This window comes from uncultured Lacinutrix sp. (assembly GCF_947500605.1).
Lineage (GTDB): Bacteria > Bacteroidota > Bacteroidia > Flavobacteriales > Flavobacteriaceae > Lacinutrix.
The window spans coordinates 57672-115342 of record NZ_CANMSJ010000006.1; the positions used below are offsets into that span (position 1 = coordinate 57672).

A 57671-nucleotide genomic window follows, 5' to 3' on the forward strand; every position below is an offset into this window, starting at 1 on the left:
AATTAAAAACAGCTTTATTTGATTTAGATGTTGAAACTGAAGAATTAAAAGGACATCCAAGTGCTTTAAAACTTGCTGAGCGCGGAAACGTATTTACTACAGAAGCTTTTAAAAACGGATGGTTTGAAGTGCAAGATGCATCTTCTCAATTAGTTGCAGAATTTCTTGACGTAAAAGGTGGAATGAAAGTTGTGGATACTTGCGCAGGTGCAGGTGGAAAAACATTACATATTGCTGCCTTAATGGAAAACAAAGGTCAGATAATTGCAATGGATATTTATGAGAATAAATTAAAAGAATTAAAACGTCGTGCAAAACGTGCTGGAGCTCACAACATAGAAATGCGAGTGATAGATTCTACCAAACCAATTAAAAAATTATACGATAAAGCAGATCGCGTTTTAATAGATGCACCTTGTTCTGGATTAGGCGTTTTACGTAGAAATCCTGATGCAAAATGGAAAATGCAGCCAGAATTTATTGAGAAAATTAAGAAAACACAACAAGAGATTTTAAACTCGTATTCTAGAATGGTTAAACCTGGAGGAAAGTTAGTTTATGCTACTTGCTCTATTCTACCTTCGGAAAACAACGAACAAGTTGAAAAGTTTTTAGCTTCGGATAATGGGAAAGATTTCACCTTTGTTAAAGACAAAGTAATTCTATCTCACGAATCTGGTTTCGACGGATTCTATATGGCGCTTTTAGAAAAGAAGTCTTAAAATTAAAAATTAGTTATCATGAAACACTTTTACCTTACAATAGCTTTTTTACTAACAACATTTGTTGCAATAGCGCAGATTCCTGCTGATTATTACGACAGTGCAAATGGCTTAATAGGTTTTACCTTAAAAACAGAATTAAGAGATATTACAGCCAATGGTCATACTGCTAGAACTTACGATCAATTATACGATGGCTCTGGAGTAAGTGGCTCGCAAGGCTATGTTGATACACATTCCGATGTTAATGTTTCTTCTGGAAACGTATACGAAAACGACGGAACAGTTTTAGATATGTATTCTGAAAACCCATTAGGTACAGATCCATACAACTTTACGCATAATGTAGACGAAGGCGGAAATCAAAATGCTGAAGGAGATTGCTATAATAGAGAGCACATAGTTCCTCAATCCTCTTTTAACAGCGCCTTTCCAATGCAAAGTGATATACATCATGTAATACCAACAGACTGTAGAGTTAATAATTTTAGAAGTAGTTATCCTTTTGCTAATGTTGCCAATGCAACATGGACTTCTTTAAATGGGTCTAAAAGAGGACCTAGTTCTGCAGCAGGATACAGTGGTGTTGTTTTTGAACCTATAGATGAGTTTAAAGGAGATATTGCTAGAGCTTTATTATACTTTGCTACACGTTACGAAAACACCATAAATGGTTACACAAGTTTCGATATGTTTAATGGTAGTAACGATCAAGTATTTTTTCCTTGGGCAATCGATACATTATTAGACTGGCATAATAACGTCGATCCTGTAGACCAAAGAGAAAGAGATAGAAACAATGCTGCATTTAATTTTCAAGGTAATGCAAATCCATTTGTAGATCATCCAGAATATGCAGATTTAATTTGGAATCCAAATCCAGATACGCAAGATCCTACAACACCAACAAATTTAGTAGCTTCTAATCCAACTGCTAGTACTGTAGATTTAGCTTGGACAGCCTCAACAGACAATACTGCAGTAACAAACTATGATATATATGTTGATGGTGCTTTTTATGTAACAACAAGCTCTAATGCAACTACATTTACGGTTACTGGCTTGAGCTCTGAAACAACTTATACTTTTACCGTTTTAGCAAATGATGCTGCAGGTAACACCTCTAGCTTAAGTGCTTCAGCTACTGCTACAACACTTGCAGGAGGATCAACTGGATCAGACTGTGCAAATGAAGATTTCGAAAACATTCCTGCTAATGTTGGATCGTATGGCATAAGAACTTGGACAGGAGTAGATGGTATTGCAAATGGTTGGACAGCAACGGATGCAAGAACAGACCAAGCATTAAATACAAGATCAATCTGTATTAGAAATGGAACTTTAACATCTCCTTCTCTTAGTAACGGTATTGGAAACTTAACAGTAACTACACAATTAGCTTTTGGAGGTTCTGCAGGAACTTTTGATGTTAAAGTAAATGGAACTTCGGTAGGTTCTATTCCTTATACTGGCGATAATACAACTAGTACAACTACTACTATTTCTAATATAAACATAATAGGAAACGTAACAATAGTTTTAGAGAACCAGTCATCTTCCAATAGAGTTAGAATTGATGATTTATCATGGACCTGCTATTCTTCTTTAAGTGTTAAAGAATTTTCATTAAATGCAATTAAAATATATCCAAATCCTGTTAAAGGAAACCTTTTAAATATTGAAGTAAAAGAAAACACTCGTTTTGAAATCTACTCTATATTAGGAAAGAAAATTTTAGAAGGAAACGTTACTCCTACTAACAAAAAAGTAAGTGTATCGAGATTAAATAAAGGTGTTTATATACTAAAATTAGAAACTCCTAACGGAAGCATTTCAAAGAAATTAGTTAAAGGATAATTTTTAATAAATTATATAAAAAAAGCGATTCTAAACGAATCGCTTTTTTTTTGGTTAATAACCACGTGAATAACTATAAAATTAAGTCACTTTTTTAGTTAAAAAATCTAACTAAAAAACCTAAATTTGTGTTTTTAAAAACAACTCAAACAACTATAAAATGATTCATTTCTTCGGAAACCAAAACAGTAAACTATATGCTGTTCAAGCAACAAAAGAATTATCAACTACAACCATCTCAAAATTGACATGGTTATTTGGCGACCAACCAAAAATAAATGCAGCGTCTATAGACGCTTTTTTTATTGGACCACGTGCAGCCATGATAACACCTTGGAGTACCAATGCTGTAGAAATCACCCAGAATATGGGAATAGAAGGCATTATTAGAATTGAAGAATTTGAAAGCTGTAAGCAGGATTTCAAGGATTTCGATCCTATGATTTCTGAAAAATACAACAGCATAAACCAAGAGTCTTTTAAAATAGACATTAAGCCTGAAGCTATTCTTAATATCGAGGATATTTCAGCTTATAACAAACAAGAAGGTTTAGCTTTAAACGATGAAGAAATTGAATACCTAGAAGGTGTTTCAAAAAAAATAGGACGACCATTAACAGATTCTGAAGTCTTTGGGTTCTCTCAAGTTAATTCTGAACATTGTCGTCATAAAATATTTAATGGTACTTTTATTATTGATGGAGAAGAAAAACCAACATCACTTTTTAAATTAATAAAAGAAACTGCAAAACAACATCCTAACGATATTGTTTCGGCTTATAAAGATAATGTGGCTTTTATTAAAGGTCCAAAAGTGGAACAATTTGCTCCTAAAACAGCAGATAAGCCAGATTATTATACAACATCAGATTACGAATCTGTAATTTCAATAAAAGCAGAAACACACAATTTTCCAACAACAGTAGAGCCATTTAATGGAGCTGCAACTGGAGCTGGAGGAGAAATTAGAGATAGACTTGCAGGTGGAAAAGGTTCTTTACCACTAGCAGGAACTGCTGTTTACATGACATCTTATTCTCGTTTAGAAAAAAATAGACCTTGGGAGCAAAAAATGGAAGCTAGAGATTGGTTATACCAAACTCCTGTAGATATTTTAATAAAGGCTAGTAATGGTGCATCAGACTTTGGAAACAAATTTGGACAACCATTAATTTGTGGATCGGTATTAACTTTCGAACACGAACAAGATGCTAGAAAAATTGGTTTCGATAAAGTAATTATGCAGGCTGGTGGTATTGGTTATGGAAAAGCAGAACAAGCCTTAAAAGACACTCCAAAAACTGGTGATAAAATTGTAATTCTTGGTGGTGAAAACTACAGAATTGGAATGGGTGGAGCAGCTGTTTCTAGTGCAGATACTGGAGCTTTTAGTTCTGGAATTGAACTAAACGCTGTGCAACGTTCTAATCCTGAAATGCAAAAACGTGCTGCTAATGCAGTTCGTGGTATGGTAGAAAGTGAAGAAAACTTTATTGTTTCTATCCACGATCATGGAGCTGGAGGACACTTAAATTGTTTAAGTGAATTAGTAGAAGATACTGGTGGAAAGATAGATTTAGATAAACTACCTGTTGGAGATCCTACATTATCTGCAAAAGAAATAATTGGTAACGAATCTCAAGAACGTATGGGATTAGTAATTGCCGAAGAACATTTAGATACTTTAAATAAAATTGCAGAACGTGAGCGCTCTCCAATATATACTGTTGGTGAAGTTACAGGAAACCATCGTTTTACTTTCGAATCTAAAACCAAAGGTGATAAACCAATGGATTTAGCTTTAGAAGATATGTTTGGTAGTTCTCCTAAAACAATAATGAATGATGTTACTGTAGATAGAAACTACGGTGGAATCTCGTACAATACAGATAACTTTTACAATTATCTAGACCAAGTATTACAGTTAGAAGCTGTTGCTTGTAAAGATTGGTTAACAAACAAAGTAGACCGTTGTGTTGGTGGAAAAGTAGCAAAACAACAATGTGTTGGACCATTACAAATACCATTAAATAATGTTGGAGTTATGGCTCTAGATTATAAGGGAAAAGAAGGTATTGCAACATCAATTGGCCACTCTCCTATTTCAGGACTAATAAATCCTGTCGCAGGAAGTAGAAACAGTATTACAGAGGCTTTAACAAATATTATCTGGGCTCCTTTAAAAGATGGATTACAAAGTGTATCCCTATCTGCAAATTGGATGTGGCCTTGTAAAAATGAAGGTGAAGATGCACGTTTATACGAAGCCGTAAAAGCAATTTCAGAATATGCTATAGATTTAGGTATTAATGTGCCAACTGGAAAAGATTCTCTTTCTATGAAGCAGAAATATCCTAACGAAGAGGTAATCTCTCCTGGAACAGTAATTATTTCGGCTGCTGGTAATTGTAATGAAATATCTAAAGTTGTTGAGCCTGTTTTAAAACAAGGTAAAGGAGATATTTATTATATTAATATTTCTCAAGATTCTTTTGAATTAGGTGGAAGTTCGTTTGCGCAAATCAATAATAAAATAGGGAATACTACTCCTAATGTTAAAAATGCAGATTACGTAAAAACGGTATTTAATACCATTCAGAAATTAATAAAAGAAGAACAGATTGTCGCAGGACACGATGTTGCTTCAGGTGGTTTAATTACTACTCTTTTAGAATTATGTTTTGCTGATAATAATTTGGGTGCAGAATTAGACATTACAGCTATCAACGAAAAAGATGCTTTTAAAGTCTTATTTGCTGAAAACGCAGGTATTGTTTTCCAATCTAAAGATGCTTCAATAGAAAAAGTATTAGCAGATGCTAACATCGATTTTTTCAACATTGGAAAAGTCACAAAAAGTGATACTTTAAGCATCATTAATAATACTGAAGTTTTTACCATGACCGTATCACGTTTACGTGACGTTTGGTATAAAACCTCTTTCTTATTAGACCAAAAGCAAACTGCTAATAATTTAGCAGAAGCACGCTATAATAATTATAAAAATCAGCCATTAAAATATACTTTCCCTAAGCATTTTACAGGAAAGTTACCTGCTATAGGAAATACAAGACCAAAAGCAGCGATTCTACGCGAAAAAGGTTCAAACTCTGAACGTGAAATGGCAAATGCTATGTACTTAGCTGGTTTTGATGTAAAAGATGTACACATGACCGATTTAATTTCTGGTCGTGAAACACTTGAAGATATTCAGTTTTTAGGAGCTGTTGGAGGATTCTCTAATTCAGATGTTTTAGGTTCTGCAAAAGGTTGGGCTGGAGCTATAAAATACAACGAAAAAGCGAATAAAGTAATTAACGATTTCTTTAATCGTGAAGACACTTTATCTGTTGGTATTTGTAACGGTTGCCAATTATTTATGGAACTTGACCTTATTAATCCTGAGCACGATGTACATGGAAAAATGATTCATAACGAATCTAAAAAACATGAAAGTTCGTTTACATCAGTAGCTATTCAGAAAAACAATTCAGTAATGCTATCTACTTTAGAAGGTACTACTTTAGGTGTTTGGATTTCTCATGGTGAAGGTAAATTTAACTTACCAAAAGAAGAAAACGAATATAATATTGTTGCTAAATATGGTTATGAAGGTTACCCGAATAATCCAAATGGATCAGACTTTAACACAGCAATGCTTTGTGATACAACCGGAAGACACCTAGTAACAATGCCACATATTGAGCGCTCTACTTTTCAATGGAACTGGGCAAATTATCCACAAGACAGAAAAGATGAAGTATCTCCTTGGTTAGAAGCTTTTGTGAATGCAAAACAATGGATTCTATCTCAAAATAAATAACACTAGCAAACTTATATTTCTATTAAAAACGGTTTAAGAACCTATTCTTAAACCGTTTTTTTATGCTTTTTTGTTATATTAAAGGAAAATTATATCTTTCTACTTCCTCTTAATTCTAGAATATTTTATTTGTTAACTACAAATGTAATAACACTTTAATACTCATAATATATATCCTAAGTTACAATAATAAAGGACTGTTTAATGATAGATGGAAAATCCTAAACGTTAAAACGCAATTCCAAGATGCATATTAGTAAGAAATCTCATATTTTTGTGTGGCTACCTAATTGATAAACCACAACCAAAAAATATGATTTATAGTGCATGTGAAAGCAACAATTCATCAAATTTAATTGAAAAAATTTTTGAATTTAAAATCCCAAAATCTAATCTCCCTTTTAAAAGTAAAATATTACCTCATGGAAATCATTCTATGACATTTACTTATAAAGGTTTACATAAAATAACAGTAGGAGAAACATTATTTACTGCTAAAGACCTTATTGTTACTGGCCAAACCAAAAAATCATACTTATTAAATATCGATGAGGAAACAGAATGTGTTGGTATTATATTTCATCCATCCGCACTTTATAAACTCTCAAAACTAGATGTTTCAACAATAAATAACAAGCATTTACCTTTAAGTGAGTTTTCTAAACCACTTTACAATATATTAATGCCATTTTTTAATAAAATGCTTAGTGGAGAAGATGCTCTTAAAGCTTTGGAAGAATTACTTAAAAAACAACCGCTACATATTAATAACCATACAGAAAATATAGATCTAGCGTTAGATATAATTAATAAAAGAGGAGGTCAAATTTCAATAAGCGATCTTTTAGAACAAATTCCTGTTTCTCAGAAAACACTAGAAACTAAGTTTAAACAAATCGTAGGTTTAACTCCAAAAAGATACGCCAGATTATTTCGATTTACTTTATTAATGAAAAAATATAATGAGAACGAGCTTAAATTTAAAGACTTAGTTGAAATTTATAATTTTCACGACGGCTCACACTTTTCAAAAGAGTTTAAATATTTCATGAATCAATCTCCCAGGGCATATTTTGAAAATGAAAGTGAAATAATAAAAAATACTTAAATTAGTAGATATTACGATTTTTTACATCTATAATTAATTTAATCTTTTTATATTTACGACGGACTTTATGTTAAAATTTTATTTAAATAAATGAAAGTTAAGGGATTCATTTAAAAATAGTTAGTTATTAAATAAACTTAAACAAAACATAAATTCATGCTATCAATCAATTAGCAAAAGGGAGCTGTTTTTAACAGCTCCTTTTTTTGATGTTTGAAATAAAATTAAAAATCGTTACTTTGCAAGTCTTACGAACTCCCTATATAAAGCATGACAGAAATAACTCGCCTCTTCGATTTCCCATATTATCAACTAGAAAAATATAATCTAGATGCTTCTTTAGTTACTAAATACGATGGAAAATGGACACCAATGTCTACTCAAGAATATTTAGATAAAGCAAATGCAGTTAGCCGTGCTTTAATTAGAATGGGAATTCAAAAAGACGATAAGATTGCTGTTATCTCTTCTACTAATAGAACAGAATGGAATATTATGGATATTGGAGTGCTTCAAGTTGGAGCACAAAATGTACCTATCTATCCTACTATTTCTTCAGAAGATTACGAATATGTTTTAAACCATAGTGGTGCAATATATTGTTTTGTAAGTGATGAAGAGGTTTTAACTAAGGTAAATAAGATTAAAGCCAACACCCTTATTAAAGAAGTGTACTCTTTTAATCATATTGAAGGTTGTAAGCATTATTCTGAATTATTCGAACTAGGTAAAGACACAAGTAATCAAAACGAATTACAAGCGAGAAAAGATGCAGTATTACCTACAGACTTAGCAACAATTATATACACTTCTGGAACAACGGGAAAACCAAAAGGTGTAATGCTATCTCACAATAACATTACAAGTAATGCCTTAGATGCTTCGGACCGATTACCTTTTAGCACAGGTAAAGAAAATAGAGTTTTAAGCTTCTTACCTATTTGTCATGTATTCGAACGTGTACTTATTTATCTATATCAATATGCAGGTGTATCAATATACTTTGCTGAAGGAATTGATAAAATTGGTGAGAATGCAAAAGAGATTAAACCAAATTTAATGAGTGTTGTACCTAGACTTTTAGAAAAAGTCTACGATAAAATTATAGCTAAAGCTGAAGATTTATCTCCTGTAAAAAAGGCTTTATTCTTTTGGGCAGTAAAACTTGGAGAACAGTGGGAACCATACAGAGCAAATGGAGCTTGGTACGAATTTAAATTAAAAATTGCAAACAAGCTTATTTTTAGCAAATGGAGAGAAGCACTTGGTGGAGAACTAAATACAATGGTTTCTGGTTCTGCCGCTTTACAAGTTAGACTTTCTCGTATATTCTGTGCTGCAGGAATGCAAGTTATGCAAGGATATGGTTTAACTGAAACATCTCCTGTTATTTCTGTAGAAAGATATGCAGGCGAATATTTTAGATTAGGAACAGTAGGAAAACCTATAAAAAATGTAGAAGTAAAAATTGCCGAAGATGGAGAAATCTTAGTAAAAGGCCCAAATGTAATGATGGGCTATTACAAAGATCAAGAAAAAACAGATAGCGTAATGTCTGGCGATTATTTTCATACAGGTGACAAAGGAGAAGTAGATACAGATGGTTTCTTAAAAATTACAGGTCGTAAAAAAGAAATGTTTAAAACCTCTGGTGGTAAATATGTAATACCTACACTTCTTGAAAACGAGTTTAAACAATCACGCTTTATAGAGCAAATTATGGTTGTTGGTGAAGGCGAAAAAATGCCTGCAGCAATTATTCAACCTAATTTTGAGTTTATACAAGAGTGGATAGACAGAAAGCATAAAAACATTGGTAAATCTGGTGAAGACATTGCTAATTCTCAAGAAATAAAAGACCGTATACAATTAGAAATCGATACGTGTAACAAAAACTTTGGTAAATGGGAACAAATTAAACGTTTTGAGCTTACTCCAAATGTTTGGTCTATAGATGGAGGACACCTTACTCCTACCATGAAAATGAAGCGTAAAATAATAATTGAAATCTACCAAGATCTATACGATAAAATATACAGAGCATAACCCTATATAAAACCTTTCTTAAGTAAATTTTAATTTATTTTTTAAATTTACTATGCATGCATAACAAATTTTCACTATATTTGGATTCAGACTTAAACGAATTCACTTTTAATGAAAGACAAAACCATAGATTATTTACTTCGCACCACTTGGTTAGCAGTAAATAAAATGTATAACGAAGAAGCCGCCAAGTTCGATACAACTATGGCTACTGGTTTTACTCTATTAAGTATAGATCCTGAAAACGGAACACCTTCAACATCTCTTGGCCCAATTATGGGAATGGAAGCAACTAGCCTATCTCGCATTCTTAAAAAAATGGAAGAGTTTGGCTTAATCGAGCGCAAACCTAATCCAGAAGATGGTCGCGGTGTTTTAATTCATTTAACTGATTTTGGAAGAGAAAAAAGAGAATTCTCTCGTGATCGCGTTTTAACTTTTAACGATACTATAAAAAATCACGTATCCGAAGAAAAACTTAAAAACTTTCAAGAAGTTACAGAAACAATCATCGAATTGATTTCAAACAAAAAAATATACAATCAAAAAGAATATACACTAAAATAAAATGAGCAAACGTAGAATTAAAAAAGTTGCGATTATTGGTTCCGGAATCATGGGATCAGGTATCGCTTGTCACTTCGCCAATATTGGTGTAGATGTATTACTATTAGACATTGTTCCTAGAGAACTAAACGACAAAGAAAAAGCTAAAGGATTAACTTTAGAAGACAAAGTCGTAAGAAACAGATTAGTAAACGATGCCTTAACTGCATCTTTAAAATCTAAACCGTCACCTATTTACAGTCAAGCTTTTGCAAGTCGTATCACTACAGGAAACTTAGAAGATGATATTGCTAAAGTAGCAGATGTAGATTGGATTATGGAAGTTGTTGTTGAAAGACTTGATATCAAGCAACAAGTTTTTGAAAAACTAGAAAAATACAGAACTCCAGGAACCCTAATTACATCGAATACATCAGGAATTCCAATAAAATTCATGAATGAAGGTCGTAGTGAAGATTTCCAGAAGCATTTCTGTGGAACACACTTCTTTAACCCTGCACGTTACTTAAAATTATTTGAAATAATACCTGGACCAAACACAGATACATCTGTTCTTGATTTCTTAAATGAATATGGTGAAAAATTCTTAGGAAAAACATCTGTTGTTGCTAAAGATACGCCTGCTTTTATCGGAAACAGAGTTGGTATTTTCAGCATACAAAGTTTATTTCACGCCGTTAAAGATTTAGATTTAACTATCGAGGAAGTAGATAAATTATCAGGACCAGTAATTGGTCGTCCAAAATCGGCAACCTTCCGTACGGTTGATGTTGTTGGTTTAGATACTTTGGTTCACGTGGCAAACGGAATTAGAGAAAACTGTCCTAAAGACGAACGTTTAGAGTTATTTGAATTACCTGACTTCATCAATACTATGATGGAAAACAAATGGTTAGGAAGTAAAACTGGACAAGGTTTTTACAAAAAAACGGTGTCTGCTGAAGGGAAAAAAGAAATTTTATCTCTTGACTTAAACACACTAGAATACCGTGCTGCTAAACGTGCAAAATTTGCAACTTTAGAATTAACGAAAACGATTGATAAAGTTGTTGACCGTTTTAAAGTACTAGTAAAAGGAAAAGATAAAGCAGGTGAGTTTTACAGAAAAAGCTTCACTGCATTATTTGCTTACGTATCTAATCGTATTCCTGAAATTTCAGACGAGCTTTATAAGATTGATGATGCCATGAAAGCTGGTTTTGGTTGGGAACACGGACCGTTTCAAATTTGGGATGCTATTGGAGTAGAAAAAGGAATTGAATTAATGAAAGCGGAAGGTTTAGAACCTGCTGCTTGGGTTAACGATATGGTTGCTTCTGGTAACACATCTTTCTATTCTGTAAAAGAAGGAGCTTCTTTCTTTTATGATATTGCGTCTAAAAAACAAACTAAAATACCTGGTCAAGACAGTTTTATTATCCTTGATAATATTAGAAAAACAAACGAAGTGTTTAAAAACTCTGGTGTTGTTATCGAAGATATCGGAGACGGAATCCTTAACCTAGAATTCCAATCTAAAATGAACACTATTGGTGGAGACGTTTTAGCTGGATTAAATAAAGCTATTGATTTAGCAGAAAAAGATTTTGCTGGTTTAGTAGTTGGTAACCAAGCTGCAAACTTCTCTGTTGGTGCAAACATCGGAATGATTTTCATGATGGCTGCAGAGCAAGAATATGATGAGCTTAACATGGCTATCAAATATTTCCAAGATTCTATGATGCGTATGCGATATTCTTCTATCCCAACTATCTCTGCTCCTCACGGAATGGCTTTAGGTGGTGGATGTGAATTATCATTACACGCAGATAAAGTAGTTGCAGCAGCAGAAACTTACATGGGACTTGTAGAGTTTGGTGTTGGTGTTATTCCTGGTGGTGGTGGTTCTAAAGAAATGGCTTTAAGAGCGCAAGACCTTTTCCATAAAGGCGATGTACAATTAAACGTTTTACAAGAGCATTTCTTAACTATTGGTATGGCTAAAGTATCTACTTCTGCTTACGAAGCTTTTGACTTAAACTTATTGCAAAAAGGAAAAGATGTTGTGGTTGTAAACAAAGACCGTCAAATAGCAGTTGCAAAACAACACGCTATGCTAATGGCTAATTCAGGTTACACACAACCAGTAAAAAGAGATGACGTTTTAGTTCTAGGTAAACAAGCATTAGGAATGTTTATGGTAGGTACAGACTCTATGGAAGACTCTAACTACATTTCTGAACACGATATGAAAATCGCTAATAAATTAGCTTACGTAATGGCTGGTGGAGATTTATCTGAACCAACACGCGTAACAGAACAATATTTATTGGATTTAGAGCGTGAAGCTTTCTTAAGTTTATGTACAGAACGTAAAACTTTAGAGCGTATTCAGCACATGTTAACAAAAGGTAAACCTTTAAGAAACTAAGAAAAATGAAAACAGCATATATAGTAAAAGCATATAGAACCGCAGTTGGTAAAGCACCAAAAGGCGTGTTCCGTTTTAAAAGAACAGATGAATTGGCAGCCGAAACCATCAAGTATATGATGAAGGAATTGCCAGGTTTGGACCCAAAGCGTATTGACGATGTAATTGTTGGTAACGCAATGCCAGAAGGTTCTCAAGGATTAAATATGGCACGTTTAATCTCTTTAATGGGATTAGATATTGTGGATGTTCCTGGTGTAACTGTAAACCGTTTTTGCTCTTCCGGAGTAGAAACTATTGGTATGGCAACAGCAAAAATACAAGCTGGAATGGCAGATTGTATTATTGCTGGTGGAGCAGAAAGTATGAGTAGCGTACCAATGACTGGTTTTAAACCAGAATTGAATTACGATGCGATTGTAAAAGCAGGTCATGAAGATTATTATTGGGGAATGGGAAATACTGCAGAAGCTGTTGCAAAACAGTTTAAAGTATCTCGTGAAGACCAAGATGAATTTGCATTCAATTCGCATATGAAAGCCTTAAGAGCGCAAGCTGAAAATCGTTTTCAAGATCAAATAGTACCAATTGAAGTAGAACAAACTTATATTGATGCTAACGGAAAGAAAGCGATAAAATCTTACACAGTAACTAAAGATGAAGGACCTCGTGCAGGAACAAGCAAAGAAGCTTTAGCAAAACTTAGAGCAGTATTTGCTGCTGGAGGAAGTGTTACAGCTGGTAACTCGTCACAAATGAGTGATGGTGCTGCTTTTGTAATGGTTATGAGTGAAGACATGGTTAAAGAACTAGGTTTAGAGCCAATTGCAAGAATGGTAAACTATGCTGCTGCAGGTGTTGAGCCTCGTATTATGGGAATTGGACCAGTAAAAGCTATTCCAAAAGCACTAAAACAAGCAGGATTAAAACAAGACGATTTATCTTTAATTGAGTTAAATGAAGCTTTTGCTTCTCAATCTTTAGCGGTAATTAGAGAGTTAGGTCTTAACCCAGATATTATTAACGTAAATGGTGGTGCAATTGCATTGGGTCACCCATTAGGATGTACAGGTGCAAAATTATCTGTACAACTTTTTGACGAAATGCGTAAGCGTGACATGCAAGGCAAATATGGTGCAGTTACCATGTGTGTTGGAACAGGTCAAGGCGCTTGTGGAATATTCGAATTCCTTAATTAATACAATACATGATTTCTGTCCGGTCGAGCGCAGTCGAGACTTTTTAAATCGGATAGTAAAAAAAATAGTACTCGACTACGCTTGAACAGACAAACAATAATAAGTATAACAAGATTATAATATAGTTATGGCAACAGAAGAAAAAGATATATTAAGAGGAGGTCAATTCCTTGTAAAAGAAACAAATTGTGAAGACGTGTTTACTCCTGAAGATTTTTCAGAAGAACAATCAATGATGAAAGATTCTGTAATGGAATTTAATGATCGTGAGATCATTCCTCATAAAGCACGTTTTGAAGCTAAAGATTATGCATTAACTGAAGAAGTTATGCGTAAAGCTGGAGACATGGGCTTTTTAAGTGTCGCAGTACCTGAAGCTTTTGGTGGAATGGGAATGGGATTTGTTTCTACAGTATTAACTTGTGATTATATTTCTTCTGGAACTGGATCATTTAGTACCGCTTTTGGTGCTCATACAGGAATTGGTACTATGCCAATTACTTTATATGGTACAGAGGAGCAAAAACAAAAATACGTACCAAAATTAGCATCTGGAGAGTGGTTTGGAGCTTACTGTTTAACAGAGCCTGGAGCTGGATCTGATGCAAATTCTGGTAAAACAACTGCAGAGCTTTCTGCAGATGGAAAATCATACAAAATTAACGGTCAAAAAATGTGGATCTCAAATGCAGGTTTCTGTAGTGTGATGATCGTTTTTGCTCGTATTGAAGGTGATAAAAATATTACTGGATTTATAGTAGAATATAATGGAGACACTCCAAATGGGATTACTTTAGGTGAAGAAGAACATAAATTAGGTATTCGTGCCTCTTCTACGCGTCAAGTATTTTTTAACGACACTGTTGTTCCTGCTGAAAATATGTTAGCTGGTCGTGGTGAAGGTTTCAAAATTGCGATGAATGCACTTAACGTTGGTCGTATTAAATTAGCTGCTGCATGTTTAGATTCTCAAAGAAGAATTTTAACTACTGCTGTAAATTACGCTAAAGAGCGTAAGCAATTTAAAACACCTATTGCAGATTTTGGAGCAATTAAAGTAAAGTTAGCTGAAATGGCTGCAAGTACTTATGCTGGAGAATCTGCTACTTATAGAGCTGCTAAAAATATTGAAGACAGAATCGCAATGCGTGAAGCTGCCGGAAATACGCATCAAGAAGCAGAACTTAAAGGTGTTGAAGAATATGCAATTGAATGTTCTATCTTAAAAGTTGCTGTGTCTGAAGATGTACAAAATTGTGCAGATGAAGGTATCCAAATTTTTGGTGGAATGGGATTCTCTGAAGAAACGCCTATGGAGTCAGCTTGGAGAGATGCTAGAATTGCCCGTATATATGAAGGTACTAACGAAATTAACAGAATGTTAGCTGTTGGTATGTTAGTAAAAAAGGCAATGAAAGGTCATGTAGACTTATTAGGTCCTGCTTCTAAAGTACAAGAAGAATTAATGGGTATACCATCTTTTGACACGCCTGATTACTCTGAGTTATTTTCAGAAGAAAAAATCATGATAGCAAAACTTAAGAAAACATTCTTAATGGTTGCTGGTGGTGCTGTTCAAAAATATGGTCCTCAATTAGAAGATCATCAACAATTATTAATTGCAGCTGCAGATATCTTAATTGAAATCTACATGGCAGAATCTGCAATTTTAAGAACAGAGAAAAATGTTAAGCGTACTAGCGAAAAAGAGCAATCTGCTCAAATCGCAATGGCTAAATTATATTTATATCATGCTGTAGATATCGTTGAAGAAAAAGGAAAAGAAAGTATTATTTCTTTTGCTGAAGGAGACGAACAACGTATGATGTTAATGGGTCTTAAGCGTTTTACAAAATATGCTAACTATCCAGATATCGTAGATTTACGTATCGAGATTGCAGAAAAAGTAAAAGCAGAAGGAAAATACTGTTTTTAATAATTAAGTTTTAGTTAAATAGTTGAAAAGTCGTTTCTATATTAGAAACGGCTTTTTTTTATTCGAAGCAAAACCTAAGATTTAAATTAATAGTTAAAAACCACTTCAAATTGAAGTGGTTTTTTATTTTTCATTAATTTAGAAGAAATTTTAATAGTAATGAAAAACACTACCTACCTACTACTCTTCTTTTTCCTTTTTTCTTATATAACAATACAAGCCCAAGGCTTACTACAAGAAAAAAACAATTTCACTCACCAAGATACACTTAGAGGTAGTATTACTCCAGAGCGAGAATGGTGGGATTTAACGTATTATCATTTAGATATTAAAGTTAATCCTGAGAATAAAACAATAAAAGGTAAAAACACCATTAAGTATAAAGTATTAAAACCATATCAAGTTTTACAAATTGACTTGCAACCACCTTTACAATTAACCAAAGTAACTCAAAATGGAAAAGAATTAAATATTAAACACGATGGTAACGCCCATTTTATAACGCTTAAAGAGACTCAAAATATTGGAGAAACTAATAGTGTTATTGCTTACTACCAAGGCAAACCTAAAGAAGCAATTAGAGCTCCTTGGGATGGTGGAATCTCTTGGAAAAAGGATGCTAATGGAAATCACTTTATAGCTTCATCTTGTCAAGGACTTGGAGCAAGTGTTTGGTGGCCTAATAAAGATCATATGTACGATGAAGCAGATAGTATGGATATTAGCGTTACAATTCCTAAAGATTTAATGAATGTTTCTAATGGAAGACTTAAAAATATTGTTGAAAATAAAGACGAAACAATAACTACTAATTGGCATGTAACAAACCCAATTAACAACTACGGTGTAAATATTAATATTGGTAACTACGTTAATTTCTCTGAAGTTTTTAAGGGTGAAAAAGGCGATTTAGACCTAAATTATTATGTTCTAAAAGATAACCTTGAAAAAGCTAAAGAACATTTTAAAGATGCTCCTAAAATGATGAAAGCGTTCGAACATTGGTTTGGGCCTTATCCTTTTTACGAAGACAGTTTTAAGTTGGTTGAAGTGCCCTATTTAGGAATGGAGCACCAAAGCTCTGTAACCTATGGCAACAAATACATGCAAGGTTATTTAGGTCGTGATTTATCTGGTACTGGTTGGGGATTAAAATTCGATTTTATAATTATTCACGAAGCTGGACACGAGTGGTTTGCAAACAATATCACCAATATTGATATTGCAGATATGTGGATTCACGAAAGCTTTACAGCATATTCCGAAAGTTTATTTTTAGATTACTACTACGGTAAGCAAGCGTCTTCGGAGTATGTTATTGGTACAAGAAGAGGTATTCAAAACGATAGACCTTTAATTGGACATTATAATGTGAACAATGAAGGTTCTGCCGACATGTATTATAAGGGTGCAAATATGCTTCACACCTTACGTCAACTAGTTAAGGATGACGAAAAGTGGAGACAAATACTACGTACTTTAAATTCTAAATTTTATCATCAAACAGTAACTACCCAACAAATTGAAGATTGTTTAGCTGAGGAATCAGGTTTAGATTTAAAAGCATTTTTTAATCAGTATTTAAGAAGTATAAAAATTCCTATTTTAGAATATAACGTTGAAGGCAAAAAACTAAACTACAAATGGACAAATACAGTTGAAGGATTTAAAATGCCAATTCAAATTGAAATTAACGGAGTGTCGCAATGGATTTCTCCTTCTTCAGAAAATCAATCTTTAAAATTAAAGTCTAAAGATTCTAAAATAAAAGTAAACAGTAATTTTTATGTTACTGCAAAAGCCCTTTAAAAATGAACTTAGAAGAATACTATTTTAAATCTGACACCGAATGGCGAGAATGGCTGCACATCAATCACGATAGTAACGATGGCATCTACCTCATCTTTTACAAAGTAAACCACGAAAATGAAAGTATGCGTTGGGAAGAGGCTGTAAAAGTAGCCTTGTGTTATGGTTGGATAGATAGTACTGTAAAGAGTTTAGGCGATGGAAAACGCAGGCAATATTTTTGTAAACGTAACCCTAAAAGCGTTTGGAGTGCATTAAATAAAAGACATATTAAAGCCTTACTTGCCGAAGACTTAATGCATGAAAAAGGTTTAGAAATTATAGAAATTGGTAAAGAAAATGGAAGTTGGACGGCTTTAGACTCTGTTGAAAAAGGCATTATTCCAGAAGCATTACAATTGGCTTTTAATAAAAACCCAAAAGCTTTCGAAAACTATAACAATTTTGCGCCTTCTTACAGAAAACATTATTTGTATTGGTTAAACCAAGCCAAACGAGAAGCTACAAAAGAAAAGAGGATTACAGAAATTATTAAGTTTTGCGAGGCTAATATTAAGTCTAGAGATACGTGGTAGAATATAAGTACGGTTTTGTATCCGTATTTTGTCATTCAGAACGCAGCGAAGAATCTCTTTAACTATATTCTTTATTCTTTTGAGATTCTTCAGTCGTTCCTCCTTTTGAATGACAATTCATGGTGATTTATCGTATTATTCATTACGATATAAAGTATCCCTTTAAATAATATCTTTATATTTATAAGACGTTTAAGTTTTCTAAAAAAGACAGAAATGACTTAAATTTGAAAGGCTTTCACTTTTTTTCGACTGAATAAAAAAACCATCAAAATGAATATTCAAAAAATAAATTTCACTAATGCTGAAGGTCAACAATTAGTTGGCAGATTAGAGCTTCCTATAAATCAACATCCTCATAATTTTGCCATATTCGCGCATTGTTTCACATGTAATAAAAATTTATCTGCAGTAAAAAATATTACTCGCGAACTTACATCTAATGGTTTTGGTGTATTACGTTTCGATTTTACAGGTTTAGGAGAAAGTGAAGGTGATTTTGAAAACACCAATTTCTCAGGGAATGTTGATGATTTAATTAGTGCTTCAAATTATTTAAAAGAAAATTATACTGCTCCTACTCTATTAATTGGACACTCTTTAGGTGGCGCTGCTGTTATTTTTGCAGCCTCTAATATCGATTCTGTAAAAGCTGTAGCCACAATTGGCGCACCTTCAAATCCAAAACACGTAGAGCATTTAATACAAAGTAGCGTTGAGGAAATTAAAACTAATGGCATTGCAAATGTAAATATTGGTGGTCGTCCATTCACGATTAAAAAACAATTTTTAGACGATATAGAAACGAAGTCATTACCAGACGTTGCTAAAAACTTACGCAAAGCATTGTTAGTTATGCATTCTCCTCAAGACACTACCGTTGGTATTGCAAATGCTGAAGAAATTTACATTGCTGCTAGACATCCAAAAAGTTTTGTATCTCTTGATGGTGCCGATCATTTATTAATGAGAAAGGAAGATTCTATTTATGTTGGAAGTGTAATTGCTAGTTGGGCAAAACGCTATATTTCTGTTCCTAAAACAAATACTGTTTCTACAACGCATCAAGCTGTTGCTAGCTTAGATGCCGAAGATGGTTTCACTACACAAATGACGGTTGGAAACCACACTATGATGGCCGATGAACCTACAAGTTATGGTGGTAACGATTTTGGGCCTTCGCCTTACGAATTAGTTTCTGCCGGATTATCTGCTTGTACAGCAATGACCGTTCAAATGTATGTTAAACGAAAAGGTTGGGATTTACAAAATATAGAAGTACATACTTCGCATACTAAAGTAGCAAAGCAAGCTATTGAAAATGGTGAGCAAAAAGAAATTAAAGTAGATACCTTTAACAGAGAGATTAAATTAAAAGGAAATTTAGACGAGAAGCAAATACAACGTATTCTTCAAATTGCAGATAAATGTCCAGTACATAAAACCTTACATAGCGATATAGACGTAGTAACTAAAATAGTTTAACTCAATGTACTTTTAATGTTACGGAAAGTTAAAATTAACTAATTTTTAAGAATTCTTATTTATTAAATTCTTTAGAATAGTTGTTAATTATAATCCGTGAAAAAGAAGAACAAAAACTTAGCAAAATCCACACGCTGGTATCGTAAAACACATCGCATTGTAGCGATCTCATTATTGCTGTTTATTGTTATAATGAGTAGCACTGGTTTGCTTTTAGCATGGAAAGACCAACTTGGTTTTAAGCCGGCTACTACAAAAATTAATGAGAGTACTAAACCGTTGATTTCTTTAAGTGAAATTGAACAGAATGCTATACAATATATTGATAGTTTAAAACTTTCTACTGAAATAAATAGAATAGATTATAGGCCCAGAAAAGGAATAGCTAAAGTTAGGTTTGAAGAGCATTTTACCGAGTTACAAATTAATTGTTACACAGGTAAAATTGTTTCTAAAAAAACAAGAACTGCAGATTTTATCGAAATGATTCACGACGGTTCTATTGTAGATTATTTATTAAATTTAAAAGCTAATCCCATTAAGTTATTCTACTCTACCGTTATTGGACTTGGGTTACTTTTTATCTCTTTTAGTGGTTTTCTGTTATGGCTAAAGCCGAAACAAATTAAAAAGAATAAACGTTTAATTTCTGAAAATGCATTGAACTAATAATCATAAAAAAAGCAATCTCGATTTGAGATTGCTTTTTTATTCTAGTTTTAGTATTAACGAGATCTTTATTCTCTAATACTATTTATAATTTAAGACTTAATAATCTTATAGTTTTCTCCATCAATTCTAATAAAATAAATACCAGAATTTAACTCGCTTAAATCTAATTTTGTTTCTAAACTATTCATTCGTTTTAAAAGTAACTGCTGACCATTTATGGAATACAAAACAATAGTTCTTTTTTTAGAAGTTTTAAATGAAACATTTAAATAATCTAAAACTGGATTAGGGAAAATTTTGAATTCAGTTTGAGAAGTTTCATTAATGCTTAGCGTATTTTCTTCCAATGCATTATACATGTTTCCAGATAATGCAAACATATATATAGCTCTTAAAGTCGCTCCAAAATAAGCAGTTGTAGCTTGATTTTTTAATTCAGTATAACCATTATTTACAAATGTTTGATTAGTTGAAGTCATAGCTGCAGAAGAGTAAGCTCCTGTAAAAGTTGGATCTTTATATGTTGTATTTATTGCAACACCAGCTTGAGAATAGCCTGGATAAATTTCGTTAAATCCACCTTGGGCATTCACAAAATCAATACATAATTGATTGTAAGTTGCAGCTTGCGCGTCACCAAACCAAACATAATCGGTAGCCATTCGCCACGGTGTTCTTGCAGCATCATAATAGTATGAACGTCCTTGATCGTAAGCCCATGACACTTCGTTAGAATACGAACCATCTGCTTTAGACCAATCGGAAACTAAATTATAACTGGCATTATTTTGAGAAAGGTTTGCATTTATAATAGCATAACTTTTATTTGCTACTGCATTCCAAAACGAAGTATCATTTGCATAAATACCAAATATTCTAAAATAACCTGGTGTTAAATAAGATGGGTTTGTAGTATTACTTCCTCCCCAAGCATCACCTGGTTTTAATACATTAGTTCCATTTTCTACTTCGTGTGTTTTAATAATATTTATTAAAGATAATGCATCACTTTCGTAATTTATTGTTCCGGTACTTTGCCAGCGTTTATCTGCTACAATAAGGGCATAAGCAGCATCTAGTTCGGCATCTGTTGCTCCATTATTACCAATAACGGTAGTGCAGCCATCTATCTTCCAATTCATAACGCCATTTGCATTTACAAAATCTTGATAATACAACCATAAACCATCAAAAAGCTCCTTATCATTAGCATATACAGATAATAACATACCATACGCAATACCTTCTGAAACCGATTGACTTGGAGTATCAAATTTTATACGATAACGACCATTTGTACAAGGTTCTGCAAATGTATTCCGCCAAGAAACGTAAAGATCATAAATATCATTGGTTTGAATATTTGTTGGTTGTGTTCCATATTCATAATCTAAGTTTTCAAAACTAACTGCAGATATTTGAGCATTTACAGTTATTAAAAATAAAAAGTAGGTAAAATAAGTTAAGGTGTAACATTTTTTCATATTTGGGGATGATTTATATTGTTCTTATTATATACGCCCAAAATGCAATAAAAGGACTTTACGAAAACCATATTTATTTAATTCTTTAAATTGAACACTTCACAACAATACAATTCTTAAAAAAAGAAAAAGTGTCTAAAAATTACTTTTCAGACACTTTAACTCATTAATAATAATAATAATAATAATAATAATAATAATCAACAACTTATTATAAGCCGCTTATAAAACTACCATAAGGATCTTTAAACTGAATCCCTTCCGTAAACCTGTGTTTACTTAATTGTTTATGTTCTACTAAAGCCCAAAGCACAAATTCTTTTACAAAATAACTTTCTTGTTTAGATAATTTTGGTTGATGCTCTGCTAATAAATCGTCTAAAGGAGATACTGCATCTAATAATGCATTGTATTCTTTATCACGCAAACCATCTAATAATTCAAATCCTTCTGATGCGTTAAAAAACCAAGAGACAATATCGTCATAAGGGCTTTCTTCATCTTGTTTCTTTAATTTTTCAACCTTTGGAAAAAACTCAGGAAATAAACTTTTAACGGCTTCACCAATTAAGTTGTAAGCCACTTGTGCCGCACCTTCTTGTTCTCCTTCGTAAACCAATTCTACTTTACCAGTTATAGCAGGAATAATTCCTAAAAAGTCCGATAATCTTACCGTTGTATTATCATCTCCATTTTTTAAAGCACGAAGTTCTGCTGTACTTAATAAGTTTTCGAAAGCAGTAATACTTAAACGTGCGCTTACTCCGCTTTTTTCGTCTATGTAGTCGCTTTCTCTAGCTTCAAACACAATTTGCTCAAGTAAATCTTTAGCTAATTCTGGTACGTAAATACTTTCTTTTTGGCGACCATCAGATTTTGCTTCTTGCTGTGTAATTATTTTTGCAGTTTCAATATCTGTAGGATAATGCGTTAAGATTTGAGATCCAATTCTATCTTTTAATGGCGTTACAATACTTCCTCTGTTTGTATAATCTTCAGGATTTGCAGTAAAAATAAATTGCATATCTAAAGGTAATCGTAATTTAAAACCTCTAATCTGTATATCGCCTTCTTGTAAAATATTAAATAAAGTCACTTGTATTCTAGCCTGCAAATCTGGTAATTCATTAATAACAAAAATACAACGGTTTGCACGTGGAATCATTCCGTAATGTATTACTCTGTCATCTGCATAACTCAACTTTAAGTTTGCTGCTTTTATTGGATCTACATCACCAATAATATCTGCAACAGTAACATCTGGAGTTGCTAATTTCTCTGCAAAACGCTCACTTCTGTGCATCCAAGTAATTGGTGTGTCTTCTCCTTTTTCTGCAATCAATTCCGTTGCAAAACGTGAGATTGGTTTTAAAGGATCATCATTAATCTCTGAACCTTCAACAACAGGAATATTCTCATCTAATAAATTTAGCATTAAACGCGCTAAACGTGTTTTAGCTTGACCACGTAATCCTAAAAAATTAATATTATGTCTTGATAAAATAGCACGTTCTAACTCAGGAATCACAGTGTTTTCGTAACCATGCACACCTTCAAAAACAGTTGTTTTGCTTTTTATTTTTTCAATTAAATTATCTCTTAACTCATCTTTAATAGACTTGCTTTTATATCCAGCTTTTTTTAATTCGCCTAAAGTCTTTATATTTTCTATTTTCATATCTAATTTTTAGAAAAGAGATAATAGACAAAAGAAAATAGACTTAACATTACGTCTTCTCTACTCTCTTTTTTCTATCCTCTTTATTCTTTTATTTTTTTTATTAATTGGAGTGAGAAATTTTTCACTTTTCACTCTTAACTCTTAACTAAAACACTATCCTTTAATTCTCTTTTTTCTATTAGTTTCGTAATCTTCAAAAATCATTTCACCTAGTCCTTTTAATCCTGTATAAAAGGCTTTGCCTTGATTGGCGTGCGTAAACTCTTCTACAAATTGCATTAGATAAGGATCTTGAGCAATCATAAATGTAGTGATTGGAATATGCAATTTTCTGGCTTGTTGTGCTTGAGCATAGCATTTATTAGTGATGTATGGATTTAAACCGTTGCTATCTTTATAATAGGTTCCATCTGGCAAACGCAAACAACTTGGTTTACCATCGGTTATCATAAAAATTTGCTTGTTGGTATTACGCTTACGACGCAATAAATCCATTGCTAATTTTAAACCAGCAACTGTGTTGGTGTGATAAGGTCCAACATTTAAGTATGGTAAATCTTTAATTTTAATTGGCCAAGCATCATTACCAAAAACCAAAATATCTAAGGTGTCTTTTGGGTAGCGTGTTGTAATTAATTCGGCTAAAGCCATCGCTACTTTTTTGGCAGGTGTAATTCTATCTTCACCATACAAAATCATACTATGGCTAATGTCTATCATTAACACCGTACTCATTTGCGATTTATGTGTAGTTTCCTCGACCACCAAATCGTCTTCGGTTAAATTAAAATCGCCAATACCATGATTAATTTGTGCGTTTCGCAAACTCTCTGTCATAGACACTTTATCCAAACTGTCTCCAAATTGGTAGTTTCTAAAATCGCCAGTATGCTCATCTCCTATTCCTGTACCTTTACTTTTGTGGTTTCCGGATCCGCTGCGTTTAATATTACCAAATATTTGATCTAATGCAGATTGCCTGATAGCACGCTCCGTCTTTGCTGTAATAGCATTCCCTTTTTTACCATCTGGTTTAATTTCTTCGCGTATGTAACCTTTAGCTTTAAGATCTTCTATAAAGTCTTCAATTGTATATTCTGGAGTGGTTAATTTGTATTCTTTATCTAATTCGCGAAGCCAATCTATAGCCTCGTCAAAATCTCCAGAAGTATGTGTAATTAATTCTTTAAAAATATCAAAAAGAACCTCAAAAGGTGATTGGGAAGGTGCTTCGTATGGTTTAAATACAAAGCCTTTTTTGTGTATATTTTCTTTTTTCATGCACTATAAAAATACGACATTTTAACACCAAAATAAAGGTGTTAACAGCTTTTTAAGATAATGTTGATTAACTTTAGGCAAACTAATCGACCCAATATGAAAAAATTATCCTTTATCTTTTTACTACTCTTCTCTTTCACAGCGTTTTCGCAAGAATTCTCAATGGATTTAGTAAAAAATATGAAACCAAGAAACATTGGACCAGGCGGTATGTCTGGTCGTGTAACAGCTATTGATGCTGTACATAGCAATCCAGATATTATGTACGTTGGTACAGCATCTGGTGGTTTATGGAAATCAACTTCTGGAGGTATAAAATGGGAACCTATTTTCGATAAAGAAGTTACAGCTTCGGTTGGTGCAGTGGCAATACAACAATCTAATCCAAGTGTTATTTGGGTTGGAACTGGAGAAGGTAATCCTAGAAATAGTTTAAATGGAGGCTACGGAATTTATAAATCTTTAGATGCTGGAAGAAGCTGGAAGTCGATGGGTTTAGAAAAAACACGTCACATTCATCGTGTTGTTATAGATCCTACAAACCCAAATATAGTTTATGCCGCAGCCATTGGTAGTCCTTGGGGAGAACACAGTGAGCGTGGTGTGTACAAAACTACAAATGGTGGAGAAACTTGGAGTAAAATTCTATTCGCAAATAATAAAACTGGAGCTGCAGATTTGGTTATGGACCCATCGAATCCTAACAAATTAATTGCAACACTTTGGGAACACAAACGTGAACCTTGGTTTTTTAATTCAGGAGGAAAAGGCTCTGGTTTACATATTACTCATGATGGTGGTAAAACATGGAAAAAAATTACAGAGAAAGAAGGTTTTCCTAAAGGAGAATTAGGCAGAATTGGTGTAGCAATTGCTCCAAATAAGCCAAACATAATTTATGCTTTAGTTGAAGCAAAAAAGAATGCATTGTACAAAAGTGAAGATGGTGGTTTTAGTTGGAAAAAAATTAATGATAAAAGCGATATTGGAAACAGACCTTTTTACTATTCTGAAATTTATGTCGATCCTCAAAATGAAAACAGAGTGTATTCTGTTTTTACCTATATAAATGTAAGTGAAGATGGTGGTAAAAACTTTAAACAGTTAATGCCTGCTTATGGTGTTAGTAATGGTGTGCACCCAGATCATCACGCATGGTGGATTCATCCTGAAAATGGAAATTTTATGATAGATGGGAACGATGGTGGAATGAATATTACTAAAGATGGTGGAAAATCCTGGCGTTTTATTGGTAATATGCCTGTTGCACAGTTTTATCATATTAATGTAGATAACGAATTTCCTTATAATGTTTATGGAGGTATGCAAGACAATGGTTCTTGGCGTGGTCCTGCTTACGTTTGGAAAGCGCAAGGTATTAGAAATAGCTATTGGCAAGAAATAAGCTTTGGTGATGGTTTTGATGTTATTCCAGATCGCGACGACTCGAGATACGGTTGGACGATGAGTCAACAAGGAAATGTAAGTCGTTACGATTGGCAAACAGGAAATAATTATGGTGTGCAACCTACCCATCCAGATGCAGATGTTTTACTTCGTTTTAATTGGAATTCAGCAATAAATATAGATCCTTTTAGTAATAAAACACTTTATTTTGGAAGTCAGTTTGTGCACAAATCGAACGACAAAGGTGATACTTGGACTGTAATTTCTCCAGATTTAACAACCAACGATCCCGAAAAACTAAAACAACGTGATAGTGGTGGAATAACCATTGATGCTACGGGAGCCGAAAACCACTGTACTATTTTAGTTATAGAACCTTCTCCTGTTGAAAAAGATATGCTATGGGTTGGAACCGACGATGGTAAAGTACATATTACCCAAAATGGTGGTAAAACATGGAATGATGTTAGTACTAATTTAAAAGGCTTACCAAAAGGCAGTTGGATAGTACAAATAAAAGCAAGTAATAAGAAAAAAGGCGAAGCGCTTTTAGTTGCAAACGATTACAGACGTTTTAATTTTGAACCGTATGCTTACCGAACTAAAAACTACGGGAAATCTTGGGAACACATTGTGGATAAAAACGATGTTAAAAGTTATACTTTATCTATAGTTGAAGATTTAGAAGAACCCAACCTGCTCTTTCTTGGAACAGATGATGGATTATACATATCAATAAATGCGGGACAAAAATGGACAAAATGGACCGAAGGTTTCCCAACAGTACCTGTAAAAGATTTGGTTATTCATCCAAGAGAACACGATTTAGTCATTGGAACTTTTGGTCGTGCTGCATGGGTTATTGACGACATTAGACCGTTACGAGCAATTACTAAAAAAGAAACTACAAATACTAAACTAGAATTATTCTCACCTCCTACTGCTTACAAGGCCGCTTACCAACAAGCAACTGGTAGCCGTTTTGGTGCCGATGCTATGTATTCTGGAGACAACAGAGGTTCGGGAGGACGCTTTAGGTATTATGTAAAAGTGGATAACGCAGCTAAAGAAGTAGAGAAAAAAACTAACGACAAAGATGATGTAGAAGCTACAGAAAAAGATGAAAATGCAGTTAAATGGGATTCTATAACACTGAAAATTTATGATAACGATAAATTAATTAGAACCTTAAAACGTAAAACTCCTGACTCGACAGGTATTTATAATTGGACTTGGTACTTACGTGAAAAAGGTGTCGATTATCCTTCAAAATCTATTAGAAAAAGAAAGAATGAACCAGGAGGAGTTTCGGTTAAACCAGGAACTTATAAAGCTGTGATGCATTATGGCAATATAACTTCGGAAGAATTAATTGTTGTAAAAGAAGATCCAAGAATTAATGTTTCAACAGAAAACACAAGCGAAGTTTATTCAGCATTAAAAAATATTGAAACCTTAAAACAAACAATGGCAGATGCTACAAAGCAACTTGCTGAAAGTAAAAAAACTGCTGAAAAATATAAAAAAAACCTCAGCACTTTAGATAAAGAAAAATACAAAGAAGAGATAAAAGCATCTAAAGATATTATTAAAAAGATTGACGAATTATTTTCTATTTACTTTGGTAAAGAAGACGAGCGTCAAGGTATTACACGTAGTAATTTACCAACAGTTAGTTCTAGATTAAATAAAGTTAATGGTTACATTAGATCGAGACAAAACGGATTATCTATTACAGAAACTACATTATTAAATCATGCAAAAAAAGCATTAAGTGATGCTTTATCTCAAACAAATGTATTTTTTAATACAGAATGGAGTACTTATAAAGATAGAATTGAAAATTTAAAAGTTTCAGAATTTAAAGAAGTAAAAGAATTTAAAATAGATTAATAATAGGAAGTTTCTTGCTTAAAAGCATTAATAACCTTAACTTCCTACATTAAAACTAAAACAAAAAACAACCATGAAAAAAATAGTATTATTCTCATTATTAGCCGTTTTTGCTTTCACTACAAGCTGTAAAAAAGACGCAAAAGATAAAGTTGAACCTGTAACTAAAGCAGAGAAAGCTGTTAAAGTAAAATTTGCACTATCTCCAAAAAGCGGAAGTACCGTAAAAGGTAACGTAGTATTTACTCAAGAAGATGGTAAAGTTGAAATGACTGCCGTTTTAGAAGGTTTAAATCCTGGAGAACATGCAATACACATTCACCAAACTGCAGATTGCTCATCGGATGATGGAAAATCTTCTGGAGGACACTGGAACCCAACAGGACAGCCACATGGCAAATGGGGAGCAACAGAAGGATACCACAAAGGAGACATAGGTAATTTTACTGCCGATGCTAATGGTTTTGCAGTAGTTAACAAAACAACAGATGAATGGTGTATTGGTTGTGGTGACGACACAAAAGATGTTTTAGGGAAAGCCATAATTGTACACGAAGGTGTAGACGATTTCACTTCTCAACCAAGCGGTGCTGCTGGAAGCAGAGTAAGTTGTGGAGGTATTATTCAATAATTAAAAAACATATATGCAATTAGAAGCATTAGTAATTAAATTTCAGCAAAAAGACGAACGCGCTTTTGAAACCTTATACAACATGTACAGCGAAAGCATGCATGGTGTTATATATAATATCGTTAGAGACCACGATATTGCTCAAGAAGTTATGCAAGATGTTTTTATAAAAGCATGGCATAAAGCAGACTCTTACAATTCTAGTAAAGGCCGTTTTTTTACTTGGATTCTTAATATTGCAAGAAATGCTGCCATAGACAAAACACGATCTAAAAGCTTTAAAAACAGTTCTAAAAACCTTAATGCCGATTACTTCGTAGATATACTACCAACTCAAGATAACCTCGACAACTCTACCGATGCTATAGGCATTGCTAAATTTGTTGGGAAACTAGCCGAAAAATGTAAAAAGGTTATAGACCTACTTTACTTTAAAGGTTATACGCAAAAAGAAGCGTCAGAAACACTAGACATGCCTATTGGGACCATTAAAACTCACAATAGAAATTGTATTAAGGAATTAAGAGAAATGGTATTAAATTAAAATGGAAAAAGAAAAATACATCGCATCCGGAATATTAGAACTTTATGTTGCTGGTTCACTTAGTGAAGCAGAGAACAAAGAAGTTTATAATATGATGCTAGAACATCCAGAAGTACTCCAAGAAGTTTTAGACATAGAAGCTGCAATAGTTAAATTAACTAAAGCTGCAGCGCCTAAAGATAAAGTGACTTTTAACTCTATATTAAATAAATTAAAAGGTACAGATAACGATACTAAGGTAGTAAAGCTTAATAAGCCTAAAAGCAATTGGTCTAGTTATACAGGTTGGGCTGCCGCTGTAATTTTAGGAGGTGGATTATTATGGATGAATAACCAAAATAGCACACTAGAAACTCAAATTACTGAGATACAAATTGAAAAAGATTTCTTTGAAACGCAAATAGAAGATTTAAATTCTGATTTAGCTGACTCTAAGAAAATAATAAATGTATTTAGAGATAAGGATATTATTAGCGTGCCACTTGCTGGACAGGCTGTTTATCCTGAAGCTTATGCAAAAGCCTATTGGAATAAAGCAGACAAAACTGTTTATTTAGATTTAGCAGGTTTACCAGAACCTCCAGAAGGTAAAGTTTACCAAGTTTGGTCTTTAACTTTAAATCCGCTTACGCCAACAAGTTTAGGTACCATTGATAATTTTAAAGGTGATGATAATAAAATATTTAACCTTGAGAATGCAAACGAGTCTCAAGCCTTTGGTATTACATTAGAACCTGAAGGAGGAAGTGTTTCTCCTACTCTTGAACAACTATATACTTTAGGAGTTATAGAGTCTTAATAATAAAATTACACTTACTTAAATAGCCTCGAATATATATTCGAGGCTATTTTTTTGTGATCAATTACCAGCTACGTTTTATTGTAAAAACTAATAAGCTTAAACCATCTGGTGTTACTACTTATATTTATCCAAATAAAAAGGCTCAAACTAAATGTTTGAGCCTATAGAAGAAAGTCCTTACTTATCTAGTTAAGAAAATAAGTAAGACACTTTCTAATCAACCAACAAAAAAACAAACAAAACTTCTAACTTTTTCATAGCGTAGACTTTATATTTTATTGACTGTATACTGATTACAAACTACTTACGTAATAAGTAATCTTTCGGTTTTAAATTAAACACCTTTTCTTAAAATTTATAAGTTAAAGAAGCTTTAGCGTTAAATGGTGTACCAGGTGTAAAGTGAATTTCTTCAACAGACTCAGTTTCATTTTGTAATCTAGATTCTGTTAAAAACTGTGTCTCATTCCACTCTGTATCAAATACATTTTCGATTGCAATACCTAAAGTAAGATTAGAACTCACCTTATAATTTAAATTAAAATCTGTTACAAAATAACCTTTGGCAGTAACAGAGTAATCTTCGTTTGCAGCTCTATCATCTAAAAAACGATAACGTAATGCTCCAGAAAACCCTTTATAATCGTTTAAAGCTAAACCACCTACTAACGTAAAACTTGGTGCTAATGGAATATAATCTTCACCATCATTATCTTCTACACTTCTTGCTTTAGTTAATGTCGCATCTGTATTAAAATATAAGTAATCATTTAATTGGTATCTAACACCTAGATCTAAACCTAAACGTTCTGTTTTTCCGCTAGGTTCTACAATTCCTGCATCTCCAACGTAAACAAACTCTTGTTCTAAAAATAGATACCAAGCTGTCGTATTTATCACCAAATCTTTAGTTGGCTTCCACACATTACCAAAATCTACGCCATAAGCTTTTGGTAAAACATCTTTACCTGCTTGGCTTACTACTACTCTAGTATCGTTAGAATGGAAACCAATTCCAGACTTTAAGAACCATTGTAAATTATTGTTTTGGTTGTACTGCACATTCAGTTTAGGTAATAATGCTGTTTTAGTTTCAGAAAGTGTTTCATAACTTTCGGTTAGTGCATCATTATATAAAAACTTAAAATATTCAAGTCTTAAACCTGGTGTCACTTTAAATTTACCTAAATAGAATTCAGCTTTAAAATACCCAAAAGCATTGGTTTGATTAATATCACCCAATTGAATGTAATTTAAAGTCGTATTTCGGTTTAAAGTATGCGATAATTCTACATCATCTACTCTATCATGCCTTAATCCGAATCCACTAGTGGTTTCAATAATACTGCTATTAAAAGCATTTTTCTTTTTAATTTCGGTATTAAAACCAAAAATTGAACGCTCTTCTTTTTGCTTAATTTGATCTCCGTTTATTGGATCGTCTAGAAAAAATGTGAAGTTTGAATACAGCTCGAAATCATAATACGAATAAAACGCATTCGACTTTACCGTCATGTCATCACTAGCAAAAAGCTTATGTTCTAAGTTTATATTTGTTCTGCTAGTATTACCTCCTTCGGTATCATCTATAGCACCAAATCTATTTATTTGTCCGCTTTCTACTGCACGTACAGGAATTTGACCAGAAGCATCCCAACGGCTAGTAAAGTGTGTCACTGTTGCAGATACTTTGTTTTTATTTTCGATTAAAGAAGTATACTTTCCTATAAGGTTTAATCTATTAAAGTTTTGCGAGGTGTTAAAAGGCCCATCTGTTTCAATGTACTCAATACCTGCATAAGCATTACTTTTACTGTTTCTATCTGTAAGATTAAATAACCCTAGCGTTCTTATGGTATTAAAATCTCCATAAGATACCTTTACAAGATTACTTTCAAGACTGCTTTTTGTTTTAAAATCGATATAACCAGCCGTTGTAAAATCTTTTGCTTGTGCGTAATACGGTCCTTTTCCAAAATTAATATTATCTATTGTTTCTGGAATTACAAAGTGTAAATCGCTATAACCTTGCCCATGAGCATGAGAGATATTATTTACGGGTATTCCATCTACATTTATAGAAACATCTGTTCCATGATCGATATCGAAACCTCTAAGAAAAATTTGTTCTGCTTTACCGCCACCTGCATGCTGACCAATAATTAGTCCTGGTACTTTTCTTAAAACTTCTTGAGAAGAATTAATAGGTGTTGTTTGCAAATCTACTTTTGCAAGTGTGTTTAAAATGTTTTTTTGTTCTGTTAAAACAAGTTCATCAAGTTGAAATATTTTAGAATCTAAATCTATACTCAACGTCTCGTTAAAATCTTGTTGCCCCAAGATAATCTCTTGTTTTTTAAAGCCTAATAAACTTACTGATAATGTGTCACCTACTTTATTGTTTTCTAATACAAAGTATCCATTTTCTGCTGTATGTGCGTGTGCCTCTGTATTTAGATTATAAATATAGGCTGCGCTTAAAGGTTGGTTGTTATTATAAACATGACCTTTAATTTGTTGTGCAGAAACTACTTTGAAACTTAGAAAAAAAACAAAGCACAACGCGATTTGCATGATACTCTTTAAATTTTTCATTTTTTAATTATAGTTGGTTAATTTTTAATTCCATTAATGGTCCTAATTCGTAGGTAGCCATAAGAAGTTCTTTTTTTAATGGTTGTAATTCACTTGTCATACCATTAGCTTTATAGATTTCTGCTACATGATACAGAGCCTCTGGCTCGAATGTTTTATTAATTATATGCATATTTACAATGTCTAGTGCTTTTTTAAATTCACCATTATTATATAAAGACCAAGCCAACAAATCGTAAGATTGTGGTGTTCCTCTATTTTCAATTTCTCGATTTGCAATAGCTATTGCTGAATCTACAAATTTATTGTTTTCTGCAAATAGCTTAGCGTTGTATGCATTGTACATTTCTCCATATTGAGGATTTTGTACTGCATTTTTATAACTTGCAATATATTTGTTTTTTGAAGTTTCGTCTGTTAAAAATTCTGTAATTTCTGCTTTTAAAAGGAAATAATCTGGAGCAGTATATTCTTTAGTGATTGTATTTAAAATCCTAAGTGCTTCTTCTGGATTACGCTCGTGAGAGTAAACAATCCAAGCAATTCCTTTTTTTGCATAAGCATCGTTAGGATCTAAAGCTAGTGCTTTTAAAAAGTATTGGTAAGATTTATTTATTTGACCATCATGTCCATAAAAATCTGCAATATTGGTGTAAGACCATTGCTTTAATCCTACAATATTTGAAGATTCGGCTTTAGCCATAGCCATTTCCATATATTTAATTGCAGCATCAAGATTACCAATATGGTCGTTCCATTTTGCTGTTCTAATTAAGTAATCGAAACTATTTAAATCTACCACTTTTTCAAGGTAAGATTTTGCTATATCAAAGTTACCTAGTTCCATATGCACATCAAACATCATTTTTTGAGTACTATCAAGATCTTCGGCAAGTATTTCGGCTTTTTCTAACAGTATTAAAGAAGCTTTAAAACGATGTTGTGAAATATAATTTCTCGCTAAAGCTCTTAAATATCCTGCTTTATTCTGATTTGTTTTTTGATTGAGTTGAAGTAAATATGACTCAGCTTTTTTTAAATTTTTAATATTACCGGTAGCATCAAATAATTGAGATTCTGCACTAGCTAGTTTTGCTAAATAAGGAAATTGATTTGGTGTTTTTTCAAGCTTGTTTGCCCAGAATTTTTCTTCTGCTTTAGCATCGCTTAATTTTTTATTCTCTGCAATTAAGAAAACATCGTAATCTTTTGCGTTAGTAACTGTTTTATCTTCCTCTTTACAATTAAAAAGTAAAGCTAGAACTAGCAATAAGTATAAGTTAGTTTTCATTGTGTTTTGTTTTGTTGGTTATTGTGTTGATTCTATTGTAATAAAAAATCCAGAGCGCTTAATCAAGCACTCTGGATTATAATGTTTTCTACCAAGGTGATGCTAAGTAAGGAAATGAAGGTGTAAATTCCTTATCATTTTCACTTACGTTATCATCTGTTAATCCTGGTTTTTCCGAACCATCTGGTCCACCAAAGATTAATAATAATTCTACTGATATAACATCGTCTTCTAATGCACGTCCTGTTAATACATTTGTACCATCAAAAAAGGTTGTTGTTCCATCTAAAGAAACAGTTAATACATCTGTAGCAAGAGCTCCTGTAAAAGTAGCTGCATTCCAAGTTAATGCGTTTGTAGTATAATCTGGATTTAAAGCTAATAACTTAGCTTCAAAACTTGATTGAAAAGCTGCACCTTGTGCCGAAGGTACTGTTGTATTAAATACATTTTTATCTGCTCCGTCAACAAAAACAGTATTAATTGCAGGTCTTGCCATTTGATCGTCTTGAGAGTAAGTCCCAGAAAAATCAAGTGTAGCTGGTGTTGTAGTTGTTCCTACTGCATCATCATCGTTAGAGCAATTAAAAGCAGCTCCAGATATTAATAATGCGAACATTAGTGTTTTTATATTTTTCATAATTGTATATTTTAAAAGTTGATTATTATTTTGACTTAGTTTCTACCCAAGTATTAATGTTTCCTGTTCCACCAATCATGCTTTTTGGCACCTCTACAACAATAGACATTACGTTAGTTCCTGCAAATGTATCACTAGCGAAACCTTCACCAGAACCTGCTGGTAAAAATCCTGCTTCTTCCATTCCATCACCATCATCATCTCCTGGAGTTAAAATTTGTGTAAATCTTGCAAAGTCAAAGAAAAAAGGATCATCTCTAGTTCCTGCAAAAGCCATAACACCATCTGCTGAAGTAGCAGTAATTGCAGCATCACCATAAGGAGTGATATCTACAACAGTACTAGTTGCAGCATCGTTAACTGTACTGTTTAAACTTGTACTATTTGAAGCAAATGGCCCAAACACATACATTTTACCATTTCTTGGAATTGCTTGAATTACCATATCCTCTATAGCATCGCCATCTGTGTCGATATTAATTTCTACTAAAACGTTTTCATCAAAGGCAGCTGTTCCTGAAGCTCCCGGACTTATTAAACCCTGAACGTTTGCTACAAAAGCAATGTTGTCTTCGTTTTGTCCTTGAAATGCGTAAAAATCTGTAATGTCACTTGTACCGCCTGCAACCGCTGGAGCATCAATGTGATCGGCAGCTACCATAAAGAAACCTGCAACTGCTATAGCTGAAGCTCCTAATAAAATTTTGAATTTTTTCATAATAATGAGATTTTGTTGTTAATTAATTTTTGGTTCTCAGTTCTACATACGCACTAATTTGAAAGTCGGTTTTGTTAAAATTGTGTTAACACTAAAAACCATCTATAAATTGACTTGAAAAAACTAACTTTGTCATCTTTAAAAAACACAAACAAGTGAACCCATCTTCTTCAGGCTGGATTAAAAAGCTAATCTCAATAAACAACGAGCAACTCTCTACAGAATTCGCATCGTTGGCCGTTTTGTATAAAGCGCTTATTCCTTGTGGTTATATATATGGTAGTAATACCAATATTGTAAAGGATTTAATTGATAAAGACGATTTGTCTTCTGAAGAAATATGTAAAGTAAATCATCTAATAGCATTATACGTTACACATAATAGTCTTAAAAGCACAGGTGATTTTATAGAAGATACCGTAGCATTTTATAAAAAGATTAATGCCCATAAAACAAACTTCTTTCTAGATATTATTAGCAAAGGAGATACTATAGATATACTTGAAAAGATTATTCATAAAAGAATTCAAATAGATAATAACCTCATCGACAAAAGCTTTAATTACTTTATTACCAATGCCTTACTTTTTGTAGATATCTTAGCTTATAAGCAATATTTAATTACAGGTGATATTACTGAAGCCTCTATTATTAAAGAAGAAAGTGCTATTGAAACTATAGTATTAAAAACTTTAAATTCTAAGATTGAAAAAACCAAGTACGATAACAGCCTTATTAATTTATTCGAGCAGTCTTTACGTTACCAACAAACCAATAAGCTAGATTATAACGAAGCTATTGCACTTTTAAAAACACCTTTAGAAAAACAATACCTTCTGGATTTAGCCTGTATGGCAACCTGGTCTGATAAAACCATAGACGACAACGAACGCTACTTTTTATTTCAGTTAGGAAAAGACTTAAACTTAGACACAAAAGAAGTTAAAAATGCGATGCTGTCTATTACAGACTTTTTTGAAAAACACAAAAAAGACATTGTATTATTAGGGTCTAAAAATATTGTAAAATCGTTTTACGATAACTCTAGTGCAATGGTAATGAAACTGATTTCTAGAAACAGTAAAAGGTTGTACAAAGAATTATCTCAAAGTAAAGAGTTAATGCTATTGCTAACAAAATCTACTGTTAGAGATCTTACTAAAGAGGAACAAAAGAAAGTAAACGACCAATTACTAGATATCTTTAAAGCCATACCAAGTCTTGCAATATTTTTGTTGCCTGGTGGCGCTTTGTTACTGCCTTTAGTAATTAAGTTTATCCCAAAACTATTACCATCTGCATTCGATGATAATAGAATTGAAGATTAATTAATTTAAACGTATTTAGCTTAACGCTTACGCTCTCTATTAGCAATGTAGTTATTTATGGCTTCTTTAGTTGTGTACCAATTTCTACCTTCTTTATGTGCATCAATTTTACCTTGCCTAGCCAATAAACTAACATATTCTTGACTGTAAGCCACGTCTGGTTCTTTAACAATATCGCTTATTATTTGATAGTCTTTATCGTGCTCTGGTAAAGCTGTTAAATAAATATTTGTTGTGCGCTCTAAAGCCTGAGCCATTAATAACATTAATTTTGCGTAGTTACCTTTATTGGCCTGATTTAAAGCTGCATAATATTTATTTCTATCATTTTTTAAAATAATAGCTGGCGGAAAACCTTCACGCATTAATAACAAGTTCATGACCAAACGAACTGTACGACCATTACCATCGAAGAATGGATGAATATGTACAAACCTATGATGAAACACTGTAGCCAACTCTATACTATTTAATTGTAAAGGGTTCTCGTTTACAAAGTCTACCAACTCGTTAAGTAATTGATGCACTTTACGCGCGTTTGGTGGTACAAAATTAGCACCACTAATTCTAACACCTGCATTACGTAAACGTCCTGCAAATTCATCTTCTATAGTTCTAAGAACTAAAGCATGCAAAGACATTATATCTTTACTACTTAAAACATAATCTGGTTTAACTAAAGTATATAAATAGTTTATGGCGTGCTCGTGGTTTTTTGCCTCAAAATGCTCACGAAGCGATTTACCTTTTATGGTAACGCCTTCTTGTAAAATCATTTTAGTTTCTCGAAGATTAAGCGTGTTACCTTCTATGCTATTAGAGTTGTAAGTCCATTCTATTAGTAGAGCTTCTCGAATACCTAATAAAGCAGTATTAGGAAAAGGTCTCAGTTTTTTAAGATACTGCACCTTCTCTTCCAGACGTATAAACGTTTCTTTTAAATCTTCTCTATATTTTGTATCCAATGTTTCCACATTACAAAGATACAAAATTTTATCGGTTAATATTGAATTAAAACCTATCCGATGTTAAGGTGGTTTTTTATTCTAACCAATTTTTAAAATCCTTAACACGTTCTCTAGCAACAATAACCTCTTGCGCGTTGTAGTTATTAAGTTTTATTTGTAAACGCGAATTGGTATAACTAACTATATCTTTGATTGCCTGAACATTAACAAAGAACTTTCTGTTTATTCTAAAAAATTGCTCAGGAGCCAGTTCGTCTTCCAAACCATCTAGCGTAGTATCTAAAAGGTAATTTCTACCTTCGGAAGTATATAAATATGTCCCTTTGTTTTCGCTATAAAAACATTCGATATCATCGATATTTACCAATTTTAAATGCTGACCAACCTTTACCGAAAACCGTTTTTTATACTCACGTTCTATCGGGTTTATTAGTAGTTTTTTTATCTCGTTAAAATCTAATGTTACACTTTGCTTTTTGGGTATACGTGTTTTAAATTTTAAAACTGCTGCTTCTAGTTCTTCGTCGTCAATTGGTTTTAATAGATAATCGATGCTATTTAGCTTAAAAGCTTGAAGTGCGTACTCATCGTAAGCAGTTGTGAAAATTATAGCAGAAGTAATTTCGATAGCATCAAAAATCTCAAAAGAAAGACCATCGCTTAATTGAATGTCTAAGAAAATAAGATCTGGATGTTCGTTATTTTGAAACCATTCTATAGACTCTTCCACCGAATGTAACATTGTTTCTGCTTCAATATCTAGAGTTTTAAGCATACGCTGTAAACGTCTTGCAGATGGTTTCTCGTCTTCTATAATTATTACGTTCATTAAATTGGTTTGGATTTTTGGATTGGTTGGATTTTTAGATAACTTACTCTTATGTTGCTACTGATCTTTATCGAGTATACTGTTTCTGCGTTAAGGATTAATGCGGCATCCTTTTGCTTTTTCTGCAAAAGATATAGCGGAAAGCCTGACCTTTAGGTAACGCCCAAACTATTTCCAAATATGTTTATCTTTTTCCATAATTTCTTTAATTTTTCGCTCTTCCCAATTGCTTCCTAAAACAAAGTTTGGTAAAAAAACAGTGAGTGCGTGTATAATAATTACAATGCCCCAAAGTGCAAAGGTTATAAAATTATGAGCTTGAAAATAGCTTTCGCCAGGTTCTAAATTTTCTATATTTTGAAAAACAACTATTAAATTTATTACTACATAAATAAGTAAATGTGTGTAAAAACTTTTTATCTTTTTAACGCGTTGCCTAGCACGGTCTAAACGTTGTTGGTCTATTTTATTTGTGTCCATAATTATTCCCATTTTTTATTTTCTTCATCTATAAACTTTTCCAATTTGCGTTGTTCCCAATTTCTACCAAACATTAAGTTTGGACCAAAAACACCCATAAAATGGAAGAATATACCTATTCCCCAATAAAACACTGTTGAAAACACATTAAAACTCCAGAATGGATCTCCGTTTAGGTTTTGAGAAATGAGATACAAAATAAAGATATTAATTACCACATAAGAAGCCAAATGCCAGTAGAAACCTACTATCTTCTTTACTCTTTTCTTAGCTCTTAAATAAGCTTCTTCTCGTTCGTAATTACGTTCAGAGTTTGTTTCGTTATATGGTTCTATATTATTTTCCATTGGTGTTTAGCTATAGCGTTTGTCTTCTTCCTCTTTCATAAACTTTTCAATTTTACGTTGTTCCCAATTGCGTCCTAAAACGCCATCGTTTACAAACACTTTGTAAGCATGAATACTCAAGCCTAATCCCCAACCAGCCATTGGAAAGAAGAACCATTTAAAATCCCAATAGGTATTATAATTTATAAATATTAAAAACGGAATAACTGCACAGTACGAGATTAAATTATAATAAAACTCCTTTTGCTCATCCACACGTTTACGTGCTCTTATATAACTATCGTCAAACTGTTTTGCTGGTATCTGTCTCATTACTTTTACTTGTTTGGTAAGCATTGGTATTGCAACTGTAAAGTGGGCTTTACCTTCAACAATACTTACTTTTCTGTTGGTTAATAATTGGTAGCGTTGTGTAATATTATTTAAACCTACTCCACTACTCTTTTTTACTACTTGTTTGGTTTGTAGATTATTTTCTACAATTAGGTTGCCATCGCTTTCGTAAATTTTAATATGCAAAGGTTTGCTTGCCGTTACTACATTATGCTTTACTGCATTTTCTAAAAGTAGTTGTAGAGATAGCGGTACAACTTTACTTTCTGGGTTTGATGCCTGCTCTGGGATATCGAAAATAATACTGTCTTCAAACCTCATTTTAAGAAGCGACATATAAGTTTTTGCAAATTTAAGTTCTTCGTCTACCGTTATTAAATCTTTGTTTTTTTGCTCTAAAACATAGCGGTACACTTTAGACAAGCTGGTTGTAAACTTCTGGGCATTGTCGGGATTTTCCTCTATTAAACTCGTTAATACATTTAAGCTATTAAATAAAAAATGCGGATCTAACTGGTTTTTTAAAGCATCGAACTTTGCGCTTGCCGTTCCTGCAATTACCTTTTGCTCTTTTACTTTTCTATCTTGTTTGCTTTTGTAGTAGTAAATACCATAAAAAATAGTGGTAATTAAAACCGATATTCCTAAAGCAAAAAGATAATTACTAAGTGTTTCTGTTTTTAAAAAGTTAGAAAAAGTGCTACTATAAATTATAACTCTTGTTATGTAACGAATACAAAAAATAGAGAGTATAGATACACCAACCGACATTATAGCTGCCATAATAAGGTTTTTAAACTCAAAAAGTTTGAAACCCATTTTCTCTGTCATAAAACTAATCGTATAAGAGTTTGCCAAATACAAAACAACAGAATACGCTTGGTTGTATATAAAATATTCTAGTAGATATTTATCGAAATTAATAGTATTACCATTTAACAATCTAAAAAGACCAATAATTGTAAATACTAAAACACCTATACTAAATGCTTTACTTAACTGTTTAAAAAAATTAATCATATTTATTCTTTACAAGATGCTATCATTGCTTCTGCACGCTCTTTTCCCCAATTAGGATGAAACTCAGATTCTGGTTTAAAGTTAACAAAAAGTTCTAAGGCTTTATCAAATTCCTTGCAAAATGGCTTAGTATCTTGCCCAAAATATCTTGCACTACCCATATTCCATTCTGCTTTATTTAAAACTACTCTTGGATTTTTAGGATCTAACTTTTGCGCTTTCATGTAAAGCTGTTCTACTTTTGGTGCCAGCGTCATCCCATATTTTGCACCATCGCTGGCAACATAAACCGTATATAATATGGCTTGCATTACTATAATTTCGGGATTTTCTTTAGAGTTTGTAGTCGCGTCATTAATAAAATCTTGCGCTCTTAATAATTGTGCATTTAAGGTTTTAGTGTCTTGCAGTTTTGTAAATCCGTCAAGAATTAAAACTTGTGCAGCATAATAACTTGGTAACCAATTATCGTTTTCTGCGCTTGCAATACGCTCGAAAAGGTTTACCGCATCTTCGGTTTTGTTCTCTTGCCATAAAGCCATTGCTTTTTGCATGCCTGTTTGGTACTTGCTTTCGGTTTGTGTTTGCGCTTCTACTTGAGACGTTACAAGTAAAATAATAAAAAGTGCTAATCTATACATAATGGTGGTTTTTAATGTTGAGACAAATATGCAACGGAATACCTGCTTTTTAAAAAGTGAATTACCGAGTTGTCGTTTTTTTATGCTGAATTGTATTTTCCGTCTTAAATTGATGCAAAATGTTGGCATTTAAACTAAACTTAGAGTTGCACCTTACTATTGTAATTAAAAAGTACTTCGCCTTTTTCTTCAAACCATCCCTATTTCGTTTTACATAATTTACCTTCCTTCAACTGAAGGAAGGAGCACTAAGCGAGACTATTTAGTTATAGACATTGAATTTATTTCAATTAAAATAAAATACGTGGTTCTACTTATTTTTTATAAAGCAGATATTCCCTAAATTTAAGTCTTAAATAAAATGGATGTCAGAAATTTTTACTCAAAAAGTGGTTTGGATAATTGTACAAGTGTGCATTGGTATAATTATACTCTTAAATCTTATTTTAAACCTCAACAAAGTAAAAAACGATACTGTAAACAATAGGCTAAGTATTTGGGCTAGCGGAAAGTATTTTTTCATCACCTTTTTTTGGGGCGTATTAGGCGGACATTTTTTCTTAGGAAGCGCCAAGCCTCTATTCTGTTGTAATTGGTGGTTACCAGTTGCGCTTCTTGTAGTAATTACTGGTATACTAATGTTACTTAGAAATAAAATAAAGATAAAACCTTACCATCAAGTTATATTAATTATTTGTGGCTTGCTTTACGGTCATTTTGTGTGGTCTCAACGCCATGAAGACACTATTTTTGAAGATGGCAATTGCACCAATACCAACCTATTTTGTAACAATGATTGAGATAAAAAAAATAGTAAATAGCGAAGTTGTTATAAAAAGAATAGAATACTTTTTAATAACACTTTTTGTGGTGCTAATAGCCTGGGATTTATACTTAGCAGTTACAAAACCAGATAATAATACAATAAGCAGAGTCATACAAATTAATGTAGATAGCGGTAAATACATACTCACCTATTTTTGGGGCGCCATTTGTGCTAATGTATTTTTTCCGTTGCATCGTCCACCAAAAATTAACCCAACAGTAGGTACTATAATTATGTATGTAATTGCGTTATTAATTTGGATTGCAAATCCTAAAGAAACTGTAGAAGAGTTTCTTGATGCCGATTTATACCGTTATGGACTAGGTATGGTGTTTGGTTTTATTATCGGTTTTGTGTTTTGGAGACAGCAAGTTGGTAAAACGCTGGAAGTTAAAGAAGAATAGTATTTGGACTGAAAATAGATGTTTTGAGGAAAAAGAACGCCTCTTTCTTCCAATTTTAAAGCGAAATTAGAATTCATTCTCCTCTTAGAAAATAAGAGGAGAGCCACAATAAATAAAAATACAGGTAATAAATATAACTACCTGTATAAACACAATCGCATGGCAGCTCCTTACTTCAGTTGAAGGAAGGTGGTTTTCGAAGAAAAACGGATGGTTTGAAGAAAAAGACAAAGCACTTTTAAAATAAACAATATTAAAAAGTAACATTACATGATAACAACAAAAACATACAAAGGTTTACTAATAGTCTTTAGTTTCCTACTATTAGCCAGTTGCAAAACCTATTTAGCACCAACTTACAACCAAGTAATTGTAGATAAAGCAACCGAAGCAACAACAGAAACCTATCTGTTTTTAGCAACCGTTGCTGGTGGTAGCGATAATGACACTTATTTTAGTAGAGAAAGCACTTACAACACCCTAATTAGTAAGTTCGAAACCCTAAACTTACTCGCCAAAGCACGACCAATACCAAGTAATAAAACCACCCAACGTATAAACAATCTATTAGCCGAACGTAACAGCCCATCCTCCTCTAGCGATTACCCAAGTGCTTTTGCCTTTAACCGTATTGTAGAAAACTTGGTTAAAATGAAAGAAACCGACCAAACCTCTGGTTTAAACCCAATAGTAGTAGAAGCCTTTAAAGGCGAAATTGAAATATTTTTAGACCAAGCCATAACTTACGAAAGCTTTTTAAAACGTTAATAATATGAACACCAAAACAGCCAACCTAATAGACTCTATAAAAAACGTAGCTTCCACAATACTAGAAAAAGACATTGCCTTGGTTACTGGTTTTAGCGAGCGCCAAATAGAAGCCATTTCTAAGCAAACCTTAATTATTAAAGCCGGTATTGCAACTGGTGAAATTGAAGACGATCTCATTACCTTTTTTCTCGACGGACTTAAACACATGGTTACCAATTTTATAAACACACTTAAAGGCATACTAAAAGTAGTTTTAGAAAAAGTATGGAACGGCATTATTACTGTGCTTTACGAAGCTATTGGTATTTTTCCTGTGTAAAAAACAGCTTCTTTTTAGCTTTTAAAATACGTAGTTCTACGTATTTTTTTTGTTATAAATTAAACTTAGCTTGCTGCTGAAAAAAAATAAGGCAATTGAGGAAAACCGTAAGGATTTATTAATACTAATGGTTTTCTTTACATAATGAATATATAGTTAATAGTAACTGTATATAATTGTTAGGCAACATTTGACCAAAACCATAAAAATTTGAAAAAACCAAAAAGCTTTGACAAACCAGAAGGAAAAGAACATCTTGACAAAGATTTTCTAGAAGAATTGAAACATAAATTGTGGTCTACCAAAGGAATTCGATTTTATGCAAGTGATAGACTAAAAAAGATTTCTAAAATCTCTAATATTTGTACCAGTGTTCTATCTGTGTATTTAATTATTTTCGGACTTCTCTCTGTATATAATATTTATAATCCATCTGCACAGCACCAAAATTTATTTGCATTCTCTATGACAGCAATTTCAATAATATTATTGGTTTTTTCTGTTTTTGAGAATTCTCAAAATTATTTAGTCAAAGCTGAAAAATTTCACGATTGCTCATTAGATATCGCTGATTTATATAACGAACTTCAGAATTTTAAAACCTACGACACAAAAAGTTCCGACAAGGATAAACTGGAATATTGTAACGATATTCAGTCAAGGTATCAGAATATATTGAGAAGATATGAAAATCACGACCAATTGGACCGACAAAAATTCAGAGCTGACAATATGGATTATTATAAATATCTAAAATGGCATTATTGGTGGAAAACTCAAATTATATATTTCTATAAAACAAAACTGATTTATTTATTCGCTATGGTAATTCCTGGATTGATATTAGGATATTTAATAATAAAAAACGTTGCCTAACACCGTATAAAAATAATTGCGGTTTAGTGCTTAATCAAAGGTCGTTACGTGTTTGTAACGTCTGATTTTCCTTCGGAAAATCCTCGCATACAAACCCGCAACTATTCTTATACATCAACGTTGTAGGTAATTTAAAATAGCCGAAATAATGCAAGACATAAAAAAATCGATAAGCACCATTCTGTATGAAAGAACAACAAGTCCTTTTTACGGAACATTAATTATTTCGTGGTTAGTTTGGAATTGGAAAATTATTTATTTGACATTTTTCATTTCAGAAAATAAAATAGTAACAAGCAAAATAGATTACATAGTTGAAAATTATAGTGATTTTCATCATTTATTGACTTTCCCTTTGATTTCAACAATTGTACTAATCACTCTAATTCCATTTGTAGTAAACGGAGCTTATTGGGTTTCGTTATCATTCGCTAATTGGAGATTAACACAAAAGAATTTTATAGAGAAAAAACAATTATTGACTGTTGAGCAATCTATTGAATTACGAGAACAGATACTAAAACAAGAAGAAAGATTTTCAAAATTGGTAAATGACAAAAACTTGGAAATAGAACAGTTAAAAGAAATCATAAATGACTATGACTCTTCAAAAACACAAGTAGCAGATAATAGTAACGAAGAATTGGAAAAATTAGCGGACAGATTTAAGAGCAACAATTCGGAAATGACTACTCTTAATAATATTATTAGAGCTATTCAATCGAATTTCCGACAAGAAGATAAAGATGAAACGAGAAAAATATTATCTCTTTTAGAATCTTATTTAATTATTGACAAATCTGATTCACCATTATATAAATTCACAACTAAAGGGAAGAGATTCTTAAGATACATAAATGAATAAAAACTACCTACAACACCGTATAAAAATAATTGCGGTTTAGTGCTTAATCAAAGGTCGTTGCGTGTTTGTAACTTCTGATTTTCCTTCGAAAAATCCTCGCATACAAACCCACAAATATTCTTATGGATAAAATATAAAAAAATATTTCTTAATAATAATTCTATTTTTCATCGTAACGTATGCACAAAATGAAATTGTATATAAAAAACCTGCAGATAAAATTATTAAGTTTGAATCAGAAAGATATTCTTATAGTGATAACAGTCCAGGGATTTTATGGTCAGATAAAAAAACGGAAATCTTATTAATAAATGATAGTACTTGGATATTTAATATCCCAGCAAAGAATAAAACTCTTGAAATACTAATTATTAGAGGACCAGAAGAATCCGTAATTAATCGAATATTTACAGTAAATAGAGAAATGAAAATTAATGGATATTTAATTAAAGAAAATCAAACAATCACTCTATTATTAAGAAATGAAGTCAATTGTGAAAAAATAGAAATTTCATACAGAAATGTAAAAAATGAATTAAAAAGTTTTACAACAACAACAACATATAAAAACAATTACCATATCGATCTAAAATAGAAATAGTTACACATGTTAGACTTTTGAATTTTCTGTAAAAATTACTTTCAAGCAAATACTAAACTATTCTTATAAAAGACCACATCAACAAAAACGAAAAATCAAATAAATGAAATTGAAATTTTCTGAAAGATTAGGATTATTTAAACCAAAAACAATTATTCCTAAAGAACAAATACCTGAAGATTTACGTAATACTCTTTGGTCAGTCATTTGTGATGAAACATTTAACAAACTTTCTAATGATGCTCCCTATGGTTCAGGACTTTCTGATTTAGCAGAATTTTTTCGCGTTTTATGGAGAGATTTTTTCAAAAAACCAATTGACAATTTAACTATAATAGATAGAAGTATTTATACTGAAGATTCTTATAGTTTTATCCGTAAATGGTTTTTTAATGCTAAATGGTATGAGGTTTATGAGTATTTGGAATTTTGTGCAGACATATTCGGGGAAGATTTTGTGAGAGTGTGTAATCCATATTTAGAAAGAGAACTATCTGGATTTCGTTTTGTCGGGCTTTCACTTTTAGAAATAGATTCTACAGAAGAAGTTAATGAAATAGAAAAATCTTTAAATTCTGGAATTAAATATAGACCTGTAATAATTCATATTGAAAGTTCGCTTAAATTACTTACTGATAAAAGAAAACCAGATTATAGAAATTCTATAAAAGAATCAATTTCTGCAGTTGAATCCTTATGTAAGATAATTATTGGAAATGAAAATACTACTTTAGGACAAGCATTAAAGATATTAGATAAACAAAAACCAATACCAAAAAGTCTAAAATCTGGGTTTAGTGCAATTTATGGTTATGCTTCAGAAAATGGAGGTATTAGACATGGATTATTAGATGATGATATTACACCTCAACTTGAAGAAGCTCGTTTTATGCTCATTGCTTGTTCGGCTTTTGTGAATTATTTAATCATTAGGAATAAATAAGTACTGTTGCTAGCAACACATATAATTTAAAAATGATTAACAACAGTAAAATATCAAAAAACATTAACCAATGGCATATTGAATATGACCAAAACGAATTCCTATCAAACGAAAATTGGTTAGCCACTGCTGAAAAAGCAGAAGATATTTTACAGTTAAGTTATATTAATAAAAAAGGACCAATTTTAGATGTTGGATTCTACAGAGAATGTTATAAAATCTATGTTATTTATAATAATGATTGGGAAAAGCCTAAAGAAGTATTTGAATCTAATAAAACCGAATTTATAGAAAGTAAACTCTATGAACTGATTGACAAATATGCAAATGGTTAATCTATAAGTAGACTTAAAACCACCACAAAAAAAACACCTCTTCATATAAATAAAGAGGTGTTTTAATAAAAATATGAATGTCTATTTTGTTTTATAGTTCTTTTTTAAGATCTTCAATAGTTTTAGCCATTACAACACCAGGTAATTTTACTGGAGCAGCAACTTCTGCTAAAAATGTTCCTTTAACTTCTCCTGTTTTGTAAGTTGTAAAACCAATACGGTATAAACCAACAGTTAAAGCTTTTGTAGGGCTTCCTAACTCACTCTTATATCTTAATAAAGAGTTGTAACTGCTTCCGCTAGGTTGCTTTGGCATTTCGCTGCTATCATCATTACTAGCAAGTTTAGTCCATGTTGCATTTTTAGCACCATCTACAGTAACACCTTCTTTTGTTAAAATAGTAGAACGTTCTAAAGTAATGTAAGTATCAAAATAATCTTTAGAATCTTTATTTGCAGTATAATCTGCAGAGCTTATAGCATTTTTAACTTTTGTTTTAGCTACAGGAGATAACATTCTTACTCCTAATTCTGGAGCAACAGCAGGCACCCAGATGTATATGTAAGAGAATTTTTTACCATCTACTACTGCGTCTTCAGTACCTTCGGCAGCATAGCCTAAGTAAGATATAACATCTGTATAAGGTACTTTAATTGTTTTTGGTCCAATCTTTTTCTCGATAGAACTTCCAAACTTTTTTAATTTTTGAGCTTCTGCATTAAAAAGACAACAGAAAGTAAATACTGATAATACTACTAATTTAATTTTCATGATTTGTTATTTATTATATTAATTTATAGACATTCAATTTATTGTAATTCGAAAGAGACTGTTACCGTATGGCTTTGCAACCTATTAGTACCATAACTCTGTGCATATTGTGCGCTAGTGTTTTGGTCTACAATACCAACAACATCACCAACAGTTTTGTTCATTTTTTTAGCTAAAGCTTCTGCCTTATTTTTGGCATTATCCATTGCTTTTTTGGCAAGACTTACTAATTCGTCGTTAGTTAATTTCTTAGATTCTATCTCTGTATTTGCAATAGATGTACCTGCTAATTTTAGGTTTATAATTTTTCTAACCTCTTCTTTGTTCGATGTTTTTAAAAAGTAATATTCCGTTACTCTACTTTGCCCGTAAGACGATACAAACTCGTAATACGTACTTCTACGAAACCTACTAAAATCGATACCTAAATCTCCTAATTTGTTTATGTAATTGTTCTTTACCTCACTTACAGAGGCTACTTCTACTTCGCCTTGCCCTTCATAAACAAGTATTTGCTGTAGTGAGACTAAAATAGTATAGCTATTATCTTCCACACTGGTTTCGGTTTCTCCAACTACGGTAATTGTATTTCTATTTTCTTGCGCTATTGCCGATACAGAGAATAGCACAGCCATTAAAAAGATTAATTTTTTCATGATAATTTTAATTTATGTTTTAGTTTATTTTTTTTTAGAAGAATAAGATAGATGCAACAATCATCCAGGCACCAACAAATAACCCTACTACTCCTAATTTTCCTTGTTTTGGAGCTAATTTCTCTCTAAGTGCAATTGCTTTTTCTTTAGCAGCTTCGTTTTTAGATAGTACAAACTTATTGATAAGGCTAAATCCTAACATAAACCCAAGAACAGCTTCTACAATACTTCCTGCTAATAATGTTACCCACCAGATTGGGAATGTTGTAAGCCATCCTAAGTTTAAAATTGAAAAGATAATTCCCCAAACACCATAAAAACAAAAGATAAGTCCAATCCAACCTTGGTAAGGTTCTATTTTTTCTAACAACTCTTTTGCGTTAGGTTTTTTTGATAATAATAAAGATGGTACTGCGATAATGCTTAATAAAATAAGTGTAATTCCGAAAGTCATAATTTTGTTTTTTAATGGTTAAAATTTGTTTATTTTTTTTTAGAATAATAACACCTGTTATTTTATATTATTTGCTTGTGGTGTTTGTTATTCTCTGGTACAAATTTATGACAGATAAGCCCTTTATTTAACCCTGTTTTTAGTGAAAATGAATACCCTGAAAACAGGGTGTTTACATTTTAAATACTAATAATCAATAAGTTAAAAGAGTGTTTTGTTTTGTTTTTTAAATAAAATAATAAAGAATAGCCAAACCAGAAAAAGTCTGTTTTCTAGTAAACCACTGGTGTACTAGCTTTTAAGAAAAAAGCAATAAAAAAGGGCGCTATTATAAAATAGAGCCCTTAAAATATAGTTGTTAAAAACAGGTGTTTATTATGACGATACGTAGCCTTTTTTAATGGCGTATTTGGTAAGACCGGCAAGATTTCTAACATTTAGTTTTGTAATCAGGTTTTTGCGGTAACTTTCGATAGTATGTTTACTTAAAAACAATTTATCGGCTATTTCTTGGGTGGTAAATTCTTCCGCAATTAGCGAAATCACTTCCACTTCCCTTTTGGTTAGTTTAATTTCCTTTTCTTTTTTCTTTTCGAACTTGTTTTGCAGGTAGATGTCTTTAATTTCTTTAGAGAAATACTTCTCACCTTCTAAAATAGTTGCTATCGCTTTTAAAAACTCTTCCTTTTGAGCGTTTTTTTGAAGATAGCCATCTACATTACTCTCTATAAGCTCGTCAATAATTTTTGGATCATTATGCATACTAACCACCAGTGTTTTTATATTGCTGTTAGTTTTCTTTATCCACTTATTTAAAGCAATACCATCTACTTCTGGCATTGTAACATCGGTAATTACAAGGTCTATTTTTTCTTCAGTATTTATTGTAATGTATTTTTTAACGTGTCCGCCATGCTTTGCCGTAAAGAGAATATTGTAATTACTTTCGGTTTTTAGAATACTTAATAAACCATCTAAAAACATTTTATGATCGTCGGCTATAATAAGGTTATGCTTCATTTGTTAATGCTTTTAATGGGATTTCTATATGGATATTTGTACCTCTATTCGCTTTAGAGTCGATATGCAATATGCCATTATAATTTTCAATTCTATTCTTAATATTTGTTAAACCTATACCTAATGTGGTTTTCGATACATCGAAGCCAATACCATCGTCTTCGTAAACAAAAAACAGACATTCGTTTAAAAGGTCTAATTGTATGTCTATGGTTTCCGCTTTAGCGTACTTAAGTGTATTGGTGGTTAATTCTTGAAAAATAGAAAACAATTCGTTTTGTAAAATCTTGTTTAGACTATTGATGTTTTCTTCGTCGTAAAATGAAACATTAAAATTTATCTCACTCGCTTCTTCTACCGTATTAATGTATTCTTTAATAAGAAAAACGAACTCATTTTCTCTAATTTTTTTCGGCAATAAATTATGAGATATATTTCTTACTTGCTCGTAAGTATCGTCTAACTGACTGTAGATTAATTTTAACTTATCTGGATGATTAGAAAGCTGACTGAATTGTAATTTTATAGCCGCCAAATTACCTCCAACACTATCGTGCATTTCTTGAGCAATCTTTTTACGCTCTTGATCCTGACCTCTAACAGAAGCTTTAATTAGCTTTAATTCTTGGTCTTTTTTTAACGAAAGTACTTGTTGCTCGTTAATCTCTTTTTCTTTTAGATTAAGTAAACTTTGCGCTTGCAATTTTTGATAGTAGATAACTAAAAGTCCAACAATAGGAACTAATAAAATGAAAAAAGCCACAAGAACAATGTATTTAATAGTCTTTTCTCGGTCTAACTCTACCGCTTTTAAAGCTTCTTTTTCTTTTAGTAATGCAATTTCATTTTTACGTTTTTCAACTCCATTTTGTAATTGTAATACCTGATTTTCGTTTTGCTTTGCAATTATGGCTTCTTGCAGTTTATACTTTTCTATATCTGCATCTTTGTTTTTAATATTTAAACTTTTATTTAAGTTTTCTATCTGTAATTGCTTTATCGTTTTTTCTTTTTCTAGCGTTTTAAACTTAACTTCTAAACTATTAATCTCTTTTTGTGTTTGCGAATTATCGATAGAATCTTTTATCTGGTAATAGTGTTTACCGTAACTATAAGCACTGCGATAATCTCCTTTTCTAACCGAGAGTTTCTCTAACATAAGATAGCTATTCATCTCAATATCTAGATTTCCCAAATTCACAGCTTTAATTAAAGAATTTGAAAAAATTAAAAGCGCTTCGCTATCTCTTTTTTCATTAAATAACACTGTACCTATTTTACCTAAAATAATGAGCTCTAAACCATAAGACCTATTGTCTCTACTTATTTTCTTTGCATCGTAGAAAGCCGTAAGGGCTTTGTCTGTTTCGCCTATACCTAAATAATTATCTCCTATATTAATAATAACATTTACTAAGGCTTGTTTTCTATGGGTATCTTTCTCGCAAATGGCTTTTGCTTTCTGTAAATAGTCGTTAGCCTTTTCGTAATTTGAAAGTGACGAATAGATAGAACCTAAATTGATGTAACTTCCTAAAATAAGTTCTTCATCGTTAGAAAACTGAATACATTTATTAAAGAGTTCTAAAGCTTCTTTCGTTTTACCAAGTGTAACATAAGTACTTGCCAACCCATGTATATGCGTATAATACAAGTTTGTTTCCTTATGTTTTTCACTAAGCTCTGCTCCTTTTAAATGCCACTTTTTACTTTCTTGATATAAACCTTTGTTTTTGTTATTTAAAGCAAGTAATTGATAAGATAATATGGTTAATCGTACGCCTAAAGAATCTTTAATATTCTTTTTACTTTTAAGTGCTTTGTGTGTGTAATAAATGGACGAATCATTGGCTACATATTTATTATGGTAGTACGCCAGTAATAAATTGGTATTCGTTATCGCTTTATTAGATTTAAAAGTACCTAATAATTTATGGGCTTGTTCGTATGCTTTTTTATCTAAACCGTTATTATAATAGTAAAAAAGCTCATCTACTTTTTTTTCTTCACTTTCAATAACCAATGTTGCCGTTTGTGCCGTACCAATGGAAGTATAGCATATAAACAGAAAATAAAAAAAGTAACGGAACTTTAAAAACATACACAAATGTAGGAATTGCAAACCTTATAAGCATCCCCGAAAACAGGGATTTATAAGTTTTTTTTACAAACTATAAAATACGTAGTTCTTCACTTTTTTTTGTTATCTATTAATATTAGCTTGCTGATATTAATAATTAAATTAATTGAAGGAAACCGTAAGGATTTAATAATAGTTTTGGTTTTCTTTATGTATTGTATGTGGCTGACTATTACTTTGTATAATTGTTAGCTATAATTAGAAAAATTTATACTTACGAATGAATTGGAAGTATCTTTCGAGATTTATTATAATATTAATCCTGGTAATAACTCTGATAATCTACATCATATTTTATCCTTTAAGATTTGAATTATATGAAGACATTAGAGCAAAACAAATTTCTGACTTTATTATTATTCTTCTTTTTGGAATTTTAGTTACCTATGACATTTTCAGGAATATCAAAAAAGGAGAAAAGAACAAAAATTGAATTGAATTCCGAAAAACTAACCTTTATACTGAATTTAAAAATATTGCGATCAAACAACTAAATCTGTAAAAAGAAGTTCCACTTTATTCTCAATCAATCATTATTTTGTTTAAATTTATAAAAATATTGTTAAACAACTTATACTTGAATAATGAAATATTTGATGTGTATATTAATTTTTTTACAAGGAATGAATTCTAAAATGATTTTTGATTTTAATAAAGATTCAGACGTTCAAAAATGGAATGTTGTTGATGATGTGGTAATGGGCGGAAGATCATCAAGTCAATTCAAACTCAACTCAGATGGATTTGGAGTTTTTGAAGGACATGTCTCTTTAGAAAACAATGGAGGTTTCTCGTCTGTTCAATATAATTGTAATAAAATTGAAGTAAAAAAATACAATAAAATAAAAATCAAGTTAAAAGGAGATGGCAAAGATTATCAATTTAGAGTTAAAGATAATTCTGGAAATTATTATTCTTATATCACTACGTTTTCTACTTCAAATGAATGGGAAGATGTTGAAATAGTTTTAAAAGATATGTATCCTTCTTTTCGAGGCAGACGATTAGATGCTCCTAATTTTTCACATGATTTTATAGAGCAAGTTGTATTTTTAGTTGGCAATAAAAAAGATGAAAACTTTAAACTTATAATTGATACAATAGAATTAATTTAAGAAAAAAATAAAAAGACCTTATGCTCGGTTGTTTATATTAATCCCAGCTAACAACATAAATCTCCTTCGTTTTTAACAATGTGAACCATTAATTAAATCTATTAGCATATTTTAGAATCAATACTCAAAATGGTTTTTAAATGAGTTAATAGATATTAATACTTTTATTCTACTAAGCTTAACTATTTGGCCTCATTTTTTTTATTTCATTATTCATATATGTTAATCTAAATTTTAAGAATCTTATAACAACTTTACTTAACACTCTAAAATTAGCCTATCATAAATTTAATTCTATTTCCTCAACTTATCCAATAAATAACGGCTTCGTTTTATCTTATTTACGAAAGCAATCACAGTATTTTCTATTCAGTTTTTATTTGCTACATTACGTGCCTAGCCACGCTGCTATAATCATCTAAAAAAAACAAAAGAGTAAACTTGCAAGTAGAAATAAAAAATCCAAGAATAACATGTTACAAATGCATGAGACCTTCAAGTACATGTATTTGTGAACACATTAGTCCTTTGCAGACTAAAACTCGTTTTATTATTCTTATGCACCCAAAGGAGTACAAAAAAGAAAAAAACGGAACTGGACATATAACTAACCTTCAACTTGAAAATTCAGAAATTATAGTTGGTGTCGATTTTACCAATAATAATCGTGTAAATAAAATATTGGCTCAAGAAAACAGTCCTTCATTTTTACTTTATCCCGGAAAAGATAATTTCAACTTATCCATGAGAAAAAGTTCAGAAATGAATTCTTTTATGGGTAGCAATCCAACCATCTTCCTTATTGATGGCACATGGCCATGCGCCCGCAAAATGCTTAAACTAAGTAAGAACTTGCAAAAGCTAGAAAGAGTAAGTTTTGATAATAAAATAAAATCTAAATTTATTATAAAACAGCAACCAGAGTCTCTTTGCCTTAGTACTATTGAATCTGTTTATACTGTATTAAATTTACTTAAAAAAGGTAATTTAGAACAATGCGAAACTAAAGACTTCCTTGTTCCTTTTGAAAAAATGATCGCGCATCAACTCGATTATATTCTAAACCCAAATAGTAAGAACTATTCTTTAACTGCAAACAGAGAGATTACTCCTAAGAACATGTATAAGAAAAATACAGAAAGAAATATTATTTTTGAACAAGGATAGATGTTGTGACTGAAATCCTCTCAAATTTGAAATCACTAAAGCAAAGCCACAATCTTATTACAAATTATCCAATTGGTTATCAGTTCCGTTTTCGCTAATAGTCCAAAAGAAACCTACAAAAAAGAATTGATCGGCTGCAGGCCTTAAAGCACGACTAGCAAAATTATTATTAATATCTGGTGTGTTTGCATATTGGTAACCGTTTACATTTTTAAAACCTAAAGCATTGTTTACAGAGAAATATAGAATTTTCTGCGGACTTAATAAATATGCCCAATTAAGGCTTAAACTATTGTAACTTTTAGTCTTTGCGTTTAAAAAACCATCTTCGTTTGGGTTGGTGTAAGTTCTACCAGAAGCAAAAGTGTAACTAAAACCAACTTGGCTTTTCCAGTTTTCTATCCAATATTTTCCAACTACAGATATATTGTGCTTGTTTGCAAAATTAGGTTGTGCTGCTTTTGAGTAGTTTCTATAATCGCGTTCTGTATCTAAATACGAGTAACTTACCCAATAGTCTATATTTTTTATGCTTTTATTATCGCGATAAAAGAGATCTAATCCTTTAGCAAATCCGTTACCTGAATTATTATAATTAGCATCGAAACTTGTAAACTCGGTATCGTATTTAACTAGGTTATTATAGTTTTTGTAATACGTCTCGGCTCTAAAAATCCGACCATCATTATTGTATTGGTAGTTTAAAATATAATGTTGTGTTTGCTGTGCTTCTAAATCCTGCTCGAACTTTAAAATATTAGAGTTTGGGTTTTGGTAAAAATTACCATACGCTAAAGACACTTGACTTTTAACTCCTGTTTTATAAGCTAAAGAGAATCTTGGTGCAATGGTCGCTTCTTTAAAAAGTTCGCTATATTCTGCGCGCAATCCTGCTTTTAACGCTAGCTTTTTAGAGAAAATAACATCGGCTTCTGTAAAAGCAGCAGATATATTATTTTTAAAGCCGTAATCTAAAGGTTGTATGGTTTCGTTCTGGAATACTTCGTTAAAATGGGTTGTAAAATACTCTGCACCAAAGTTTAATTTAAAACGATTGCTAAAACTTTTGCGGAGTTTTAGTTTTGCATGGATTGAATTTTCGGTATCATCGATAGCATTGGCATCAATATTCACTTTATTTTTAGCATGTGTGTAACTGATTCCTGATTCTAGTTTCCATCTGTTTTTTAGTTTTTCGGTATAAGAACCATTAAGATAAAGATTAGAATTATCTAGTTTAAAACGTAAACCTTCAGGATTATTAATATCCTCTTGGGTTAATTCGAAATTACTTTTATCGAAAGCTGAATACAATTTCAACATGCCATTGTTAGTTTTATATCTGTAAACTGCTTCTCCAGAAATGGTTTCGAAAGGTTTATGCCATTGGTTTCTATCGTTAAAAACAGCTTGATAAGGCGCTAAATTAATATACGATGCATTTACACTTAACGAGCTTCGCTCCCACTTTTGAGTGTTACCAAGTGTTGCACCAAGCGACATAATACCAATATCTGTTTTTTCCTGAGTAGGCTCATCGATAGTACTTAATAGCAATACACTTGATAAAGCCTGACCGTATTCTGCACTGTAACCACCTGTAGAAAAAGTAATACCATCAAATAAAAATGGTGAATAGCGTCCGCGAGTTGGCGTATTGTTTGCCGATGGTGTGTAAGGTGTAAACACACGAATACCATCTATAAATATTTGGGTTTCTTCGGCTTCACCGCCTCGTACAAACAGTCTACCATCTTCGGCAACAGTTGTTGTACCTGGTAATGTTTGTAATGCACCAACAAAATCGCCAAGTGCACTTGCCGTAGTTACAACATCCATAGACGTTAAAGCAGAGACTTTACTATTATCGCCAGCCGAAAACGTTCCTGCAGAAAGCACTACGGTATCAAGTGCGTTTACATCGTCTCTTAAAGTGATTTTTAGACCATTTAAAGTCGAAACGTCGCTTGACATCAAATAGGTCTCGAAAGAAATATAAGATACGGTTAGCGTTTGTGTGCCGCTTTCCGTAGTTTTAAAACTGAATTGGCCTTCTGCGTTTGTAGTGGCTCCATCGTAAGTGCCATCGAGATATACGTTGGCTCCTTCTATTGGATTGTTTTTTACGTCTGTAATCGTTCCGTTAACGATGGTTTGCGCAGAAAGCTGAAAAGTGACTAGTGTGATTAAAATGCCAATAAAAGACTTCATAGTTGGTTCGTTGATTTTAATTGATAGCACAAAGGTGCGTTTACACTATCGTTTTTAAAACTTATACTTACCGAACTGTCTTTTTTTTAGGCTGGAGTGTTTGTTGGATTCGTTGGATTGGTTGGATTGGTTGGATTGGTTGGATTGGTTGGATAATTAGATTATTCGTTTGTTCGATTCCGCAATACTGTCATTCCTGCGAAGGCAGGAATCTACTTTGTGTATTCAATGCTTGTGGATTCCTGCCTACGCAGGAATGACAATGTGATTGAATAGATTTTAGCGTCATTGCATAAGTAAGAACAACAAACCTATTTTTTATTATAAGGCCTTATTATTAACCTTGCAGCCTTATCGAAATTAATATAATTGTAAGTCCAATTAAAAAATACAATTACTCTATTTCTAAAACCTACAAGAGACATTAGGTGTACAAACATCCAAACAAACCAAGCAAAAAAGCCTGCAAATTTATAATGTTTTAAATCTACAACAGCTTTATTTCTACCTACGGTAGCCATAGAACCTTTGTCGTTATAGGTAAACTCTTTTAGTGGTTTATTTTCTATTAACCTTAGTATATTTTTACCTAATAGTTTTCCTTGTTGTATTGCTGGTTGTGCTACTTGTGGGTGTCCTTTTGGAAAAGCTTCGGTTTCCATTAATGCAATATCACCAAGTGCGAAAATAGAATTGTAACCTTCTACTTGGTTATATCTATTTACTTTATAACGGTTTGAGTGTTCCATTATAACTTTTGCATCCAGGCCTTTTACTGGTCGTCCTGTTACTCCTGCTGCCCAAATTAAGGTTTCGGATTGTAAAACTAAATCAGAATTGGTAGTTACCGTTTTACCGTCGTAATCTTTTACAAACGTGTTACAATGCACTTTAACGCCTAATTTATGTAAAAACTGTTCTGCTTTTTTAGAAGCATGCTCACTCATAGGTGGCAATACTCTTGCGTTACCTTCTAGCAAATGTATTTGCATTCTATTAGCATCTATATCTTTATAATCTCTTGGTAAGATGTGGTTTTTAAGCTCTGCAATTGCTCCTGCAAGCTCAACTCCA

General features: G+C 32.1%; 48 protein-coding genes (2 of these 48 cut by a window edge). 28 read left to right on the forward strand and 20 right to left on the reverse strand.

Going from position 1 to position 57671, the window contains the following annotated elements; all coding sequences use genetic code 11:
• The 13 genes from Q0935_RS10075 to Q0935_RS10135 all read left to right on the forward strand — a co-directional run.
• On the forward strand, nt 1–722 hold the 3' portion of the coding sequence (locus Q0935_RS10075; RefSeq protein ID WP_299385499.1) for a methyltransferase domain-containing protein. It extends 493 nt beyond the left edge of the window; 722 of the gene's 1215 nt are visible here — the last part of the coding sequence; the start codon falls outside the window, past its left edge; the stop codon is at nt 720–722.
• Between the two features lie 18 nt (nt 723–740).
• Nucleotides 741–2579, forward strand: coding sequence for an endonuclease (locus tag Q0935_RS10080; protein WP_299385502.1), 1839 nt, complete (start codon nt 741–743; stop codon nt 2577–2579).
• A gap of 160 nt (nt 2580–2739) precedes the next feature.
• Nucleotides 2740–6402, forward strand: a complete 3663-nt coding sequence (gene purL / locus Q0935_RS10085; protein ID WP_299385505.1) for a phosphoribosylformylglycinamidine synthase — start codon at nt 2740–2742, stop codon at nt 6400–6402.
• A gap of 313 nt (nt 6403–6715) precedes the next feature.
• Nucleotides 6716–7510, forward strand: a complete 795-nt coding sequence (locus tag Q0935_RS10090; RefSeq protein ID WP_299385507.1) for a helix-turn-helix domain-containing protein — start codon at nt 6716–6718, stop codon at nt 7508–7510.
• A gap of 270 nt (nt 7511–7780) precedes the next feature.
• A complete protein-coding gene (locus tag Q0935_RS10095) occupies nt 7781–9556 on the forward strand; it encodes a long-chain fatty acid--CoA ligase (protein WP_299385510.1) in 1776 nt (591 codons plus the stop codon).
• 111 nt (nt 9557–9667) lie between these two features.
• Nucleotides 9668–10123 carry a MarR family transcriptional regulator gene (locus Q0935_RS10100; protein WP_299252506.1) on the forward strand — a complete coding sequence of 152 codons (456 nt, stop codon included), beginning with the start codon at nt 9668–9670 and terminating at the stop codon, nt 10121–10123.
• Nucleotide 10124: 1 nt separating this feature from the next.
• The gene (locus tag Q0935_RS10105; protein WP_299385513.1) at nt 10125–12533 is read left to right on the forward strand and encodes a 3-hydroxyacyl-CoA dehydrogenase NAD-binding domain-containing protein; all 2409 of its coding nucleotides are present in this window, start codon (nt 10125–10127) and stop codon (nt 12531–12533) included.
• Nucleotides 12534–12538: 5 nt separating this feature from the next.
• Entirely contained in the window at nt 12539–13732 is a 1194-nt protein-coding gene (locus tag Q0935_RS10110; RefSeq protein WP_299385515.1) for an acetyl-CoA C-acyltransferase, read from the forward strand.
• Nucleotides 13733–13859: 127 nt separating this feature from the next.
• The gene (locus Q0935_RS10115) at nt 13860–15668 is read left to right on the forward strand and encodes an acyl-CoA dehydrogenase family protein (protein ID WP_272022687.1); all 1809 of its coding nucleotides are present in this window, start codon (nt 13860–13862) and stop codon (nt 15666–15668) included.
• A 159-nt stretch (nt 15669–15827) separates the two neighbouring features.
• On the forward strand, nt 15828–17477 hold the full coding sequence (locus Q0935_RS10120) for a M1 family metallopeptidase (protein ID WP_299385519.1): 1650 nt from the start codon (nt 15828–15830) through the stop codon (nt 17475–17477).
• Between the two features lie 2 nt (nt 17478–17479).
• A complete protein-coding gene (locus Q0935_RS10125; RefSeq protein ID WP_299385522.1) occupies nt 17480–18052 on the forward strand; it encodes a YdeI family protein in 573 nt (190 codons plus the stop codon).
• Nucleotides 18053–18325: 273 nt separating this feature from the next.
• Nucleotides 18326–19537: a bifunctional alpha/beta hydrolase/OsmC family protein gene (locus tag Q0935_RS10130; protein ID WP_299252485.1), complete on the forward strand. Its 1212-nt coding sequence runs from the start codon at nt 18326–18328 to the stop codon at nt 19535–19537.
• Between the two features lie 96 nt (nt 19538–19633).
• The gene (locus Q0935_RS10135) at nt 19634–20206 is read left to right on the forward strand and encodes a PepSY-associated TM helix domain-containing protein (protein ID WP_299252483.1); all 573 of its coding nucleotides are present in this window, start codon (nt 19634–19636) and stop codon (nt 20204–20206) included.
• A gap of 92 nt (nt 20207–20298) precedes the next feature.
• On the opposite strand, the gene Q0935_RS10140 is transcribed toward Q0935_RS10135, so the two are convergent.
• From Q0935_RS10140 to Q0935_RS10150, 3 genes are all read right to left on the reverse strand, one after another.
• The gene (locus Q0935_RS10140; RefSeq protein ID WP_299385526.1) at nt 20299–21693 is read right to left on the reverse strand and encodes a glycosyl hydrolase family 8; all 1395 of its coding nucleotides are present in this window, start codon (nt 21691–21693) and stop codon (nt 20299–20301) included.
• Nucleotides 21694–21904: 211 nt separating this feature from the next.
• Nucleotides 21905–23371, reverse strand: coding sequence for a sigma 54-interacting transcriptional regulator (locus Q0935_RS10145; RefSeq protein WP_299385528.1), 1467 nt, complete (start codon nt 23369–23371; stop codon nt 21905–21907).
• Nucleotides 23372–23527: 156 nt separating this feature from the next.
• A complete protein-coding gene (locus tag Q0935_RS10150; protein ID WP_299252475.1) occupies nt 23528–24655 on the reverse strand; it encodes a hypothetical protein in 1128 nt (375 codons plus the stop codon).
• A gap of 96 nt (nt 24656–24751) precedes the next feature.
• On the opposite strand from Q0935_RS10150, the gene Q0935_RS10155 reads away from it, so the two are divergent.
• The 4 genes from Q0935_RS10155 (at nt 24752) to Q0935_RS10170 (ending at nt 29929) form a co-directional block, all read left to right on the forward strand.
• Nucleotides 24752–27955 carry a hypothetical protein gene (locus Q0935_RS10155; RefSeq protein WP_299385531.1) on the forward strand — a complete coding sequence of 1068 codons (3204 nt, stop codon included), beginning with the start codon at nt 24752–24754 and terminating at the stop codon, nt 27953–27955.
• 73 nt (nt 27956–28028) lie between these two features.
• Nucleotides 28029–28586, forward strand: coding sequence for a superoxide dismutase family protein (locus tag Q0935_RS10160; protein WP_299385533.1), 558 nt, complete (start codon nt 28029–28031; stop codon nt 28584–28586).
• 13 nt (nt 28587–28599) lie between these two features.
• Nucleotides 28600–29130, forward strand: a complete 531-nt coding sequence (locus Q0935_RS10165) for an RNA polymerase sigma factor (protein WP_299385534.1) — start codon at nt 28600–28602, stop codon at nt 29128–29130.
• 1 nt (nt 29131) lies between these two features.
• Nucleotides 29132–29929, forward strand: coding sequence for an anti-sigma factor (locus Q0935_RS10170; RefSeq protein ID WP_299252463.1), 798 nt, complete (start codon nt 29132–29134; stop codon nt 29927–29929).
• Nucleotides 29930–30280: 351 nt separating this feature from the next.
• Here the strand turns inward: Q0935_RS10170 and Q0935_RS10175 are convergent, their stop codons facing one another.
• From Q0935_RS10175 to Q0935_RS10190, 4 genes are all read right to left on the reverse strand, one after another.
• A complete protein-coding gene (locus Q0935_RS10175; RefSeq protein ID WP_299385796.1) occupies nt 30281–32506 on the reverse strand; it encodes a TonB-dependent receptor in 2226 nt (741 codons plus the stop codon).
• A 28-nt stretch (nt 32507–32534) separates the two neighbouring features.
• Entirely contained in the window at nt 32535–33818 is a 1284-nt protein-coding gene (locus Q0935_RS10180; RefSeq protein ID WP_299385535.1) for a cell surface protein, read from the reverse strand.
• A gap of 88 nt (nt 33819–33906) precedes the next feature.
• On the reverse strand, nt 33907–34458 hold the full coding sequence (locus Q0935_RS10185; RefSeq protein ID WP_299385537.1) for a DUF4331 family protein: 552 nt from the start codon (nt 34456–34458) through the stop codon (nt 33907–33909).
• A gap of 25 nt (nt 34459–34483) precedes the next feature.
• Nucleotides 34484–35176 (reverse strand): DUF4331 family protein, encoded by a 693-nt coding sequence (locus tag Q0935_RS10190; protein ID WP_299385540.1) that lies wholly within the window; start codon nt 35174–35176, stop codon nt 34484–34486.
• Between the two features lie 155 nt (nt 35177–35331).
• On the opposite strand from Q0935_RS10190, the gene Q0935_RS10195 reads away from it, so the two are divergent.
• Nucleotides 35332–36504 carry an LETM1-related biofilm-associated protein gene (locus Q0935_RS10195; protein WP_299385543.1) on the forward strand — a complete coding sequence of 391 codons (1173 nt, stop codon included), beginning with the start codon at nt 35332–35334 and terminating at the stop codon, nt 36502–36504.
• Nucleotides 36505–36524: 20 nt separating this feature from the next.
• On the opposite strand, the gene Q0935_RS10200 is transcribed toward Q0935_RS10195, so the two are convergent.
• The 6 genes from Q0935_RS10200 to Q0935_RS10225 all read right to left on the reverse strand — a co-directional run bounded on the left by Q0935_RS10200 (nt 36525) and on the right by Q0935_RS10225 (nt 41122).
• Nucleotides 36525–37478, reverse strand: a complete 954-nt coding sequence (locus tag Q0935_RS10200; protein WP_299385545.1) for a Fic family protein — start codon at nt 37476–37478, stop codon at nt 36525–36527.
• Between the two features lie 67 nt (nt 37479–37545).
• A complete protein-coding gene (locus Q0935_RS10205; protein WP_299385548.1) occupies nt 37546–38301 on the reverse strand; it encodes a LytTR family DNA-binding domain-containing protein in 756 nt (251 codons plus the stop codon).
• 168 nt (nt 38302–38469) lie between these two features.
• Nucleotides 38470–38781 (reverse strand): 2TM domain-containing protein, encoded by a 312-nt coding sequence (locus tag Q0935_RS10210; RefSeq protein ID WP_299385551.1) that lies wholly within the window; start codon nt 38779–38781, stop codon nt 38470–38472.
• Between the two features lie 2 nt (nt 38782–38783).
• On the reverse strand, nt 38784–39128 hold the full coding sequence (locus Q0935_RS10215; RefSeq protein ID WP_299385554.1) for a 2TM domain-containing protein: 345 nt from the start codon (nt 39126–39128) through the stop codon (nt 38784–38786).
• Nucleotides 39129–39134: 6 nt separating this feature from the next.
• Nucleotides 39135–40481 carry a 2TM domain-containing protein gene (locus Q0935_RS10220; RefSeq protein WP_299385556.1) on the reverse strand — a complete coding sequence of 449 codons (1347 nt, stop codon included), beginning with the start codon at nt 40479–40481 and terminating at the stop codon, nt 39135–39137.
• Between the two features lie 2 nt (nt 40482–40483).
• Nucleotides 40484–41122 (reverse strand): hypothetical protein, encoded by a 639-nt coding sequence (locus Q0935_RS10225; RefSeq protein WP_299385559.1) that lies wholly within the window; start codon nt 41120–41122, stop codon nt 40484–40486.
• 365 nt (nt 41123–41487) lie between these two features.
• Here Q0935_RS10225 and Q0935_RS10230 point away from each other — a divergent pair, with 365 nt between their 5' ends.
• From Q0935_RS10230 to Q0935_RS10265, 8 genes are all read left to right on the forward strand, one after another.
• Nucleotides 41488–41922 (forward strand): hypothetical protein, encoded by a 435-nt coding sequence (locus tag Q0935_RS10230; protein ID WP_299385562.1) that lies wholly within the window; start codon nt 41488–41490, stop codon nt 41920–41922.
• The gene (locus Q0935_RS10235) at nt 41858–42352 is read left to right on the forward strand and encodes a hypothetical protein (protein ID WP_299385564.1); all 495 of its coding nucleotides are present in this window, start codon (nt 41858–41860) and stop codon (nt 42350–42352) included. The genes Q0935_RS10230 and Q0935_RS10235 overlap by 65 nt, the downstream gene beginning before the upstream one ends.
• Nucleotides 42353–42622: 270 nt before the next feature.
• On the forward strand, nt 42623–43120 hold the full coding sequence (locus Q0935_RS10240; protein ID WP_299385566.1) for a hypothetical protein: 498 nt from the start codon (nt 42623–42625) through the stop codon (nt 43118–43120).
• Between the two features lie 4 nt (nt 43121–43124).
• On the forward strand, nt 43125–43442 hold the full coding sequence (locus tag Q0935_RS10245) for a hypothetical protein (RefSeq protein ID WP_299385569.1): 318 nt from the start codon (nt 43125–43127) through the stop codon (nt 43440–43442).
• A gap of 210 nt (nt 43443–43652) precedes the next feature.
• On the forward strand, nt 43653–44318 hold the full coding sequence (locus Q0935_RS10250; protein WP_299385572.1) for an SLATT domain-containing protein: 666 nt from the start codon (nt 43653–43655) through the stop codon (nt 44316–44318).
• Between the two features lie 148 nt (nt 44319–44466).
• A complete protein-coding gene (locus Q0935_RS10255) occupies nt 44467–45183 on the forward strand; it encodes a hypothetical protein (protein WP_299385574.1) in 717 nt (238 codons plus the stop codon).
• A 704-nt stretch (nt 45184–45887) separates the two neighbouring features.
• Entirely contained in the window at nt 45888–46727 is an 840-nt protein-coding gene (locus tag Q0935_RS10260) for an AbiJ-NTD4 domain-containing protein (RefSeq protein ID WP_299385577.1), read from the forward strand.
• A 32-nt stretch (nt 46728–46759) separates the two neighbouring features.
• On the forward strand, nt 46760–47062 hold the full coding sequence (locus Q0935_RS10265) for a hypothetical protein (RefSeq protein WP_299385579.1): 303 nt from the start codon (nt 46760–46762) through the stop codon (nt 47060–47062).
• 91 nt (nt 47063–47153) lie between these two features.
• On the opposite strand, the gene Q0935_RS10270 is transcribed toward Q0935_RS10265, so the two are convergent.
• From Q0935_RS10270 to Q0935_RS10290, 5 genes are all read right to left on the reverse strand, one after another.
• Nucleotides 47154–47834: a Lipl32 family lipoprotein gene (locus tag Q0935_RS10270; RefSeq protein ID WP_299385582.1), complete on the reverse strand. Its 681-nt coding sequence runs from the start codon at nt 47832–47834 to the stop codon at nt 47154–47156.
• A 38-nt stretch (nt 47835–47872) separates the two neighbouring features.
• Entirely contained in the window at nt 47873–48490 is a 618-nt protein-coding gene (locus Q0935_RS10275) for an SIMPL domain-containing protein (RefSeq protein WP_299252411.1), read from the reverse strand.
• A 34-nt stretch (nt 48491–48524) separates the two neighbouring features.
• Nucleotides 48525–48944 (reverse strand): hypothetical protein, encoded by a 420-nt coding sequence (locus Q0935_RS10280; RefSeq protein ID WP_299252408.1) that lies wholly within the window; start codon nt 48942–48944, stop codon nt 48525–48527.
• 375 nt (nt 48945–49319) lie between these two features.
• Nucleotides 49320–49964: a response regulator transcription factor gene (locus tag Q0935_RS10285; RefSeq protein ID WP_299252406.1), complete on the reverse strand. Its 645-nt coding sequence runs from the start codon at nt 49962–49964 to the stop codon at nt 49320–49322.
• Complete coding sequence (locus Q0935_RS10290; RefSeq protein ID WP_299385585.1) at nt 49954–52065, reverse strand: tetratricopeptide repeat-containing sensor histidine kinase; 2112 nt, start codon at nt 52063–52065, stop codon at nt 49954–49956. Before Q0935_RS10290 ends, Q0935_RS10285 begins: the two co-directional genes overlap by 11 nt.
• Nucleotides 52066–52700: 635 nt before the next feature.
• Between Q0935_RS10290 and Q0935_RS10295 the strand changes: the two genes are divergently transcribed.
• Nucleotides 52701–53219: a CIA30 family protein gene (locus Q0935_RS10295; RefSeq protein WP_299385588.1), complete on the forward strand. Its 519-nt coding sequence runs from the start codon at nt 52701–52703 to the stop codon at nt 53217–53219.
• A gap of 441 nt (nt 53220–53660) precedes the next feature.
• Nucleotides 53661–54386, forward strand: a complete 726-nt coding sequence (locus Q0935_RS10300) for a tRNA-uridine aminocarboxypropyltransferase (protein WP_299385590.1) — start codon at nt 53661–53663, stop codon at nt 54384–54386.
• A 57-nt stretch (nt 54387–54443) separates the two neighbouring features.
• Here Q0935_RS10300 and Q0935_RS10305 read toward each other — a convergent pair whose 3' ends face one another.
• Entirely contained in the window at nt 54444–56597 is a 2154-nt protein-coding gene (locus Q0935_RS10305) for a TonB-dependent receptor (protein ID WP_299385592.1), read from the reverse strand.
• A gap of 311 nt (nt 56598–56908) precedes the next feature.
• Nucleotides 56909–57671: the 3' portion of an NAD(P)/FAD-dependent oxidoreductase gene (locus tag Q0935_RS10310; protein WP_299385595.1), read on the reverse strand. Its footprint extends 512 nt past the window's final position; only the last 763 of its 1275 coding nucleotides appear in the window; its start codon lies beyond the right edge, outside the window; the stop codon is at nt 56909–56911.

What these genes read in the sequence shown, in the direction of transcription:
- Q0935_RS10155 (WP_299385531.1), top strand. Translation starts at nt 24,752, where the DNA reads ATGAAAAAATTATCCTTTATCTTTTTACTACTCTTCTCTTTCACAGCG.
- Q0935_RS10225 (WP_299385559.1), bottom strand. Translation starts at nt 41,122, where the DNA reads ATGTATAGATTAGCACTTTTTATTATTTTACTTGTAACGTCTCAAGTA.
- Q0935_RS10210 (WP_299385551.1), bottom strand. Translation starts at nt 38,781, where the DNA reads ATGGACACAAATAAAATAGACCAACAACGTTTAGACCGTGCTAGGCAA.
- Q0935_RS10230 (WP_299385562.1), top strand. Translation starts at nt 41,488, where the DNA reads ATGTCAGAAATTTTTACTCAAAAAGTGGTTTGGATAATTGTACAAGTG.
- Q0935_RS10095 (WP_299385510.1), top strand. Translation starts at nt 7,781, where the DNA reads ATGACAGAAATAACTCGCCTCTTCGATTTCCCATATTATCAACTAGAA.
- Q0935_RS10280 (WP_299252408.1), bottom strand. Translation starts at nt 48,944, where the DNA reads ATGACTTTCGGAATTACACTTATTTTATTAAGCATTATCGCAGTACCA.
- Q0935_RS10235 (WP_299385564.1), top strand. Translation starts at nt 41,858, where the DNA reads ATGAAGACACTATTTTTGAAGATGGCAATTGCACCAATACCAACCTAT.
- Q0935_RS10090 (WP_299385507.1), top strand. Translation starts at nt 6,716, where the DNA reads ATGATTTATAGTGCATGTGAAAGCAACAATTCATCAAATTTAATTGAA.
- Q0935_RS10295 (WP_299385588.1), top strand. Translation starts at nt 52,701, where the DNA reads ATGTGTATATTAATTTTTTTACAAGGAATGAATTCTAAAATGATTTTT.
- Q0935_RS10275 (WP_299252411.1), bottom strand. Translation starts at nt 48,490, where the DNA reads ATGAAAAAATTAATCTTTTTAATGGCTGTGCTATTCTCTGTATCGGCA.
- Q0935_RS10125 (WP_299385522.1), top strand. Translation starts at nt 17,480, where the DNA reads ATGAACTTAGAAGAATACTATTTTAAATCTGACACCGAATGGCGAGAA.
- Q0935_RS10175 (WP_299385796.1), bottom strand. Translation starts at nt 32,506, where the DNA reads ATGCAAATCGCGTTGTGCTTTGTTTTTTTTCTAAGTTTCAAAGTAGTT.
- Q0935_RS10170 (WP_299252463.1), top strand. Translation starts at nt 29,132, where the DNA reads ATGGAAAAAGAAAAATACATCGCATCCGGAATATTAGAACTTTATGTT.
- Q0935_RS10240 (WP_299385566.1), top strand. Translation starts at nt 42,623, where the DNA reads ATGATAACAACAAAAACATACAAAGGTTTACTAATAGTCTTTAGTTTC.
- Q0935_RS10130 (WP_299252485.1), top strand. Translation starts at nt 18,326, where the DNA reads ATGAATATTCAAAAAATAAATTTCACTAATGCTGAAGGTCAACAATTA.
- Q0935_RS10180 (WP_299385535.1), bottom strand. Translation starts at nt 33,818, where the DNA reads ATGAAAACTAACTTATACTTATTGCTAGTTCTAGCTTTACTTTTTAAT.
- Q0935_RS10215 (WP_299385554.1), bottom strand. Translation starts at nt 39,128, where the DNA reads ATGGAAAATAATATAGAACCATATAACGAAACAAACTCTGAACGTAAT.
- Q0935_RS10105 (WP_299385513.1), top strand. Translation starts at nt 10,125, where the DNA reads ATGAGCAAACGTAGAATTAAAAAAGTTGCGATTATTGGTTCCGGAATC.
- purL (WP_299385505.1), top strand. Translation starts at nt 2,740, where the DNA reads ATGATTCATTTCTTCGGAAACCAAAACAGTAAACTATATGCTGTTCAA.
- Q0935_RS10270 (WP_299385582.1), bottom strand. Translation starts at nt 47,834, where the DNA reads ATGAAAATTAAATTAGTAGTATTATCAGTATTTACTTTCTGTTGTCTT.
- Q0935_RS10165 (WP_299385534.1), top strand. Translation starts at nt 28,600, where the DNA reads ATGCAATTAGAAGCATTAGTAATTAAATTTCAGCAAAAAGACGAACGC.
- Q0935_RS10145 (WP_299385528.1), bottom strand. Translation starts at nt 23,371, where the DNA reads ATGAAAATAGAAAATATAAAGACTTTAGGCGAATTAAAAAAAGCTGGA.
- Q0935_RS10245 (WP_299385569.1), top strand. Translation starts at nt 43,125, where the DNA reads ATGAACACCAAAACAGCCAACCTAATAGACTCTATAAAAAACGTAGCT.
- Q0935_RS10255 (WP_299385574.1), top strand. Translation starts at nt 44,467, where the DNA reads ATGCAAGACATAAAAAAATCGATAAGCACCATTCTGTATGAAAGAACA.
- Q0935_RS10205 (WP_299385548.1), bottom strand. Translation starts at nt 38,301, where the DNA reads ATGAACGTAATAATTATAGAAGACGAGAAACCATCTGCAAGACGTTTA.
- Q0935_RS10100 (WP_299252506.1), top strand. Translation starts at nt 9,668, where the DNA reads ATGAAAGACAAAACCATAGATTATTTACTTCGCACCACTTGGTTAGCA.
- Q0935_RS10305 (WP_299385592.1), bottom strand. Translation starts at nt 56,597, where the DNA reads ATGAAGTCTTTTATTGGCATTTTAATCACACTAGTCACTTTTCAGCTT.
- Q0935_RS10160 (WP_299385533.1), top strand. Translation starts at nt 28,029, where the DNA reads ATGAAAAAAATAGTATTATTCTCATTATTAGCCGTTTTTGCTTTCACT.
- Q0935_RS10150 (WP_299252475.1), bottom strand. Translation starts at nt 24,655, where the DNA reads ATGAAAAAAGAAAATATACACAAAAAAGGCTTTGTATTTAAACCATAC.
- Q0935_RS10265 (WP_299385579.1), top strand. Translation starts at nt 46,760, where the DNA reads ATGATTAACAACAGTAAAATATCAAAAAACATTAACCAATGGCATATT.
- Q0935_RS10080 (WP_299385502.1), top strand. Translation starts at nt 741, where the DNA reads ATGAAACACTTTTACCTTACAATAGCTTTTTTACTAACAACATTTGTT.
- Q0935_RS10290 (WP_299385585.1), bottom strand. Translation starts at nt 52,065, where the DNA reads ATGTTTTTAAAGTTCCGTTACTTTTTTTATTTTCTGTTTATATGCTAT.
- Q0935_RS10120 (WP_299385519.1), top strand. Translation starts at nt 15,828, where the DNA reads ATGAAAAACACTACCTACCTACTACTCTTCTTTTTCCTTTTTTCTTAT.
- Q0935_RS10140 (WP_299385526.1), bottom strand. Translation starts at nt 21,693, where the DNA reads ATGAAAAAATGTTACACCTTAACTTATTTTACCTACTTTTTATTTTTA.
- Q0935_RS10110 (WP_299385515.1), top strand. Translation starts at nt 12,539, where the DNA reads ATGAAAACAGCATATATAGTAAAAGCATATAGAACCGCAGTTGGTAAA.
- Q0935_RS10260 (WP_299385577.1), top strand. Translation starts at nt 45,888, where the DNA reads ATGAAATTGAAATTTTCTGAAAGATTAGGATTATTTAAACCAAAAACA.
- Q0935_RS10115 (WP_272022687.1), top strand. Translation starts at nt 13,860, where the DNA reads ATGGCAACAGAAGAAAAAGATATATTAAGAGGAGGTCAATTCCTTGTA.
- Q0935_RS10190 (WP_299385540.1), bottom strand. Translation starts at nt 35,176, where the DNA reads ATGAAAAAATTCAAAATTTTATTAGGAGCTTCAGCTATAGCAGTTGCA.
- Q0935_RS10185 (WP_299385537.1), bottom strand. Translation starts at nt 34,458, where the DNA reads ATGAAAAATATAAAAACACTAATGTTCGCATTATTAATATCTGGAGCT.
- Q0935_RS10220 (WP_299385556.1), bottom strand. Translation starts at nt 40,481, where the DNA reads ATGATTAATTTTTTTAAACAGTTAAGTAAAGCATTTAGTATAGGTGTT.
- Q0935_RS10285 (WP_299252406.1), bottom strand. Translation starts at nt 49,964, where the DNA reads ATGAAGCATAACCTTATTATAGCCGACGATCATAAAATGTTTTTAGAT.